Raw genomic sequence first — 57272 nt, forward strand, 5'->3', positions numbered from 1 at the left:
CCGACGCCGGTTACGCGGCCCCCCGCACCTTCACCGCCGTTCCCGCCCGGGGCGCCCACCGCGTCGGGTAGCGGCAGCCGCGAGCCCCCGGCGGCGGTCCCGTCCAGGGTCCCGCCGCCGGGGGCTCGTGGTCGCTGCGCGAAGGTCAAATCCCCAGGGGATGAAGAAACTTCACCAATCCCCCACCCTTCACTCGCCCCTCCCGTACGCTGAGTCCGGTACCGGTGGGGGTCGGCGCCGGAGCAGGGGGGACGAACGATGGGACGTGTTCGCGTCCTGGTGGTCGACGACCACCGCATCTTCGCCGAGGCGCTGGCCACGGCGCTCGCCGCCGAGCCCGAGATCGAGGTCGGTGCGGCAGGCAGCGCCGCCGCGGCCGAACGGGCGCTGGAGCGCGCCGCCGCCGAGGGCCGCCCGTACGACATCGCCCTGGTGGACGCCGACCTGACCCCCGCGGCCGGCCGTCCCGGCCCGTCCCGCTCCCGCGACCGGTTCCCCGTCGCGGTCGTTCCGCTGCCGCGCCGCGAGGCGTCCGCCGCGCTGCCGTCCGGCGACGGCATCGCCCTGGTGGCCCGGATCTGCCGCGCCCATCCGGCGCTCCGTGCCGTGGTCCTCGCGACCGACGACGACCCGCGCCGCGCGGTGCGCGCGCTGCAGGCGGGTGCCTCGGGCTGGGTCGCCAAGGAGAGCTCGCTGGGGCGGCTGCTCGCCGTCGTCCGCGGGGTGCTGCGCGACGAGACGCACCTGCCGCCGGCCCTGCTGACGGGCGTGGTACGGGAGTTGACCAGTGCCCGGCGCGACCGCACGGAGAGCGAGCGGCTGGTCGGCACGCTGACCCCGCGTGAGGAGGAGGTGCTGCGGTGCATGGTGGCCGGCCTCGGCCGGCAGGCCGTCGCCGAGCGGCTGTACCTCTCCCCGCACACCGTCCGCACCCACATGCAGAACGTCCTCGGCAAGTTGGGGGTGCACTCCACCCTCGCCGCCGTCGCGGTGGCCCGCCGGGCGGGGATCACGCCCTCCGAGCCGCTGCCCCCGCTCGCCGCGGCCCAGCCACCGCATCCGCCGACCGTCGCCTCGAACGCAGGCCCGGGCGCGGGCTGAATCGTTTCCTCGCGCCCTCACCGGGCGGGGAGCGGCCCGACGCCACCCCCAGGTACCGACTCCGTCAGGTCAGGGAGACCGGAGGACAGATGTCGCCGAACCGCACCGCCGCCCGTCCCGATGCACAGCCCGCCCCCGCCGCGGGGGCGGCCGCCGGCCCGCCGTGCCTGCGCACCCTGGTGATCGGCGGTGGTGCCGCGGGGTCGGCGCTGGTCCGCGACCTGATCCGCACGCCGGAGTTCGGCCTCGCCCCGGTGGGCGTCCTGGACGACGACCCGGCCAAGGCGGGCACGGCCGTGGACGGCGTGCCGGTGCTGGGCCCGCTGGCCGGGCTGACGCCGCTGGCGGTGGCGCACGGCGCGCAGGTGGTGGTGCTGGCGATCCCCGGACTGCCGCACCAGCAGGTGCGCGCACTGGCGACGGCGGCGGCCGCGGCCGGGGCGGCCGTCCGCTACCTGCCGTCCTTCCTGTCGGCGCTCCGCCGCGAGGTGGTCGGTTCGGACCTGCGCACCCTGGACGTCAACAAGCTGATCGGCCGGCACGAGGTGCACGTGGTCTCCCCGGACGTGCGGGCGGTGATCGAGGGCCGCCGGGTGCTGGTGACGGGCGCGGGCGGGTCGATCGGCAGCGAGCTCTGCCGACAGGTGCACGCCTTCGGCCCGTCCGAGCTCTACATGCTCGACCACGACGAGTCCAACCTGCACCGGCTCCAGCTGGAGATCTGGGGCGAGGCGCTGCTCACCGACGACTCGCTGGTGATCGCGGACATCCGGGACCGGCCGCGGATCCAGCAGATCTTCCGCGACCTGCGGCCGGAGGTGGTGTTCCACGCGGCGGCGCACAAGCACCTGCCGCTGCTGGAGCGGCACCCGAGCGAGGCGGTGAAGTCCAACGTCCTCGGCACCGACCACCTGGTGGAGGCGGCGCTCGCCACCGGCGTGGAGCGCTTCGTGCTGATCTCCACCGACAAGGCGGCCGATCCGACCTCGGTGCTGGGCGCGAGCAAGCGGCTGGCCGAGCTGATCGTCCGGGCGAACGCCCGGGACGCCCGGAACCTGGGCACCGGGGTGTTCTCGGCCGTCCGGTTCGGCAACGTGCTGGGCTCGCGCGGTTCGCTGCTGTCGGTGCTGGAGGAGCAGCTGCGCAGCGGCGGTCCGGTGACCGTCACCCACCCGGACGTGACCCGGTTCTTCATGACCATCGAGGAGGCGGTCGGCCTGGTGCTGGAGGCCGGCCGGATGGCGGAGGGCGGCGAGGTCTTCGTGCTGGACATGGGCGAGCCGGTGCGGATCGTCGACCTGGTGCGCAACTTCGCCCGGCAGGTGCAGCTGGGCGCGGAGGACGTGGAGATCCGCTACACGGGCCTGCGGGCGGGCGAGAAGCTCAACGAGGCGCTGTTCTCGGAGGGCGAGGAACGGCTGCCGACCGAGCACGGCCGGATCTTCGCGACGGTGGCGGGCGACGGCGGCCCGGAGGACCTGGCGGGCGGCCTGACCGGGCTGTACGCGGCGGCGAAGGTCAATGCGGACACCGAGGTGCGCGACCGGCTGGCGGAGCTGCTGCCGGGCTACCGGACGCCGGAGGCCGTTCCGGTGCCGGCCCTGGCCACGCCGTACCCGGACGGCTTCTGAGGCCCGGACGGCGCCCGGCCGGCCGGCGGGGGCGCGCGGTCAGCCGGCCTGGTCGAAGGGGGCGACCAGGCAGCGCAGCAGCGAGGCGAGCTCGCCCTGCTGGTCGGAGCTGAGCTGGGCGAGGAGTTCGCGCTCGTGGGCGAGCAGGCCGGCGAGCGCCTGGTCGGCCTTGTCGCGGCCGTCGTCGGTGAGCCGGACGAGGACGCCGCGCCGGTCGTCAGGGTCGGGCAGCCGGCGGACGAGGTTCTTGCCGGTGAGCCGGTCGATCCGGTTGGTCATGGTGCCGGAGGTGACCAGGGTCTGGGTGAGCAGCTGGCCGGGGGAGAGCTGGTAGGGCGAACCGGCCCGGCGCAGGGCCGTCAGCACGTCGAACTCCCACGGCTCCAGGCCGTGCTCGGCGAACGCGGTGCGGCGGGCACGGTCGAGGTGCCGGGCGAGTCGGCTGACCCGGCTGAGCACCTCGAGCGGTTCCACGTCGAGGTCGGGGCGCTCTCGGCGCCATGCTGCGACCAGGCGGTCGACCTCGTCCTCCATGACGATCAGTGTATCGGGGGTTGTGTCGATGTGAAGTCTCTTGACATCGAGAGTTTTCACGCGCAGTCTCTCGACTGGATATCTTGATGTCGAGATACTTTGGAGGCCGTCATGCCCGCCACCGGCTGGGACCCCGCGCAGTACCTCCGCTTCGCCGACGAACGCACCCGCCCGCTGCACGAACTCGTCGCCCGGATGCCCGCCCTGCCCGCCGCCCCCGTCGTCCTCGACATCGGCTGCGGCCCCGGCAACTCCACCGCCGTCCTGCGCGAACGCTGGCCCGACGCCCACCTCACCGGCGTCGACGACTCCGCCGAGATGCTCGCCACCGCCCGCGCCACCGGCGAACCGCACGCCGCCTACCTGCGCGCCGACGCCCGCGACTGGGACCCGGCCGCGGCGGCCCCCGACGCGATCGTCTCCAACGCCACCCTGCAGTGGCTCAACCCCGACGGCGCCGACCGCGCCGACCACCTGCCCCTGGTGGCCCGCTGGGCGGCCGCCCTGCGGCCCGGCGGGGTGCTCGCCTTCCAGGTGCCCGGCAACTTCGACGCGCCCAGCCACACCCTGCTCGCGGAGCTCCGCGGCAGCGCCCGCTGGCGGCACGCCCTCGGCGACGGCGCCGAGCGGGCCGGGGTCCACCGGAGCGCCGAGTACCTGCAGACCCTGCTCGGTGCCGACTGCACCGCCGACGTCTGGGAGACCACCTACCTGACCCTGCTCACCGGGCCCGACCCGGTGCTGGAGTGGGTCAAGGGCACCGCCCTGCGCCCCGTGCTCTCCCGGCTCGCCGACCCGGCCGACCGGGAGGCGTTCCTCGCCGCCTACGGCGCCCTCCTGCGCGAGGCCTACCCGGCCGGGGAGCACGGCACCGTCTTCCCGTTCCGCCGGATCTTCGCCGTCGCCCGCCGCCGGTAGGCGGGGCGCGCGTCCCCGGGGCGGTCCCTCCGTGCGGGGTGCGGCCCTACTTGTGGAAGTGGTGGTGGCCCGGCATGGCCGGGTGGCGGCCCAGGAGGACGACCCCGGCCACCACCGCGAGCAGTCCCAGCACCTGGAAGGTCACGGCGACGGGGGTCACCCGCAGCTCGTCGCCGAGGAAGCCAACCGCACAGACGATCCCGGTGAGCGGCTGGGCCGCGGTCAGGGCGGGCAGCGACATCCGCAGCGGCGCCGCCTCGAAGGCCGACTGCACCAGCAGCAGCCCGACCACGCCGATCACCACCACCGCGTACGGCTGCCAGCTGTGCACCACCGCGCCGATGCCCTGCTCGTCGAGCCGTTCGGTGGTCATCCGGGTCAGGGCGTCCTGCAGGCCGTAGAGCAGCCCGGCGGCGAGCGCCAGCAGGGTCGCCTCCTCGAACAGCGGCATGTGCTTGGCGACGAGCACCAGCAGCACGGCCAGTCCGGCGACGATCCCGACCACCAGCCAGAAGCGCAGGTGGCCGGCCTCGGTGCCGCCGCCCTGCGGGCGGCCCGCCACGATGAAGGAGGTCACCCCCAGGGCGATCAGCGCCACGCCCGTCCAGCCGGAGCGGCCCAGTCGCGTCCCGGTGAGCCTGCGGGCCATCAGCATGGCGAAGACCAGGTTGGTGGCGAGCAGCGGCTCGACGAGCGCCACCTCGCCCTGGCTCAGCGCGACCGCGCTGAGGATCAGGCCGGCGATCATGAAGCCGAGACCGATCAGCCAGTCCGGCATCCTCGCCAGGTCGAGCAGCAGCCGCCAGTGCAGCAGGTCGCTCTTGGGGGCCCGCTGGGCGGCGTGCTGCTGCAGCACGAATCCCAGGCCCAGGCAGCAGGCAGCCCCCACTGCCAGAATGAAGACCGCCACGCGACCACCTCGGTGCCGTCACACCCGTCGTTCGCCCACCAGCTTCGGATGCCGCTCCAGTCCCTCCAGGCCGTGCCACGCCAGATTCACCAGATGGGCGGCCACTTCGGACTTCTGCGGCTTGCGCACCTCCAGCCACCACTGGCCGGTGAGCGCGACCATGCCGACCAGCATCTGCGAGTACATGGGTGCCAGCCGGGGATCGAACCCCCGGGACTTGAACTCCAGTCCCAGGATGTCCTCGACCTGGGTGGCGATGTCACTGATCAGCGAGGCGAAGCTGCCGGTCGACTGCGCGACCGGCGAGTCCCGGACGAGGATCTTGAAACCGTCGGTCGAGGTGTCGATGTAGTCCATCAGCGCGAAGGCCGCCTGCTCCAGCAGCTCGCGCGAGTGCCCGCCGGTCAGCGCCCCGGTCACCATGTCCAGCAGCAGCTGCATCTCGCGGTCGACCACGACCGCGTACAGCCCCTCCTTGCCGCCGAAGTGCTCGTAGACCACCGGCTTGGAGACTCCGGCCCGTTCGGCGATCTCCTCGACGGAGGTGCCGTCGTAGCCGCGCTCCGCGAAGACCGACCGGCCGATCTCCAGCAGCTGCTCACGCCGCTGCTTGCCGGTCATCCGGACCCGGCCGCCCGGCCGGCCGCCGCGCGCCGCGGGGGCGGAGCGGGTACGGGCCACCGCGGCGCCGTCCCCGCCGGTTGCGTGCTGCTGGCCGTCCGCGGTCCCTGCGTTGCTCCCGTTCACCCCTACATCATGCTGCAGCGGGCGGGTCATACGGCGCGGCGGGCGTCGATCCGCTCGGCCCCCGGCCAGCGGACGTCGGTCGCCCAGCCCGCACCCTCGAACCAGCGGATCAGGCGGGCCGAGGAGTCGACCTGGCCGCGCAGCACACCGTGCCGGGCGCTGGTCGGGTCGGCGTGGTGCAGGTTGTGCCAGGACTCGCCGCAGGAGAGCACCGCCAGCCACCAGACGTTGCCGGAGCGGTCACGGGACTTGAACGGCCGCTCGCCGACGGCGTGGCAGATCGAATTGATCGACCAGGTCACGTGGTGCAGCAGGGCGATCCGCACCAGCGAACCCCAGAAGAAGGCGGACAGCGCGCCCTGCCACGACATCGTGACCAGGCCGCCGACCAGCGGCGGGATCAGCAGCGACAGGGCCGTCCAGAGCCAGAACAGCCGGGAGATCCGCCTTATCGCCGGGTCGGCGATCAGGTCCGGCGCGTACTTGTGCTGCGGGGTCTGCTCCTCGTCGAAGAGCCAGCCGAGGTGCGCCCAGTAGAGGCCCTTCATCAGGGCCGGCACGCTCTCGCCGTACCGCCAGGGGGAGTGCGGGTCCCCCTCCTTGTCGCTGAACCGGTGGTGCTTGCGGTGGTCGGCCACCCAACGCACCAGCGGCCCCTCCACGGCGAGGCTGCCGGCCACCGCCAGGGCGAGGCGCAGCGGGCGGGCCGCCTTGAAGGAGCCGTGCGTGAAGTAGCGGTGGTAACCGACGGTGATGCCGTGGCAGGTCACGAAGTACATGACGGCCGCGATCGCGAGGTCCGTCCAGCCGAGGCCCCACCCCCAGGCCACCGGCACCGCGGCCAGCAGGGCCAGGAAGGGGACGGCGATGAACAGGCCCAGGGTGATCCGTTCGGCCAGTCCCTGGCTCTCCCCGCCGAGGGTCGCGGAGACCTGGGCGGGTGGCTTCTGTGCCGCCATGGGGGGTGCTGCACCGGCCTGCATGGTCATGGGGGCGTCCTCGGGGGAGGGGGCGGAACCTACGTAGGCGTAACCTACGGCATCGTAGGTTCACGGGCATCCGATGGGAAGACGTGTCGCACCGGCGGGACTCCGGAGGGTGGTGGATGCAGAGCGGCGCACCCCGTACTCTTAGCCCTGCATTGCCCGCCGACGTCCGTCGGCGCGTCACCCGTGCACGGCATCCGTCCCGGATCGTCTAAGGGCAGGACAGCTGGTTTTGGTCCAGCTTATGGGGGTTCGAATCCTCCTCCGGGAGCTCCGCACACAGCCCCGACCGTCCGGCAGGCGCGCCCGACCCTCCCTCAGAACAACCGAGGAGCCCTCCGCGTGACTGCCAAGAAGACCGCTGCCGTGATCGTGCTCGCCGCCGGCGGTGGCACCCGGATGAAGTCCAACAGGCTGCCGAAGGTGCTCCACGAGATCTGCGGCCGGTCGCTCGTCGGCCACGCCGTCGCCGCCGCCCAGGAGCTGGAGCCGGAGCACCTCGTGGTCGTCGTCGGCCACCTGCGCGAGCTCGTCACCGCCCACCTGGAGCAGCACTACGCGGGCGTGCGCACCGCCGTCCAGGAGCAGCAGAACGGCACCGGCCACGCCGTCCGCACCGCCCTCGACGCGCTCACTGCGGACGGCACCGTGCTCGACGGCACCGTGCTCGTCACCACCGGCGACGCCCCGCTGCTCACCGGCGCCACCCTGCGGGCCCTCGCCGAGGCGCACGCCGAGCAGGGCAACGGCGTGACCGTGCTGACCGCCGTCGTGCCGGACGCCGACGGCTACGGCCGGATCCTGCGCGACGACCAGGGCGCGGTCGCCGCGATCGTCGAGCACAAGGACGCCAGCGAGGCCCAGCGGGCCGTCTCCGAGATCAACTCCGGTGTGTTCGCCTTCGACGCCAAGCTGCTCGCCGAGGCGCTCGGCCGGCTCACCACCGACAACGTCCAAGGCGAGGAGTACCTCACCGACACCCTGGAGATCCTGCGCACCGGCGGCCACCGGGTCGGCGCCGTGGTCGCCGACGACTTCCGCGACATCCTCGGCATCAACGACCGGGTGCAGCTCGCCGAGGCCCGCCGGATGCTCAACGACCGGCTGCTGGAGCAGGCCATGCGCGCCGGCGTCACCGTCGTCGACCCGGCCACCACCTGGTTCGACGTGCAGGTGAGCTACGAGCCGGACGCGGTCGTGCTGCCCGGCACCCAGCTGCAGGGCGCCACCCACCTCGGCGAGGGCTGCACCGTCGGCCCGAACTCCACCGTGACCGACAGCGCGATCGGCGCCGGCGCCACTGTGAGCAACGCCACGGTGATCCAGGCCGAGGTCGGCGAGTCCGCCTCGGTGGGCCCGTACGCCTACCTCCGCCCGGGCGCCAAGCTCGCCCGCAAGGCCAAGGCCGGCACCTACGTCGAGATCAAGAACTCCGAGCTCGGCGAGGGCGCCAAGGTGCCGCACCTCTCGTACATCGGCGACGCGACGATCGGCGAGGGCAGCAACGTCGGCGCGGCCTCCGTCACCGTCAACTACGACGGCGTCAACAAGCACCGCACCGTGATCGGGGCGCACTGCCGCACCGGCTCGGACAACATGTTCATCGCCCCGGTGACCGTCGGCGACGGCGCCTACACGGCGGCCGGCTCGGTGATCTACCAGGACGTCCCGGCCGGTTCGCTGGGCGTCGCCCGGGCGCAGCAGCGGAACATCGCCGGCTGGGTCGCCCGCAAGCGCCCCGGCACGGCCGCCGCCGAGGCCGCCGCCAAGGCCGAGGCGTCCGGGACACCCGAGGCCTGAGCGGCTGCGGGGGATCTTGGGAAGCGGTCCCGGGGCGGACGGTTCCCTGCGCACCGCGTAACCTGGAGTACATACGTGCGCCACTGGGCTGACCGTACTCGTCCCGGCGTACCCCAAATCCCCTGCCGACCGACGTCCCCGAGCGCTGCTGCCCGGGTGCGCCATGGCGGGTCCATGTGCGGCAGCAACGCGAGGAGACGGTGCAGTGAGCGGGATCACGACGTCGGGTGAGAAGAAGCTCAAGCTCTTCTCCGGCCGTGCCCACCCCGAGCTGGCGGAGGAGGTGGCCCGGGCGCTCGACACCGAACTGGTTCCCACCAAGGCCCTGGACTTCGCGAACGGTGAGATCTACGTCCGCTTCCTGGAGTCGGCCCGCGGCGCGGACTGCTTCGTGATCCAGAGCCACACGGCTCCGATCAACCAGTGGATCATGGAACAGCTGATCATGATCGACGCGCTGAAGCGGGCCTCGGCGCACAGCATCACGGCGATCCTGCCGTTCTACGGCTACGCCCGGCAGGACAAGAAGCACCTCGGCCGCGAGCCCATCTCGGCCCGCCTGGTCGCCGACCTGCTCCGCCAGGCCGGCGCCGACCGCCTGATGGCCGTGGACCTGCACACCGCGCAGATCCAGGGCTTCTTCGACGGCCCGGTGGACCACCTGTTCGCGCTGCCGATGCTGGCCGACTACGTGGGCGAGCGGGTCGACCGCTCCAAGCTCACCATCGTCTCGCCGGACGCCGGCCGGGTGAAGGTCGCCGACCAGTGGTGCGACCGCCTGGGCGCGCCGCTCGCGATCATCCACAAGCGCCGCGACATGACGCAGGCCAACACGATCCTGTCCGCCGAGGTCGTCGGGGACGTCGAGGGCCGGGTGTGCGTCCTGGTCGACGACATGATCGACACCGCCGGCACCATCTGCGCCGCCGCCGACGCGCTCTTCGACAACGGTGCCGCCGACGTGATCGTCGCGGCCACCCACGGCGTGCTCTCGGGCCCGGCCGCGGACCGCCTGAAGAACTCCCGCGTCAGCGAGTTCGTCTTCACCAACACCCTGCCCACCCCGCAGCAGCTGCAGCTGGACAAGGTGACCACCCTCTCGATCGCCCCCTCGATCGCCGCCGCGATCAAGGAGGTCTTCGAGGACGGCTCGGTGACCAGCCTCTTCGAGGGCGTGCACTGACCGTCCGCCCCGGACGTCCGGCCCCCGCACGCCACGCGTGCGGGGGCCGATTTCACGTTGACGCCACCACCGGTTAGACTCGTGGAACTGCTCGGCGAGGGATGCCGTGTGCCCGTACGGGTACCGCAACCGTGATCGACGCGCTGCTTCCAGTAGTCGTCCGCCGCCGAGCGACCCCCAAGGAACTTGAGGGTGTGGCCCGGCGGTTTTTGTCGTTCCTGCACCCGCGCCAGTCTTTCTCCCGAGGAGTGCAGTCGTGTCCGAGATCCGCCTTGCCGCCGAGTCCCGCACCGAGTTCGGCAAGGGTGCCGCCCGTCGCGCCCGCCGCGCCGGCTTCGTCCCCGGTGTCGTCTACGGCCACGGCCACGCGCCGGTCCACCTGAACCTGCCCGGCCACGACCTGATGATGGCCCTCAAGACCCCGAACGCCCTGCTGGTCGTGCCGATCGAGGGCAAGGACGAGTACGTCCTGCCGAAGGCCGTCCAGCGCGAGGCCATCAAGCGCAGCATCGAGCACGTCGACCTGCTCCTCGTGAAGCGCGGCGAGAAGGTCACCGTCGAGATCCCCGTGCACACCGAGGGTGAGCTGGCCCCCGGCGGCAACCTGATCGAGAACGTGCTGAACGCCCTCCCGATCGAGGCCGAGGCCACCCACCTGCCCGAGTCGGTCACCGTCTCCGTCGAGGGCCTGGAGGCCGGCGCCTCCATCACCGCCGGCGACATCGTCCTGCCGAAGGGCACGACCCTGGCCGTCGAGGCCGACGCCGTCGTGCTGCAGGTCATCGGCGCCCAGGCCCCCGAGGCCACCGAGGAGGAGGCCGCCGAGGGCGAGGCCGTCGAGGCCTGATCCCCGCCGGATCCCCGCTTCCGCCGCCCCGGCCGCTCCTGACCCCAGGAGCGGCCGGGGCGGCGGCGTTCCCGGGCTCCGACCGCCGCTCAGGAGTGCCCGGGCAGCCGCCGCAGCCGCACCTCCTGCGGCACCGGCTTCAGCGCCTCCCGGAGCGTCAGCCCGGAGACCCGCGGCAGCCGCCCCGCCAGCCAGTCGCAGACCTCCTCCGGGTGGTGCTTCGCGCCCTCGCGCAGCGACCAGCCCAGCGCCTTGCGCACGAAGAACCGCGGATCCGTCAGCAAGCCGTCCGCGAGCGCCCCGAAGCCGCCGAAGAAGGACGGGAACAGCTCCGGCGAGCGGAGCGCCGGAAGGTACCCCAGCACCCCGCCCCGGCGCACCCACAGCTCGTCCCGGCGGCTCCAGCGCAGCAGCACCTCCGCCGTCCCCGGGTGGCGCAGCAGCAGCGGACCGGCCGCCTTCGGTGCGATCACGTCCACGTGCGCCCAGGTGCCGCACTGCTCCAGCATCCGCTCCAGCAGCGCGAGATCGGCCGGCACCAGCAGCCGTTCGCGGGCCTCCAGCAGGAACCCGGCGCAGCTGCGCGACTCGTGGACCGGCTGCGCCCACAACTCCTCGACCAGCGCCAGCACCGCGTCCCGGTCCAGGCCCGGGTGGCGGCGGAGCAGCGCGCGCACCTCGCTGCGCATCGCCGGCACCGGCACCCCGAGGTGGTGCAGCGAACTCTTCAGGTACGCCTGCTCCTGCTCGGCGCGGCCGGGCACCACGGCGCCCCGCAGTCCGGCGGTCAGCTCGGCGGCCAGGGCGGCGGTCGGTGCGGTCACGGGCGGTCCTCCGGTCCGGCGGCGGTCGTCGTCACGACGGTACGCCGCCGCGGGCCGGCGCCGACGGCCGCGGCCGCCCCTGCCCCGGCCGGGCGCGGCGGCGCTGCGGATAATGGACCCGCAGGAACGAGGCGAGCGGAGATCGGTGATGAGCGCGGTGGCGGACGAGTACACGGGACCCTGGCTGGTCGTGGGCCTGGGGAACCCCGGCGAGGGCTACGCCCGCAACCGGCACAACATCGGCTTCATGGTGGTGGACCTGCTCGCGGAGCGGATCGGCGCGAAGTTCAAGACGCACAAGAGCCGCGCCCAGGTCGCCGAGGGCCGGCTCGCCGGCCGGCGCGTGGTGCTGGCCAAGCCGATGACCTTCATGAACCTCTCCGGCGGCCCCACCACGGCGCTGCGCGACTTCTACAAGGTCCCCAACACGGCGATCGTCGCCGTCCACGACGAACTGGACATCGACTACGCGGCGCTGCGGCTGAAGTGCGGCGGCGGCGACAACGGCCACAACGGGCTGAAGTCCATCACCAAGTCGCTCGGCGCCGACTACCACCGGGTGCGCTGCGGCATCGGCCGCCCGCCGGGCCGGATGGAGGTCGCGGACTTCGTGCTGAAGGACTTCTCCTCCACCGAGCGCAAGGAGCTCGACTGGTTCGTGGACCGGTCCGCGGACGCCGTGGAGGCGCTGCTCTCCGAGGGGCTGGAGCGGGCCCAGAGCACCTACAACTCCTGAGCCGGGCCCACCGGACGGCACCCCGCGGAGGGCTCCCGGGAGCGGGTCGTGAGGATTCGGTGCCGTACACAACGGTCCTGCAACGCTTGGCCGCTGGGACCTGAATCACGGTCAGTTCGATGCGTTCCATCGGATACGGTCTGTCCCGTACGAAGGGGTTGAGGGGTTCGATCTGGGGGTATGGAACGTGATTCGCTCCTACCGGGCGGCACGGATGGTAGGCGGCGCGGCAATCTGCCTGGCTGCCACCGGGATCGCCGCCCCGGCCGCGGCGGCCGCCGGCGCGACGGCGGGCCCGGAGCCGTCCCCCGAGCCCGCCGCGGCCCAGATGGTGCCGCCGGTCAGCGGCTCGGTCGGCGGCTCGGCCGGTCTCTACGCGGTGGCCGGCGGAATGGTCGTGGTCGCGGGCGGAGCCGCTACCTGGCTGCGCCGCCGCCGGGCCGACCGCGAGGCCTGACCGCCGCCGATCACAGGGCCGACCCCGCCGGGGTCGGCCCGCGGCGTTCCCGGGCCGGCGGCCACCGCCCCGCCGCCCGCACCGGAGGACACCGAGCCGCCCGACCTGACCTGCCCGGCCCGGCTGCGGAGCGGGGCGCCCGGCACCGCCCCGATCGGGGACAGCGGGCCGGACGAAACGGCCGAGCGGGCCTGGAGGTTCGCCCTGCGGGAGGACCGCTTCCACATCTCCGGGGTCTGCGTGGACCGCGGCGTCGGGCAGGTGCTGGTCTTCCGGGTGCCCGGCAGCGGCCTGGACGCCGGACTCTCGGCGGCGCTGCGGGCACCCTGCGCTTCCGCGACGCGTCCTACTCGCAGTTCGACCTGAACCGGGTGCTCACCGCGGTGGTGCGGGACACCGAGTACTGGCGGGACCGCGGGGTGGAGATCACCACCGGCGGCAAGCGGGTGGACGGCAGCGGGATCGTGCTCGTCACGCCGCAGGCGGACACCGCCCGGGCCGATCTCCTGGCGCGCTACCGGCCGTACGTCGTGCAGGTGGTGGACCAGCCGTCGGCGGCGACGGCGTGACGCGCCGAGGGGCGGCCCCGCGGTGTGCGGGACCGCCCCTCGGGCCGGACGGGTGCCGGATCAGCCGGTGTTGCGCAGGCCGGCGGCGATGCCGTTGACGGTCAGCAGCAGGGCGCGGGCCCGCAGCGGGTCCTCGCTCAGCCCCTTGGCGGCCTCGTCGCGCTGCCGGCGCAGCAGCGCCACCTGCAGGTACGAGATCGGGTCGAGGTAGGCGTCGCGGACGGCGAAGGTCTGCTTCAGCACCGGGTTGTGGTCGAGCAGTTCGGTCTCGCCGGTGAGCCGGAGCACCTCGCGCAGGGTGCGCTCGTGCTCGGCGGTGATCTGGTCGAAGACGTGGTGCAGGTCGGCGGGGACCAGCTGCTCGACGTAGTGGCGGGCGATCCGCAGGTCGGTCTTGGCCAGCGTCATGGCGACGTTGGACAGGAAGTTGCGGAAGAAGTGCCACTGGCCGTGCATCTCGTCCAGCACGTCGCCGAGGCCGGCCTCGCGGGCGGCGGCCAGGCCCGCGCCGACGCCGTACCAGCCGGGGACGATCTGCCGGGACTGCGTCCAGCCGAACACCCACGGGATGGCCCGCAGGCCGTCCAGGCCGGCGCCGGAGTCGGGGCGGCGGGACGGGCGGGAGCCCAGGTGCAGCGAGGCGAGCTGGTCGACCGGGGTGGCGGCGAAGAAGTACTTCGGCAGGTCCTCCTGCTCGACCAGGGCCCGGTAGGCGGTGTGCGCGGCCTCCGACACCTGGTCCATCGCGGCGTCCCAGCGGGCCAGCTCCTCCGGCGCCTGGCGCGGCGCGGTGTGCAGCGCGGAGGCGGCGAGCGTCGCGGAGACGGTGAGTTCGAGGTTCTCCCGGGCCAGCGACGGCAGCAGGTACTTGTCGGAGATGACCTCGCCCTGCTCGGTCACCTTGATCTCGCCCTCCAGGGTGCCCCACGGCTGGGCGAGGATCGCCTCGTGCGAGGGGCCGCCGCCGCGGCCGACGGTGCCGCCGCGGCCGTGGAAGAGCCGCAGCCGGATGCCGTAGCGGTGCGCGACGTCGCGCAGCCGGCGCTGGGCGCGGTGGATCTCCCACTGCGAGGTGGTGATGCCGCCGAACTTGGAGGAGTCCGAGTAGCCGAGCATGACCTCCTGGACGTCGCCGCGCAGCGACACCAGCAGGCGGTACGACGGGTCGGAGAGCATCTCGTCGAGGATCCGGTCGGCCTGCTGCAGCTCGTCGGTGGTCTCCAGCAGCGGCACGATGCCGATCTTGGCGATGCCGGAGTGCAGGTCGATCAGTCCGGCCTCGCGGGCCAGCACCGCGGCGGCGAACACGTCGTCCGCGCCCTGGCACATCGAGATGATGTACGACTCGACGATCTCGTCGCCGAACCGCTCGAAGCCCTCCCGGATCGTGTTGAACACACCGAGGGTCTTGGCGCCGGCCGCGTCCAGCGGGGCCGGGACGGGGGCGAGCGGGCGGCGCGAACGCAGCTCCTTGGCGAGCAGCCGCTGCCGGTACTCGCGCGGCATGTCCGCGTAGCGCCAGGCCTCCTCGCCGAGCCGGTCGAAGAGCTGGCCGAGCGCGTGGTGGTGCGCCTCGGCGTGCTCGCGGACGTCCATGGTGGCGAGCTGCAGGCCGAACGCCTCGACGGTGCGGATCGCGCGGGCTAGCCGGCCGTCGGCGATCAGCCCGCCGCGGTGGGCGCGCAGCGAGTCCTGGATCAGGCGCAGGTCGGCGACCAGCTCGCGGGTGCCGACGTAGTCGCGGCCCTCGACGTGCGGGGTGCCCGCGGCCAGCCGGTCGCGGGTGTTCTCCAGCTTGAGGCGGACGCAGGTGGCCTTGAGCCGGTAGGGCTCCTCGGCGTTCATCCGCTTGTACCGGGGGCTGAGCTCCGGCAGCGCCTTGAGGTCGGCGTCCAGCGAGGCGAGGAGCTCCTCGCTCGCCCCGGCCAGCCGGACCGAGGTGGAGAGCGAGTTGCGCAGGTCGTCGACGGTGGCGAGGGCGTCCTTGATGCCGTACTCGTGCTGCAGGTTGAGGACGTCCCAGGTGACCTGCGGGGTCACGTTGGGGTTGCCGTCGCGGTCGCCGCCGATCCAGGTGCCGAAGGTCAGCGGCCGGACCCCGTCGGGCAGCGTCAGGCCGACCCGGCCGAGCTCCTCGTGCAGCTCCTCCAGGACGGCGGGGACGGCCTCGCGGTACAGCTCGTCCAGGTAGTAGACCGCGTTGCGGGCCTCGTCCGTCGGCTCCGGGCGGGCGATCCGCAGCTCGTCGGTCTGCCAGAGCAGGTCGATGACCTCGGCGAGCCGGCGGTCGGCCTGGCGCTTGGCCGAGGAGTGCCGGACGGGGTCGGCCTCGGACAGCCCCGAGGCGACGTGCTCGCGGTGGATGCGCTCCAGCAGCTCGCCGATCCGGCGCAGCTTGTTGAGGACGCTGCGGCGGGCGGCCTCGGTCGGGTGCGCGGTGAAGACCGGCCGGACGGCCAGGTGGGCCAGGGTGTCCTGGAGGTGCTTCGGGTCGGCCTCGGCGAGCTGGTCCGCGGTCTGCGCGAGCAGCGAGCCCTCGCGGGCCCGGCGGGTGGCGAACTCGCGGCCGCGGTGCACCTGCTCGGTGACGTTGGCGAGGTGGAAATAGGTGGAGAAGGCGCGGACGAGCTTGCCTGCGGTCTCCAGGTCGATCCCGGCGAGCAGCTCGGCGGTGGCCTCGCCGTCGGTGCGGCTGAGCAGGCGGACCTGCTCCACCAGGCCGAGCAGCTCGGGGCCCTCCTGCCGGACCAGCGTCTCGCCGAGCAGGTCGCCGAGTCGTCGGATGTCCGCGCGCAGGGCGGCGTTGTCGGCGTCGGGGCCGGCGGTCGCGGACGGGGTGTCCGACGAGGCGGGGACCGGAGCGGTCACGGCTGTCTCCCTGTGGTGGTGGGGGGTTCGGCAACGGCTCTCATCACCTTTGTAACGGTGACGCGTGCGGACCGCGCTGTCCGACCCGAACAGCATAGGTGGCACCGGGTGCCGCGTCCGAGATTGGCCGGATGGCGGACAGGGTGCCGCTCGCGCCGGGTCCCGCAGAACTCGCTGGGGAGGGCCCGAGGGGCGGCCTTACGCTGTCCCCCATGAGCAAGTCGCCGGAGGGGGGCGGGCCGGTCCACACCCTGGGGTGGTGGCCCCGGCGCCGCAGCGCACTGCTGGACGTGGGGCTGGCCGGACTGGCCGGACTGGAGTGCGCCGCGGGGGCGTACGGCATGGTGGGGGACCGGCTGCACCTCGGTGCGCCGGCCGCGGTCGTGTCGGCGGTGCTGGGGGCACTGGCCGGGGCGACCCTGGTGGTGCGGCGGCGCTGGCCGGCCGTACCCGTCCTGGTCGGGCTGGTCTTCGTCCCCGGCCTGTTCGGCATGGTGCTGCTGGTCGTCTCGCTCTACACACTGGCCGCCACCTGGGAGTGGCCCTCGCGCCGCCGCCGGGTCGTCGCGCTCTCCGCGATCGCCCTCGCCGAGACCTTCGGCATGGCCCTCGTCTACATGCTCGCCCCCACCCAGGTGCCCGCCGAGGAGACCCCGCCGACCTGGGTGTTCGTCCTGCTGGCCGCCCTGGTGTCGGTCGGCCTGACGGTGCCGCCGGTCGTCACCGGCCTCTACGTCGGCGCCCGCCGCCGGCTCGTCGAGTCGCTCACCGACCGCGCGCTCGGCCTGGAGGCCGAACTCGACCTGCTCGCCGAACAGGCCAGCGAACGGGCCCGGCGCGCCCGGCTGGAGGAGCGCACCCGGATCGCCCGCGAGATGCACGACGTGGTCGCGCACCGGGTCAGCCTCATGGTGGTGCACGCCGGCGCCCTGGAGCGGATCATCACCAAGGACCCGGAGAAGGCGCAGGCCAGCGCGAAGCTCATGGGCGAGGTCGGCCGGCAGGCGCTGGACGAACTGCGGGAGATCCTCGGCGTGCTGCGGATGGCCGAGCCGGCCGCGGCCGCCGCCGAGAGCACGGGCGGCCTCACCGAGGTCCCCGGGCTCGTCGAGCAGTCCCGGGCGGCCGGGATGGCGGTCTCGCTCACCGTCAGCGGCGAACGCCGCCCGTACCGCGGGGACGCCGAGCAGACCGCCTACCGGGTCGTCCAGGAGGGCCTCACCAACGCCCACAAGCACGCCGGCGGGGCCCGGGTGTCCGTGCTGCTGGCCTTCGTGCCGAACGGGGTGCGGGTGGCCGTGGTCAACGACTGCCCCGGCGGCGCCGAGCCCGTCCGCCTCCCGAGCGGCGGGAACGGGCTGGTCGGCATGCGCGAGCGGGTCGTCTCCCTCGGCGGCAGCTTCGACGCCGGCCCGGAGCCGGACGGGGGATTCCGCGTCGAGGCGGTGCTGCCCTCCCGGCTGGCGGTGCCCTCGGAGCGGCTGGCCTAGACGTCGGCTCAGGGGGCACTCAGCAGACGATCGGCGGATTTCGGGCCGACCAGCGGGGCGAAGAGGCGGACGACCGGCGGGAGGGCGAGGGCCACCGCGAGGGTCAGGGCGAACGCCCCGAACAGGGGCAGGGCCGTCCAGGCGTGGCGCAGCAGCCGTGCGTGGTAGACGCCGGAGGCCTGGACGAGCTTCAGCGGCAGCCCGTGCAGCAGGTAGACGTGCAGCGAGGCCGCGCCCAGGACCGTCCAGCGGGTCCGGCCCTCCGGCAGCAGGGCGAGGAACGCCGCGCCGGCGACCAGCGACAGCAGGCCGAGCGCGGCCCTGACGGCGAGCCACACCGGGTACCCGACGTGCAGCTGGGCCGCGGTACCCGTGTACTCCACCCAGCCGGGGTCGAGCAGCTCCGGGGCGGCGGCCCACAGCACCGCCAGGACCGAGGCCAGGACCGCCGGGGCCCAGCGCCGGACGGCCGGCCGCCGCAGCAGCGCGAGGTGGTGCGGGCGCAGCACCAGGCCGAGCACGAACCACGGCAGGAAGGCGAGGGTGCGGCTGAGCGCGAGTTCCTCCGGCAGCGCCCGGGCGGCTCCCGAGGCGGCGGCGACCAGCACGGCCACCGCGAGCGGGTGCCGCAGCGCCGTCCACAGCGGCACGGTCAGCCGCCAGACGAACAGCGAGAGCAGGAACCAGGTCAGCCAGCGCGGCTCCAGCAGCGAGAAGGGCGCGAACCGGCCCTCCAGTGCCATCCCGACCAGGTTGTAGAGCACCTGGAAGACCAGGTAGGGCACGGCGACACCGGTCACCAGGCGGCGGCCGTCCACCGCCGGCCGGCCCGGCCGGGGCCGGGCGAACCAGCCGCACAGCGTCACGAACACCGGCATCGCGAAGGCCGCGACGGTGAGCACCGTGGCGGCGATCGTCCGGTCGGCGCCGACCAGCGGCATCCAGGTGTGCGCGCACACCACCAGCGCGACCGCCGCGAACTTGGCGTTGTCGAACAGCGGTTGCCGTTCCGGGCCATGAGCCGATTCGGTGGCGGTGGCGGTGGCGGTGGCGGTGGCGGTGGCGTCGGGGGCGGGGGGTTCGGTGCGGGCCGCGGCGGCGGGGGCGCTCATCGCGATTCCTCCCGGTCTTCTCCTCGGAATTGCCACACAGTGTGGACCCGGGACGGGCGGGACGGGAGGGGTTCGGGCGAAAGCGGTGCGCCCGCACACGAAGGGCGCGCGGATGGGGTGCACCGGCCGACGGTCCGTCAGCCGGTGCGGGGGGAGCGGTGGGTGCGGACCGTCAGGCGCGCAGCCGCTCCGGGGCGAGTCCCATGACCAGGGTGGCGAGCGCCTGGTCGACGGTGGCGCCGAGGTACCACTCGCCGGCGTGGTCCAGGCTGAAGACCCGGCCGAGTTCGTCGATCGCGAGCAGCGCCTGGCCGAACCGCTCCTCGCCGAGCGGGGCGAGGCGGGTGCCGAGCGCGCGGCCGAGGTCGGCCAGGGTGCGCGGCTGGTGCAGGCCGCAGCGCGGGTCGAGCAGGAAGGGGGTGCGGGCCAGCGCCCGTCCGGCCCCGTCCAGGTCGAAGGCCAGCCCGCCGAACTCGGCCCAGGCCTCGACGGCGGCGGGGAAGACGGCGTGCGGGGTGTCCAGGGGCCCGCCGTGCACGGCGAGCACGTCCGCCCAGGCCTCGGCCTGGCGGATCTCCCAGCGTCCGGGGTGCCAGCCGGCCTGCTTGAGGGCGGCAGCCACGTCGGCCGGGAAGCGCGGTTGGGTTCGTACGGCGGTCGCGTTCAGGGTCTGCTCCGTGGTTCGGGGACAGGGACGGCGCGCGTCAGCGGGTGGTGGGCCCGACGGCGACGCTCGCGACGTTCAGGTGGTCCAGCAGAGCCGCGCAGGAGCGGCACGGCGGCGCGTGCGTGCCGTGCGCCGGGTCCCCCTCCTCGCGGATGCGGACGGTGGTCAGCCGCGCGCCCCTGAGCGCCTTGCGGGCGTCGTGCAGGCCGAGCGGCTTCCGTGAGGCGCGCTTGGAACGAGCCCCGTCGACCGTGGTGAGGTACTGGGAGAGCAGCACCGCCTCCGGGCAGCGGCCGGTGAACCGCTCGCGGTGCTCGATCGGAAGGCCGGCGAGGAAGTCCCCGACCAGCGGGTGCAGCAACGGTGCGAGGTCGGACTTGTCGCCGGCCAGGGTCTGCACCTCGCCGCCCTTCAGCGAGAGCGCCGCCGCGACCGCGGGCAGGACGCTGTCCCGCAGGTGGAGCAGCCGCGGGACGGCCGGGGCCGCCGGCTGCGCGGCGCTGCCGGGCTCCCGGTCGGCCGTCGGGCTCGCTGACATGGTTCTCCTCGATCGCGTTCCGCGCGGGTCTCCGGCCCGGCGCCCGGGATGCTGACGGACGGTGGACGCCGACCCGCTCCCTCATTGTGGGCCTCAAGACTGTCAAACCCTTCGCAGCGCCGCGGACCCGGGGTGTACGGAGCGTTGCGAACGCCGTCACGGCGCGCCGCGGGTTTGCGGATTCGGCCTCCGGGGGCGTACGGCGGCCGGTACCGTTCCAGCGGCGGGGCCACCTGGGCAGCACCGTGGGGCGCCGTCGGCCGCAGGGCCGGCGGTGGTGATCCGATCAGGGCGGCCGCACGGACGCGGGGTGCTCCGGGGCAGTGACGCTCCGGCACCGGACAAGGGGGGTCTTGTCGATGTCGATGCAGCACGGTCCGGGGCACGCGCCGGCGCAGGAGGCGCACGAGGCGCCCGGCGAGCACGTCCCCACGCCGGGTGCGGCCGGGTCCGCGCCCGGACGCCGGATCGGGCTCGCGGTGGTCGGCGCCGGGTACTGGGGACCCAACCTCGTCCGCAACGCCCAACAGACGGCCGCCCTGCGGCTGCACTGGCTGTGCGACCTCGACGAGGAACGCTCCCGCCGGGTGCTCGGCGAGTACAGCACCGTCCGCACCACCACCTCCTTCGACGAAGTCCTCGCCGACGACCGGGTCGAGGCCGTCGCCGTCGCCACCCCTGCCGCCGCCCACTACAAGCTGGTGCGCGCCGCCCTGGAGTCCGGCCGCCACGTGCTCGTCGAGAAGCCCATCACCACCACCGCCGACGAGGCCGCCGAATTGTGCGAACTCGCTGAAGAACGCGGACTGGTACTGATGTGCGACCACACCTTCTGCTACACGCCGGTGGTCCGCCGGATCCGCGAGCTGGTGCACGGCGGCGAGATCGGCGACGTCCAGTTCTTCGACTCGGTGCGGATCAACCTCGGCCTCGTCCAGCCCGACGTCGACGTGCTGTGGGACCTCGCCCCGCACGACCTGTCGATCCTCGACTTCGTGCTGCCGCCCGGCGTCGAACCGGTCGGCGTCAGCGCCCAGGCCGCCGACCCGATCGGGGCCGGCCGCGCCTGCGTCGCCTACCTCACCGTCCGGCTCAGCAACGGCGCGCTCGCCCACTGCCACGTCAACTGGCTCTCACCGACGAAGGTCCGCACCACCCTGATCGGCGGGTCCCGGCGCACCCTTGTCTGGGACGACCTCAACCCGCAGGCCAGGCTGGCGATCCACGACCGCGGGGTCGACCTCACCCCGCCCGACGAACTCACCGACGCCATCCGGCACCGCGCCATGATCTCGTACCGGGTCGGCGACATGGTCGCGCCCGCCCTGGTCGAGCAGGAGGCGCTGCGCAACGTGATGGGCGAGTTCGCCGCCGCGGTCACCGAGGGCCGGGCCCCGCTCACCGACGGCCGCTCCGGCCTGCGGGTGCTGCGCCTGCTGCACGCCGCCTCGCGCAGCCTCGAACTCGGCGGCGCCACCGTGCCCGTCGACCCGGGCGCAGACCCGGACACCGCCGCCGCGCTGCCCCACCCCGTCCTGCCCCACCCCGTTCTGCCCCACCCCGTTCTGCCGAGCACCGCACAGGAGAGGGCCGCCGCCCGATGAACGCAGTCCCCGTCCCCGGCTCCCGTTGCCTGGTCACCGGCGGCGCCGGCACCATCGGTTCCACCGTCGTCGACCAGCTGATCGAGGCCGGTGCCCGCGAGGTCGTCGTGCTCGACAACTTCGTCCGCGGCCGCACGGAGAACCTCGCCCGCGCCCGGGAGCTCGCCGCCCCCGGCCAACTGCGGGTCGTCGACGGCGACATCCGCGACCGCGCACTGCTGCGCGAACTCCTCGGCGACGACACCGACCTGCTCTTCCATCTCGCCGCGATCCGGATCACCCAGTGCGCCGCCGAACCCCGGCTCGCCCTGGAGATCATGGTCGACGGCACCTTCGACGTCATCGAGGCCGCCGCCGAGAAGGGCGTCCGCAAGCTGATCGCCTCGTCCACGGCCTCCGTCTACGGCCTCGCCGACACCTTCCCGACGCCGGAGACCCAGCACCCCTACAACAACGACACCTTCTACGGCGCCGCCAAGGCGTTCAACGAGGGCATGCTGCGCAGCTTCCACGCGATGACCGGCCTGGACTACGTCGCGCTGCGCTACTTCAACGTGTACGGGCCCCGGATGGACGTCCACGGCAAGTACACCGAGGTGTTCATCCGCTGGATGGAGCGGATCGCCTCCGGCGAGCCCCCGCTGATCTTCGGCGACGGCACCCAGACCATGGACTTCGTCTACACCGAGGACATCGCCCGGGCGAACCTGCTCGCCGCCGCGGCCCCCGTCACCGACCGGGTCTACAACATCGCCTCCGCGAGCGAGGTCTCGCTGCGCGGCCTCGCCGACGCGCTGCTCGCCGCCATGGACCGCAGCGACCTCGACGTCGAGCACGGCCCGGCCCGCGGCACCGCGGGCGGCGTGGTCCGCCGGCTCGCCGACATCTCCGCCGCCGAACGCGACCTCGGCTGGAAGCCCGACCTCGGCCTCGACGACGGCCTGCGCCGGCTCGTCGCCTGGTGGCGCGCGCAGTGACCGCGACCGACCCGCGAGCAGTTCGGAGCACCCCCGTGTCCAGTACTCCGGTGGCGGGCATCCCCGTCATGGTGCCGTGGCTCGGCGAGGAGGAGGCCGAGGCCGCCGCCGAGGCCGTCCGCTCCGGCTGGGTCGCCCAGGGCCCGCGGGTCGCCGCCTTCGAACGGGCCTTCGCCGAGCACCTCGGGGTGCCGCACGCGGTCGCCGTCTCCTCCTGCACCACCGCGCTGCACCTCGCCATGATCGGTGCCGGGGTCGGCCCCGGCGACGAGGTGGTGGTGCCCTCGCTGTCCTTCGTCGCCACCGCCAACGCCGTCACCTACGTCGGTGCCGTCCCCGTCTTCGCGGACGTCGACCCGGCCACCGGCAACCTCACCCCCGACACGGTCGCCGCCGTGCTCACCGACCGCACCAGGGCCGTGATCGCCGTCGACCAGGGCGGCGTCCCGGTCGACCTCGACACGATCCGGGCCCTGGTCGAACCCCGCGGCGCCACCGTCGTCGAGGACGCCGCCTGCGGGGCCGGCTCCGTGTACCGCGGCCGCCCGGCCGGCGCCGCCGCCCAGATCGCCGCCTACTCCTTCCACCCGCGCAAGCTCCTCACCACCGGCGAGGGCGGCATGGTGACCTGCCACGACGCCGACCTCGCCGCCCGGCTGCGCCGGCTGCGCGAGCACGGGATGAGCGTCTCCGCCGCCGACCGGCACGGCGCGGCGGGCGGCGCCGCCGTCGTCGAGACCTACGACGAGATCGGCTTCAACCACCGGATGACCGACATCCAGGCCGCCGTCGGCCTGGTCCAGCTCGGCAAGCTGCCCGCCATGGTCGCCCGGCGGCGCGAACTCGCCGAGCGCTACCGCGGCCTGCTCGGCCCGCTCGCCGAACGGCTGGTCACCGACCCCGCCCACGGCACCGGCAACTACCAGGCCTGCTGGCTGCTGCTGCCGGACACCGCCCCCGACCGCACCGAGGTGCTGGCCCGGCTCGCCGCCGCCGGCGTCTCCGCCCGGCGCGGCATCATGGCCGCCCACCTGGAGGCCCCCTACAAGGGCACCGCGCGGGTGCCGCTGCCCGCCACCGAGCTGATCACCCACCGCTCGCTGATCCTGCCGCTGTTCCACACCCTCACCGAGGAGCAGCAGGACCGCGTCGTCGCGGCCCTCCGGGAGGCCGTCGGGTGACCTCGGTCAGGCACCTCGGGCACGCCGGCTTCGCGGTCGAGCACGCCGGCCTGCGGCTGCTGATCGACCCGTGGTTCCACCCCGCGTTCCTGGACGCCTGGTTCCCGTACCCCGACAACCGGCCGCTGCTGCCCGAGGTGGTGGCCGGCCGCTGGGACTACCTCTACGTCTCGCACACCCACGAGGACCACCTCGACGAGCGGCTGCTCGACCGGCTGCCCCGGGACACCACCGTCCTGGTGCCCCGCTACCGGACCCGGTCGCTGCAGCGCCGGCTCGCCGCGCTCGGCTTCACCCGGCAGGTGCCGCTCGGCCACCGGGAGACCCACCGGCTCGGCCCGGACGCCACCGCCACCATGCTGCTGGACACCAGCCACAAGGAGGACAGCGGCCTGCTGCTCGACCTCGGCGGCACGCGCTTCCTCGACCTCAACGACTGCAACCCGCCGCTGTCCGACCTGCCCGGCGGTGTCGACCTGCTGGCCGCCCAGTACTCCGGCGCCATGTGGTACCCCAACGCCTACGACTACCCGCCCGCGCGGATGGCCGCCAAGACCGCCGCCGTCCGCGCCGACCTGATGGACAGCCTGGTCCGCAAGGTCCGGCTCACCGGCGCCCGCCGCTACCTGCCCTCGGCCGGCCCGGCCTGCTTCCTCGACCCGGAGCTCGACCGGTTCAACGACCGCGAAAGGACGATCTTCGCGCACTGGGAGGACGTCGCCGCGGACTTCGCCGCCGCCTGCCCCGGGGTCGAGGTCGTCCGGACGGCCCCCGGCGACACCGTCGACGTGCGACCCGGGCCCGCCGGCCGCGCGGCGCCGCCGGCCCCGCCCGGCCGGTGGCTCACCGACCCGGCCGGCTACCTCGCCGACTACCGCGAGCGCCGCCGCGAGGAGTGGCAGGCGTACCACCGCGGCGAGCCCGCGCCGCCCACCGCGGAGGAGGTCGATGCGCACTTCGACCGGCTCCGCCGGCTCAACCGGCCGCTGCTCGCCGACTACCGCGGCCGGCTCGCCCTGGAGGCCGGCGGCGAGGCCTGGCGGATCGCCCTCGGCGACCTCGCCGCCCGGGTCGAGCTGGAGGACGACCCGGTCGACCCGGCCTACACCATCCGCGTCCCGCCGCGCGTCCTGCGGGCCGTCCTCGACGGCCGGGCCGGCTGGGAGGAGGCGCTGCTCTCGATGCGGCTCGCGCTGCACCGCGACCCGGACGTCTTCGACCTCACCCTGCTCTCGCTGCTGCGCTACGGCCACCAGCCGGCCCAGACCCGCCGGCTGGTGCGCGAGCGGGCCGCCTCCGACGAGACCGTCCAGCGCGACGGGCTGCGGATGCAGCGCTGGTGCCCGCACGCCGGCGAGGACCTCGGCCACGCCGTGATCGCCGACGGCGTCGTCGAGTGCCCCCGCCACCACTGGCGGTGGGACGCCCGGACGGGCGCCTGCCTCTCCGGCGGCAGCCTGCCGCTGCGCGTCGAACCCGCGCCCGCCGAGCCCGCGCCCGCCGAGCCCGCGCCCGCCGAGCCCGCGCCCGCCGAGCCCGCGCCCGCCGAGCCCGCACCCGGCCACGGAGCCGCACCCGGCCGCGGAGCCGCACCCGTTCCCGTGCCCGCACTGTCCACCGAACCCGCCGAGGGGCGTATCCCATGACCGACATCCCGCTCGTCGACCTGCACGCCGCCCACGCCGAGGTCGCCGAGGAGGTGCGCGCGGGCTTCGACGCCGTGCTGGCGAGCGGCGCCTACATCAAGGGCCCCGACGTGGCCGCCTTCGAGGCCGAGTACGCCGCCTTCTCCGGGGTGCGGCACGCCGTCGGCACGGCCAACGGCACCGACGCCCTCGAACTCGCCCTGCGCGCCCTCGACCTGCCGCCCGGCTCCGGCGCCGTCCTGCCGGCCAACACCTTCGTCGCCACCGCCGAGGCCGTCGTCCGGGCCGGGCTGCGGCCCGTCCTGGTCGACGTCGACCCCGAGCACCTGCTGATCGACCCGGCGGCCGCCGCCGACGCCCTGCCCGGTGCCGCGGTGCTGCTGCCCGTCCACCTCAACGGCCAGCTCGCGCCCATGGCGCCGCTGCTGGAGATCGCCGGGGACCGGCCGGTGGTCGAGGACGGTGCGCAGTCCCAGGGCGCCCGGCAGGACGGCCGGGTCTCCGGCTCCTGGGGCCGGATCGCCGCGACCAGCTTCTACCCCGGCAAGAACCTCGGCGCCTACGGCGACGCCGGTGCGGTAGTCACCGACGACGAGGGCCTCGCCGCCGCCGTGCGGCTGATCGGCGACCACGGCTCCGGCCGCAAGTACGTGCACGAGCGGTTCGGCTTCAACTCGCGGATGGACACCCTGCAGGCGGTCGTGCTCCGCGCCAAGCTGCGCCGGCTGCCCGCCTGGAACGAGGCCCGCCGGGCCGCCGCCGCGCGGTACGACGCGCTGCTCGCCGGCGTCGAGGGCATCACCCCGCCGCGCACCCTGCCGGGCAACGAGCACGTCTGGCACCTGTACGCCGTCCGGGTGGCGCGCGGCCGCGACACCGTCCTCGCCGACCTGCAGGCGGCCGGGATCGGCGCCGGGGTGCACTACCCGGTGCCCGTCCACCTGCAGCCCGCCTTCCGCGGCCTCGGCCACGCCGAGGGGGCCTTCCCGGTGGCCGAGCGGGCCGCCGCCGAACTGCTCACCCTGCCGCTGTTCCCGCAGATCACCGAGGACCAGCAGAGCCGGGTGGCGGAGGTGCTGGCGAAGGCGGTGCGCCGCTGACGCGGTGCCGCCCGGAACGGGAGTGATGCCCCTGGTCTCCAGGGGTGTCCCTTCCCCTACGCTGGTGCCCGCAACAGTGCAGAGCCAGTGGGGGAGCCCTGATGACGACAGGTCGGCCCGGCGCCGCCGCCGCGCCCAACTCGGCGTACGCGGGCCAGGTGGTGCAGTTCCCGGACCCGATCCGGGCCGAGAAGCACCCGGCCGGTGTCCGCGTGGACGAGTACGGCTTCCCGGACTTCGGGCCGTACGCGGCCGCGGCCGCCGAGGTGGCCGATCCGCCGGAGGGCTTCGGCGTGGACGAGCTCCGGCTCACCGACTACGTGTCCGCCAACGCCGCGCTGTTCACCCAGGGCCACGGGCTGTGGGCCGACCTGGAGACCGCCGTCGCCACCCCGCCCGGCTGGACCTGGCACCACGCGGTCGGCGGGGCCGCCCCCGGCTGGCGCCGGATGGAGCTCGTTCCGGTCGAGGTCAAGGCGCTGCTGCGGCACCACGGCGGCCTCGCCCGCTCCTCCGCCGACCACGCCCGCCGCGGCACCCGCCCGCTCCAGGAGCACCGGCCGGTGCACTTCCCGCTGGCCATGGACGGCGGCGACCCGGTGGCCGTCCCCGAGGACCTGGTGCAGCGCGCCGAGCAGCGGCTCGGGCACCCGCTGCCCGACGCCTACCGCAACTTCCTGAAGGTCGCCGGCGGCCGCGCCCCGGCCGGCGTCGCCCTGGACGCCGACTACGGAGTCCTCCTCGACCAGCCGTTCCTGACGCTGAGCGAGGAGTACGGCGTGCACGACCTGGTGTACGCCAACAAGTGCCTGCGTGACCACCTCACCAAGGACTACCTGGGCATCGCCTACGTCCAGGGCGGTCTGCTCGCGCTCAAGGTGCGCGGCGAGCGGACGGGGTCGGTCTGGTTCTGCCCGTACGACGACGCGCGCGACGGCGGCGGCGCGGAACCGCCGGAGGAACGGGTGGCGCGGCTGCTGCTGCCCTGCGGGGAGAGCTTCGACGCGTTCCTGCTCCGGCTGGCGGGCAGTCCGCCGGAGCTGGAGACGGTCGCGGAGCTGATGGTGGACGGCGGGTTCGCCCGGGCCGTCCCGGTGAACTGAGCAACGGAGGGGTGAGCCGGGCGTGGTGACGTACGCGCAGGCGCAGGAGATCGCCGAGGACTGGATCAACGCCGGCGTGCCGCGATCCCGGCAGCGCGAGGTACGGGTGCGGGAGTTCGACCTGGGCTTCGTCTGCTGGGCGGTGGAGGGATCCGAGGGCGCGCCCTCGGAGGGCGGCGAGGTGCGGCTGGTGATCGCCCGGGACAGCGGGGCGAGCACCCTCTGGCCGCCGCTGCCGGTCAACGAGGTGGTCCGCCGCTTCGAGGAGGCGTACGGCGGCCGGGCGGAGCCCAATCCGGCCGGCGCCGCCCGTCCGGTGCCCGGCGCGGTCGAGGCGACCTCCTTCCTGCTCAGCCCGCCGCAGTGGCTGCAGGAGGCCGGTGCGGCCGCGATCGCAGCCGAGAACGCCCGGCTGGGCGCCCCTGGCGACACGGCGCGCGCCGCGGCGGAGCGTGCCGCGGCGCAGCCCGCGCCGGCGGCCCCGGCCGTGCAGACCATGCCGCCCGTCTCGGACCGGCCGGCCGGCGACGCGCCGACCATGCTGGCCCCGCCCTCGGACCTGGACGCCCTGCGGGAGCGGTCCGCCGGGGCGGTGCCGTCCGGCTCGGAGGGCCTGACGGTGCCGATGCCCGTCCCGCCGCCCGGCTCGGAGGGGCTCACTGTGCCCATGCCGGCCACCGCTGCGCCGGCCGCCACCGTAGCGATGCCCGAGGGCTTCGGGTTCGACGCGCCGCCCGCCGCGAACCCGGCGCCGCCGACCGCGCCGCCGCCGTTCCCCGGCCCGGGCACGCCGTCGGCCGGCACCCCGGTGCCGCCGGTCGCGGTCGAGTACGCCCCGACCATGCTCGCCACCCCGGACCAGGTGCCCCCGCCGCCGCCCGGCCCGGGTGCGTCCGGCCCCGGCGTGGAGTACGCGCCGACCATGCTCGCCACCGACGGCCCGCCCGGACTGATGGGCCTGCCCGGGGCCCCCGGCACCCCGCCGGCCGGTGTCCAGCTCGGCCGCTCCGGCCCGTCCGTCCCGCCGCCGCCCCCGCCGGGCGAGCTGCGCGGGGCTGCCGGCCCGTCCGCCGCGGGCGCCGGGCGTTCCGCGCCCTCGGCCCCGCCGCCGCCCCCGCCGGGCGAGCTGCGCGGGGGAGCCGGCCCGTCCGCCGCGGGCGCCGGGCGCTCGGCGCCGTCCGCCCCGCCGCCGCCGGCCCCGGCCTCGCTTGCCCAGGGCGGCCCCGCCGCCCAGGCCGCGCCGGCCGCTCCGGACGCCGCCGGGGTGGCGCACGCCGCGACCCAGCTGGCGCACGCGATCGATCTGCCCGGCGGACCCGGCGCGTCCGGACCCGGTGCGCCCGGCCCGGCGATGCCTCCGCCGCCGGCCGGCGTGGCGGCCGTGCCGGGCCCGCCGCCGCCCGGCTACGGCTACCCCGGCGCCGGTCCGGTGGGCGCCCCGCCGGCCGTGCCCGCGCCGCCCGCCCCGGCGCCGCAGGCCGCTCCGGTGGCGCCGCCCGCCGCCGGGGTGCCGACCATCGGCCCCGGCACCCAGGCCGTGATCAGCTACCGCCGTCCGGACGGCTCCGAGCAGTCGCTGGTGATGGCCAGCGAGCCCGGCACCCCGCACCCGGAGTGGAAGGCGCTGCAGGAGATGCGCCGCCTCGGCGTGCCGCCGGACCAGGTGCTGGAGTTCCACACCGAGCTGGAGCTGTGCGACCTGCCGGGCGGCTACTGCGCCCGGATGGTGAAGTCCTCCTGGCCGAACGTGCGGATCACCCACACCGTCCCGTACGGCCGCGACCGGCAGGCCCGGCAGGCCGGCATGGCGATGCTGCTGGACCACCTGGACCAGTTGCACCAGCTGGCCGCGGCCCCGCAGCGGCCCCGGCCGGTGCAGGCGCCGCTGCCGCCGCCCGGCAGCGTCCCGCAGCTGCCGCCGATCCCCCCGCAGCAGCTCGCGGGGGAGCTCGGGCAGGCCTTCGGCGGGGCGGTGTTCCGCTTCGAGCAGCGGGCCGTCTCCCGGCAGGGCGTACCCGAGGCGGTCGCCCAGACGCTGATGTGGGCCGGCCTGCCCCGGGAGTTCGCGCCGTTCTTCTGGGCCCAGGCCCAGGAGGGCCGGCCGATCCCGACGCTGGCCGAGCTGGCCGCCGAGCGCGGCCGCCCGGCCGGCCCGGACTTCGGCGGCTACCTGGTGCTCGGCAACGACTACGGCCGGCAGCTGTGCGTCCAGTACGGTACCGCCGCGGTGGTGGCCGTCGATCTGGAGGGAACCGGCGAGCCGCCGCGCTTCGTCAACACCGGCGTGCCGGAGTTCGTCCGCAGCCTCGCCGTCCTCGGTCGGATGTGGCGGCTCCGGTACGGTCTGACACCCGAGCAGGCCGGTCGCTGGACGACCGACCTGCAGGCCCAGCTGCTGGCGGTCGACCCGGCGGCGCTGCACACCCCCGAGGGCTGGTGGGCGGTGCTCCTGGAGCAGCTCTGGGACGGCCTGATGTAGCGGCCGGGGGCGGGCCGTACGGTCCCGCCCCCCGGCCTCGTCTTGTTGGGCTTTCGGCCGTATCTGCGCAAAATAGGTCAAGTGGGCGCCCCGTGGGACGCCCGCGAACAGATGCACACCCACAGCACAAGGGGAAGAGCCGATGAGCGACGCCGTCTCCCAGCACGGCTTCACGGTGGCCCGCCGCGGCTATGCCATGGAGCAGGTCGACGCGACCCTCCGGGCGCTGACCGCCGACCGCGACGAGGCCTGGGAGCGGCTCAGCGTGCTCGGGGCCGGTCTGCGGGAGATGGAGAAGCGGCTCGGCGAGATCCTCCAGGCGAAGGAGGACGCGCCCGAACCCGACTACGGCCGGCTCAGCGCCCAGGCCGGCGCCCTCATGCTGATCGCCGAGAACGAGGCCGCGGCCGTCCGGGACAACGCGGCCCGCGACGCCGAGCAGGCGAAGGAGGACGCCGAGCAGGCCGGCCGGGCCGCCGCCCGTTCGGCCGAGGGGCACTCCGCGACCGTCCGCGGCGAGGCCGAGCAGGCTGCCCGGGCCACCGAGGACCGCAACCGCGCCGAGGCGGAGGCGATCGTCGACCAGGCCGAGCAGGACGCCCGGACGACCCACGACACGGCCACCGCCGACGCCGCCCGCACCCGGGTGGCCGCCGCGGAGGCCGAGGAGCGCGCCGAGGCCAAGCTGGCCGAGCTGCGGCGCCGCTCCGACGAGATGTTCGCCGAGGCGGAGGCCCGGGCCGACGCCGAGGAGGCCAAGATCACCTCCGGGGCGGAGCGCCGCCTGCGGGAGGCCGAGCAGCACCGCGAGGACATCCTCGCGGAGATCCGCGCCATCGAGGGCGCCGCCCAGAAGCGGGCCGAGGACGTGCTCTCCGCCGCCCGGCGCAAGGCCGACAACATCCGGTCCAACAGCGAGCAGGACCAGTCCGACTTCGCCGGCCGGCACGCCGAGATGCAGGAGCGCCTCGACACGGTCAAGAAGACGCTCGCCGAGCTGACCGGCGCCGCCCTGGGCAGCATCGAGCCCGGCAGCCGCCCCGCCGCCCTGGAGGCCGCGGCCAAGGAGGCGAACGAGCCGGAGATGACCCTCGACCTGCTGATGAAGAAGCCGTCGCCGGCCGAGACCGCCGAGGAGGCCCCCGCCCCGGCTGCCCCGGCTGCCCCGACCGCCGCCCCGACCGTCGAGGCCGCGGCCCCGGCGGAGGACGTGGCGGAGCAGTCCGGGGCCGAGGAGTCCGACGCCGAGCCGAAGATCGTCCCGAAGATCGTCATCGTGGACGACGGCATCGACCACGACACCCGTCCCAACCGGGTCACCCGCCGCGGCTGAGCGGCCGCCCGGGGCTCAGAGCACCTCGACCGCGGCACCCGTCAGCCGGCGACGGCAGTCCAGCACGTACCGGGCGTGCTCGGTGATGCCCGGGTAGTCGAACTCGTCGTGGTCGGCCAGCAGCACCACGGCGTCGGCGGCGGCCAGCTCCTCGGGGGTGGCCTCGACCCGGCGGACGGTGGCCAGCGGGTCGCCCTCGTGGTCGGGCGAGGCCGTCCGCTGCCCGGGGACGGCGGGCTCGGCGACGTGGACGCCGGCCACCACGTGCGGGTCGGCGGCCCGGACCTCGGCGCCCATCCTGGTCAGCAGTTCGACCACCCGGGCGGCCGGGGTCTCCCGGGCGTCGCCGGTGTTCTTCTTGTAGGCCAGGCCCAGGACGAGCACCCGCGAGCCGTTCACCGAGCGGCGGCGCTCGTTGAGCGCCTCGGTGAGCCGCTGCACCACGTAGTCCGGCATGTGGCTGTTGACGTCGTTGGCCAGCTCCACGAAGCGGAAGGACCGCCCGAGGGTCCGCTCCACCCGCCAGGACAGGTACGAGGGGTCGATCGGCAGGCAGTGCCCGCCGACGCCGGGCCCCGGGGTGAACCGCAGGTACCCGAAGGGCTTGGTGGAGGCCGCGTCGATCGCCTCCCACACGTCGATGCCGAGGTCGTGGGCGAACATCGCCAGCTCGTTGACCAGGGCGATGTTCACGTGCCGGAAGGTGTTCTCCAGCAGCTTCGTCAGCTCGGCCTCCTTGCAGGAGGAGACCGGGACGGTCCGCTCCACCAGCTGCCCGTAGAAGGCGTCGACCGTGGCCAGCCCCTCCGGCGTGGTGCCGGAGACGACCTTGGGGGTGTTCTCCAGCCGCCACTGCGGGTTGCCCGGGTCGATCCGCTCGGGGGAGTAGCCGAGGTGGAAGTCGGCGCCGGCGCGCAGCCCCGAGCCCTCCTCCAGCAGCGGGGCGAGCAGCTCCTCGGTGGTGCCCGGGTAGGTGGTGGACTCCAGCACGACCGTCGCGCCGGGCCGCAGGTGGCGGGAGAGCAGCTGCGCGGAGGCCTCGATGTACGAGAGGTCGGGGGCGCCGTCGCGCAGCGGGGTGGGCACCGTGATCACCGCGAGGTCGAAGCCCGCCACGTCCGAGGGGTCGGCCGAGGGCAGGTAGGCGCCGGAGTCCAGCAGCGGCTGCAGCCGCGCACCGGGGATGTCCTCGACGTAGGACTCGCCGACCGCCAGCCGCTTGATCCGCCGCTCGTCGACGTCGTACCCGACCACCGTGTGCCCCACCTCGGCGGCCCGGACGGCGAGCGGCAGCCCGACGTACCCCTGCCCAGCGATGACCACGCGCATGACGAAGTACCCCCTCATCGCGGCGGTGCGCACACCCCCTGCGGGGCGGGCCCACACCTTCTTCACACGAGGGTACGGAGAGCGCGGCCGTGCGCGGGCGGCTTCGGGCAAACGCGTGCGACGGGCCCGCGACGGGGCCCGCACCACCGGCAAGGGCGGCACCCGGGACGGGAAAGGGCACCGGAAAGGGCGAGGCCCGGGCGGCCCCCGCAGGGGCGGCCCGGGCCTCCACAACTGCCGGCCGCCCCCACCCAGGGCCGTCCGGCCTTCGCACTCCCGACCCCCATCGGGCTGCGACGGCGCCGCTGCAGCCATCCCCCACGGTTGGGTGCGGCGGGCACGTGAACCATCCTGCGCGGCGTCCATGGACGGGCAGTGACAGGAGTATGTCGAGTTCTTGACGTTCTGCCCTGCTGTGTGCCGCGCACCCCGCCCGGTGCGCGGGGTGTCCGGGGGCCGCGCGGCGTAGGCTGGACACCCCCGGGGCGTTCCGCGTTCCGGGCCGTTCGCGTTGCCCGGCCGACCGCTCGGCGCCGGGCCCTCCAGCCGTGGAGCCAAACAAGCATGAGCCTGTCCGGACTGCTCGATGTCGTCGTACGGGACGCCGCCCTCGCCGAGGCGATCGAAGCGGCGGCCACGGGCCACAGGCAGCACCTCGACCTCGTCGGCCCGCCGGCGGCGCGGCCCTTCGCCGTCGCCGCACTGGCCCGCTCGCTGGCCGCGAAGGCCGGCGAGAGCGGCCGCCCGGTGCTGGCCGTCACCGCCACCGGCCGGGAGGCCGAGGACCTCGCGGCGAGCCTGCGCTCGCTGCTGCCCGCGGACGCCGTCGCCGAGTTCCCGGCCTGGGAGACCCTGCCGCACGAGCGGCTCTCGCCGCGCTCGGACACCGTCGGCCGCCGGCTCGCCGTGCTGCGCCGGATCGTCCACCCGCGTGCCGACGACGCGGCCGCGGGGCCGGTGCAGGTGATCGTGGCGCCCGTCCGCTCGGTGCTGCAGCCGCAGGTGAAGGGGCTGGCCGAGCTGGAGCCGGTGGCGCTGCAGCGCGGCGAGCAGCACGACCTGGGTGCGGTCGCGCACCGGCTCGCCGCGGCCGCCTACGCCCGGGTGGAACTGGTCGAGAAGCGCGGCGAGTTCGCCGTCCGCGGCGGCATCCTGGACGTCTTCCCGCCGACCGAGGAGCACCCGCTGCGGGTGGAGTTCTGGGGCGACGACGTCGAGGAGATCCGCTACTTCAAGGTGGCCGACCAGCGCTCGCTGGAGATCGCCGAGCACGGACTGTGGGCGCCGCCCTGCCGCGAGCTGCTGCTGACCGACGAGGTGCGGGCGCGCGCCGCCGAGCTGGCCGTGCGGCAGCCGGGGCTGGCGGAGATCCTGGACAAGATCGCCGAGGGCATCGCCGTCGAGGGCATGGAGTCGCTCGCGCCCGTCCTGGTGGACGACATGGAGCTGCTGCTCGACGTGCTGCCGAAGGGCTCGATCGCGGTGGTCTGCGACCCGGAGCGGGTCCGAACCCGGGCGGCCGACCTGGTCGCCACCAGCCACGAGTTCCTGCAGGCGTCCTGGGTGGCCGCGGCCGCCGGCGGCGACCGGCCGATCGACGTCGAGGAGATCGACGTCTCGGCGGCCTCGCTGTGGTCGCTGGCGGACGTCCGCGAGCACGCCGCGGAGATCGGACTGCCCTGGTGGTCCGTCAGCCCGTTCGCCACCAGCGACTCGACGGTCAGCGGCATCCTCGAATTCGACGCCGACACCCTGACGCTCGGGATGCACGCGGTGGAGGCGTACCGCGGCGACACCGCCCGGGCCATCGCCGACGCCAAGGAGCGGCTGAACGCCGACTGGCGGGTCGTCATGGTGACGGAGGGCCACGGCCCGGCCTCCCGGCTCGCCGAGGTGCTCTCCGGCGAGGGCATCCCGGCCCGGCTGGTCGCGGACCTCGCCGAGGCGCCGACCCGGGACGTCGTGTACGTCTCCTGCGGCTCGATCGAGCACGGCTTCGTCGACGAGGCGCTGAAGCTGACCGTCGTCACCGAGACCGACCTCTCCGGTCAGCGCTCCTCCACCAAGGACATGCGCCGGATGCCGTCCCGGCGCCGCAACGCCATCGACCCGCTCGCGCTGACCGCCGGCGACTACGTGGTGCACGAGCAGCACGGCGTCGGCCGGTACGTGGAGATGGTGCAGCGCACCGTGCAGGGCGCCACCCGCGAGTACCTGGTGCTGGAGTACGCGCCGGCCAAGCGCGGCCACCCCGGCGACCGGCTGTTCGTGCCGTCCGACCAGCTCGACCAGGTCACCAAGTACGTCGGCGGCGAGGCACCGACCCTGCACCGGCTCGGCGGCGCCGACTGGGCGAAGACCAAGCAGCGCGCCAAGAAGGCGGTCAAGGAGATCGCCGCCGACCTGATCAAGCTGTACTCCGCCCGGATGGCGGCCCCCGGCCACGCCTTCGGCCCGGACACCCCGTGGCAGCGCGAGCTGGAGGACGCCTTCCCGTACGCGGAGACCCCGGACCAGCTGACCACCATCGGCGAGGTCAAGACGGACATGGAGAAGTCCGTCCCGATGGACCGGCTGATCTGCGGCGACGTCGGCTACGGCAAGACCGAGATCGCGGTGCGCGCGGCCTTCAAGGCGGTGCAGGACGGCAAGCAGGTGGCGGTGCTGGTGCCGACCACGCTGCTCGTCCAGCAGCACTTCTCGACCTTCGCCGAGCGTTACGCCAACTTCCCGGTGAACGTGCGGGCGCTCTCCCGCTTCCAGACCGACAGCGAGGCGAAGGCCGTCCTGGAGGGCCTCTTCGAGGGCTCGGTGGACGTGGTCATCGGCACCCACCGGCTCTTCTCGTCGGAGACCCGCTTCAAGGACCTCGGCCTGGTCATCGTCGACGAGGAGCAGCGCTTCGGCGTCGAGCACAAGGAGCAGCTGAAGAAGCTGCGGGCCAACGTCGACGTGCTGACCATGTCGGCGACGCCGATCCCGCGCACCCTGGAGATGGCCGTCACCGGCATCCGCGAGATGTCCACCATCACCACCCCGCCGGAGGAGCGGCACCCGGTGCTGACCTTCGTCGGCCCGTACGACGAGAAGCAGATCGCCGCCGCCGTCCGCCGCGAACTCCTGCGCGAGGGCCAGGTGTTCTACATCCACAACCGGGTCGAGTCGATCGACAGGGCGGCCGCCCGGCTGAAGGAGCTCGTCCCCGAGGCGCGGGTCGCCACCGCGCACGGACAGATGGGCGAGACCCAGCTGGAGAAGGTCGTCGTCGACTTCTGGGAGAAGGAGTTCGACGTCCTGGTGTCGACGACGATCGTCGAGTCCGGCATCGACATCTCCAACGCCAACACCCTGATCGTCGAGCGCGGCGACACCTTCGGCCTCTCCCAGCTGCACCAGCTGCGCGGCCGCGTCGGCCGCGGCCGCGAGCGCGGCTACGCCTACATGCTGTACCCGCCGGAGAAGCCGCTCACCGAGACCGCGCACGAGCGCCTCGCCACGATCGCCCAGCACACCGAGATGGGCGCCGGCATGTACGTCGCCATGAAGGACCTGGAGATCCGCGGCGCCGGCAACCTGCTCGGCGGCGAGCAGTCCGGCCACATCGCGGGCGTCGGCTTCGACCTCTACATGCGGATGGTCGGCGAGGCGGTGGCGGAGTTCCGGGAGTCGCTGGAGAGCGGCGGTGCCGTGCCGGAGGAGGAGCCGCTGGAGGTCAAGATCGAGCTGCCGGTCGACGCCCACGTGCCGCACGACTACGCGCCGGGCGAGCGGCTGCGGCTGCAGGCGTACCGCTCGATCGCGGCGGTCGACTCGGAGGAGGACATCGTCCACGTCCGGGAGGAGCTCACCGACCGCTACGGCAAGCTGCCGGAGCCGGTGGAGAACCTGCTGATGGTGGCCGGCCTGCGGCTGTACGCCCGGCGGTGCGGCGTCGCCGACATCACCCTGCAGGGCAACTTCGTCCGCTTCGGCCCGGTGGAGCTGCGGGAGTCGCAGCAGCTGCGGCTGAACCGGCTCTACCCGCGCACCCAGGTGAAGACCGCCACCTCGCACCTGCTGGTGCCCCGCCCGGTGAGCGGCGGCCGGATCGGCGGCAAGCCGCTGCTCGGCCGCGAACTCCTCGCCTGGAGCACGGAGTTCCTCACCACCATGTTCGACGACCTGGCGGGCGCCAAGCGCTGACGCCCCGCCGCGGACGGACCGGCCGGCCCCGGCGGGCCGGTCCGTCCACGGTCACGGCAGGTCGCACGGGCCGAGCGGCGGTCGCGAGAGGAAGTGCGGCGCGGCCAGGTGGAGCTGCACCACCTCGACCGCGACGCACACCGCGGCGAGGCCGAGCAGTACCCGCAGCCCGATCGCCGCGTGTCGGCTCCGCGCTGCCTCCGGCAGCCTCCCGGCCGCCACCAGGTGGTGGCACAGTGCGAGGGCGGCGGCGCCCGCCAGCAGGCCGGCCAGGCCGACGACCCGGGCCGTGACGGGGATTCCAGGGTCGGGGTCGCACGCCGCCACCGCGCGGTGGCCGACGCGCTGGGCGGCGAGGTACAGGGAGCAGACGAGCCCGGCCGCCACCAGGGCGAGGGCCGCCCGCAGTGTCCGGCGCTGCCGTTTCCGGCCGTCGGGCAGGCCGGTGGTGCGGTCGGTCGCGGTCACAGGCACCTCGCAAGGTGCGGGCCGGTGTGGGGGAGGAGGGCGTGCAGCGTCATCGCCTCCAGGGCGAGACACAGCAACCCGACGGTGATCATCGTCTTCAACAGCGGTACCAGCAGGGGCTGTTCGCCCGGCAGTCCCCGGGTGCCCGTCCACAGCAGCACCGGGATGACGGCGAGGGCGCCGCCGCCGAGCACCGGACCGGCCCAGGCGGCAGCGGCGCGGCAGCCGGCAGCCCGGGGCTGTCGAGGCACGCCGCCAGTGGCGCCGTCACGAACCGGCCGTCCGCGGCCTCGGCGCAGAGCGAGCAGGCGAGCCCCAGGAAGACGGCGGCGGTGAGCAGGACCGCCAGACGGTTCCACCTTCGGCAGCGCTCGGTGGTTGCGGTGTTCTCCATGATCAGTACCAATCCGGGGCGACGCGCACGTAGTGCACCTTGAGGTTGCCGTGGCTCTCCTCGAAGGACGGCAGACGGCCGGCCACGTCGGCGTTGAGCTTGTTGCTGTTGTGCGAGGTGCAGCGGACGTCCCCGTCGTACCTGGCCCACGGCCCACCGTCCTGGCAGGTACGAGGCGCTGACGTGGGCGGTCCGGGCTCCGTCCGTCCGTACGGTGACGGACGGAGCCCGGACCGGCTCAGCCGTTGTGCGGGGCGGGCCGCCCGAGGCCGGCGCAGGCGCTGTGCTGGTGGCCGGTCCGCCCGTCGGCCGTGCTGACGCCTTCCGCCTGGAACAGTGCACCGACGACGGCCAGCGGCAGCACCGCACAGAGCAGGGCGTGCCCGGCGCCCACGGAGCGCGAGCGGCCGCGGAACACCACTGCAAGCTGCCAACCGCCCCAGAGGCCGGCTGCGACGCCCGCCGCGAGTCCCGCCCAGGCCAGTGGCAGCACGTACCACGGAGCCCCCGGGCTGTCGTGGCACCGGGAAACCACGGCCTGCACGGCGCTGTCCGCCGTGAACGCGGGGACGGTGCAGGCCCAGCCCGCGATCATCAGCAGAAGGGGGCCGCGGGCTCCGGACCGACGCGACGGTGTGTGGCGGCTTGCCATCTCTAGTACCAATCCGGATTCACGCGCACGTAGTGCAGTTTCTGATGCCCCCGATGTTCCTGGAAGGCATCGATCCGGCCGTCCACGCTGGCGTTTTTCATGCCACCGCTGTGTTGGGTGTACCGGATGTCCCCGTCCGGGGTCACCGCCGTGACGACCGCGGTGTGGTGGATGGCCCCCTTCGTGTCCTGGGAATCCTGGTCGGAGTCCTCCTCGTAGTAGACGATGTCTCCGGGGCGGACCTGGTCGGCCGGGATCTCCTGGCCGCCGTGGCGCATCATGAAGTCGTGCATGTTCTGGGCACCGGCCCAGCTCTTCGAGTAGTCGACCCGTTCGGACAGCCAGTCGTCGCCCGGATCGGTGCTGCGGCCCCAGGTGTCGTCGCCCCGCCAGCCGAACAGTGAGTCGCCCTTGCCGCGCACGCCACCTTGGTGCAGCGCTTCGGACGCGAAGTTGGTGCAGTTGTCGTCGAAGGCGTCGATGCTCGTGTCGTCCCAGTGCTCCAGGGCCCACTGCACCGTCTTCACGCGGTCGTATTTGGTGCCCGGGCCGCCGCGGAGTTCGAGTTTCACGTTGTCGGGAATGCCCGGGAGGTCGGCCAGGGTCACCGGGTCGGAAAGCATCAACTGCTTCCGCTGGTTGTCGGACAGAGCGGCCCACCAGTCGGAGACAAGACGGGGGTCCTTCCCGTCGGGGATGCCTCCTGTGTACATGTTCAGCTCGACCCGGGAGGCCTCGCCCTGGAGGTCGTCCAACGCTTTCTCCGGGTCTGTCTCGCACGTGGCGGCGCCGAGTTTGCGGAGTTCCGCCGCGGCCTGCCGGTCGGCCTGGGACGCCTCGCGCAGGGCCTCCTGGAGCAGCGCGTCGACCTCCTGGACGATGTTGTCCGTGGACGAGTCCGCACCGCCGGAGGGGCCGCGGACCGTGCCGGTCGCCTCGTCGACGGTCAGGCCGTGGTCCCTGGCCATGTCGAGTGCGGCGTTCATGGTCAGTTTGGCCCGGGTGATAGTGGCACCGAGGCCGTCGAGGACCATGGCCACGCCGCGCATGATGTCTGCGCCGGCCTCCAGTATCCGAGCCTGCTCCTCGAGTTTTCGGCCCGCGGCCTCGCCGACCCGGTCCTTCCAGTCGGTCTTGAGCGGGTCGACACCGTTGGCATGGATGTCGTTGACCGCCTGCCAGGACTCCCTGGCGAGTTCCGTCCACCCTTCGGCGGCCGCGTCGACATCGACACTGCGTGCGGCCTTGAGTGCTGCGATGTCCATGGTCAACGCTCCGTGGAGTGAAGGTCGGCCAGGGCCGCGCCGAGCCGACGGACGGACTCCTGCTCGGCCGTATCGTAGGAGTGCGCCGAGTCGCGCAACTGATCCGCGTAGGTGTGCAACTGGCCGACCACGGCCGTCATGTGGGTCTGCCAGGCCTCGGCGCAGGCCCGCAGCGCCGGCCCGGACTCCCATCCGGTCAGGGTGGCGGCTGCGGTGAAGCTGTCGTCCAGCCAGTGGCCGGCAGCCGGGCCGATCTGCCCGGCCGTGCCCTCCAGCCCGTTCGCAGACTGCCGGAGTACGTCCGTGCGAACGTGGATGTCGTTCAATGTTTCCCCCGAGTCCCCCGGCCCGCCGACCTCTCCGTCGGCAGGCACGCGAACCATTCTGTTCGACTGGCAGGGGCGGCGCGCCGGTGCCGGAGTCCCGTCGACGAACCGCAACGGAGAGATGGGGACACCTTTACCTTCCGTGGCGGCGACCGGCCCGGCGGCAGGTGGTGCCGGAAGACGGGCAGTCCCGGTGGACGGAGCCCTGGCGCTGCTCTGGTACCAGGTGCCGGCGGGTTGCGCCGCGGTGGTCGAGCCCGCAGGGCTGCCGACTGCCCGCCACGGGGGCCTGCGCGAGCTGTCGCGCGCGGGGAGCCGCACGCGTTGGCCATCGGACCGGCAGGCGTGGGCCCGGCGAACTCGGCGCGGAGTGCAGCAGCCTTCCAACCGGCCGGACGCGCTGTTCCTCCGGAAGCAGCGACGCGGCGGCGGGATCCTGGTTCGGGAGACTCCTGGCCGCTGCCGGTCTGATCGGTAACTGCCGTGCCAGGGCCGGGAGCCCCGCCGTAGCGCTTCGCCGGGGCGGCGGCCCATAGGTTCGACCGGTCAGGCGAGCTTCCACTGGCCGGTCTGGTCGGCCATGCCGCTGTCCAGGGTGAACTGGACCTTGTCGAGGGCGGCGTCCTTGGGGACCTCGAAGGTCAGGAAGCCGAGGCCGCTCTCGCCGGGGGCGATGTTCACCGAGCCGGAGAAGCCCTGGCCGGCCTTGGTGTCGAAGAGGCTGGTGGTGAAGGACTGGCCCTGGGCGTCCAGCAGCTTGGCGCTGTTGGCCGGGGCGTCGCTGTAGGCCTTGCCGGTGGCCTTGATGCGGAACTGGACGGCGACGAAGCGCTTGCCGTCGCCCGGCTTGCTGAACTCGTCCTCGCCCTCGGCGTTGTCGACGACCTTGACCACGGTGACGTCGGCGGTGGTGGTCTTCTCGAAGCCCTTGAGCGCGATGGTGTCGCCGACCTTGGCCGGGGCCGCGGCGGCCGGCTTGGCGCCGCCGGCGGAGGCCGGGGCACCCGAGGCGGGCTTCTTCGCCTCGGTGGAGACCGAGGATCCGCCGGTGTTGCAGGCGGTGGCCCCCAGCGCGACCAGCGAGGCCGCGAGCAGGGCGGCGGCGGAGCGGCGGGCGGTGCTGCGGTTCATGGCGTGAACTCCCAACGGTGGCGGGTGGATTCGCCGCGGCTCCGGGCCGTTTCGGCGATGACCAGATCACACCATGGACTGTGAACACTGTCAACGGTGATTCATGAAACGTATCTGTTCACATGTGAACGGTGGTGGGGTGGCGCATGGCTATGCTGGGCGGTCACACGCGCCGCGCACCGCGCACCGCTGCACCGCACCCCGCACCCCGCACCCCGCGGCACGCGCGCCACCGCCGCTCGACCGAGGAGCCCCGATGCCGGACCGTCCCGAGGTGACCGCCGTCGAGATCGCCCGCCTGGCCGGGGTCGGGCGGGCCGCCGTCAGCAACTGGCGCCGCCGCCACCCCGACTTCCCGCAGCCCGCCGGCGGCACCGACACCAGCCCGACCTTCCGCCTCGACGAGGTGGAGCACTGGCTCCGCGCCCAGGGCAAGATCGCCGAACTGCCGCTGCTGGAACGCGTCCGGCAGCAGCTGGAGACCCTCCGCGACCCGGACGGGCACCCGGCCGCGCCGCTCCTCGCGGCCGGCGCCCTGCTGCTGCAGCTGCACCGCGACCCGGCCGGCTGGCAGGCGCTCCGGGAGGAGCCCGACACCCGGCTCGCCACCGCCCTGCCCCGCCTGCTGCTGCAGACCGCGGCGGCCGCCCTCGGCCCGGACGGCGCCGCCCTGCTCGCCCTGCCGCGGCTGGCCGGCGCGACCTACCTCGACCTCGTCCGGATGCTCGAACGGCTCGCCGCCGAGCACGGCCCCGCGGACGCGTACGAGCAACTCCTCACCCGTCACGCCGAGGCCGCCGCGCGCCCGAGCGCCGCCACCCCGCCCGAGGCCGCCGCGCTGCTCGCCGCCCTGGCCGACCCGGCGGATCCGGCCCACCCGGCAGACCTCGACACCCCGGCGGGCGCCGGCGGCACCGTCCTCGACCCGGCCTGCGGACTCGGGGCCCTGCTCCTCGCCGCCGGCCCCGGAGCCGACCGCCGCGGCCAGGACCTCGACCCGGTGCACACCGCCCTCGCCCTGCTGCGGCTCGCCCTGAACACCCCGCCGGACGCACCCGGCCCGCTCGCCCTCGACCTGCGCCCCGGCGACTCGCTCCGCGCCGACGCCCACGCCGGCCTCACCGCCGACACCGTGCTCTGCCAGCCGCCCTACAACGAGCGCGACTGGGGCCACGACGAGCTGCAGTACGACTCCCGCTGGCCCGGCGGACTCGTCCCGCCGCGCGGGGAGTCCGAACTCGCCTGGGTGCTGCACTGCCTGGCGCACACCCGCCCCGACGGCCTCGCCGCCCTGCTGCTGCCGCCGACCGTCGCCTCCCGCCGGGCCGGACGCCGGATCCGCGCCGAGCTCGTCCGCTCCGGGGCGCTGCGCGCCGTCGTCGCGCTGCCCGCCGGCACCGCCCCGCCCTACGGCGTCCCGCTGCACCTGTGGCTGCTCCGCGGCCCCCGCCCCGGCGACGACTTCCGCCGGGTCCTGCTGCTCGACGCCGCCGCGGCCCACCCCGCCGCCGAGGGCGGCCGCGACCGGGTCGACTGGCCCGCCCTGCACCGCACCGTCCTCGACACCTGGCGGGCCTTCGACACCGCCGCCCGCACCGGCGCCGCCCTGCCCGCCGACCGGCCCGGCGTCCACCGGGCGGTGCCGGCCCTCGACCTGCTCGACGACGAGACCGACCTGTCGCCGGCCCGCCACCTGCCCGCCGCCGCCCCGGACGGCGGTGCCGCCGCCCTGCACCACCTGCATTCCCGGCTCGCCGAACTGCTGGCCGGTCCGGCCGACCCGGCGACCGCCCTGCCCGCCGTCGCCGACACCCCGTCACCCGCCGAAGCGCCGCTGGTCACCGTCGGCGAACTCGCCCGCACCGGAGCCCTGGAGGTGCACTCCAGCGGGCAGGGCGTCCTGCCGGCCGCGCCGGGCGACGGCCCGCCCGGCACCCCCCTCCTCACCGACCAGGACCTGATCGCCGGCACCGCGCCCACCGCCACCACGGCCGCCGGCGCGCCGCTCACCACCCGCCCGGGCGACGTCCTCGTCCCCGCCCTCGGCGGCGGCACCGCCCGGGTGGTGCGGGCCGGCGGCCCGCTGGACGGGGTCGCCCTCGGCCCCCGCCTGCACCTGCTGCGCCCGGATCCCGCCCAGCTCGACCCGGACTTCCTGGCCGGCGTGCTGCGCGCCACCGGCAGCGCCCGCCGGGCCAGCAGCTACGCCTCCACCACCACCCGGCTGGACGTCCGCCGGGTGGAACTGCCGCGCGTCCCGCCCGGGCGCCAGCGCGCCCTCGGCGCGGCCTTCCGCCGGATCGCCGACTTCGAGGCGGCCCTCGACCGGGCCGCCGCCCTCGGCCGCGGCCTCGCCCGGGGGCTCACCGACGGCCTCGCCACCGGCGGCCTGACGGAACGGCAGGACGGAGCCGGACCGGCCTGACCGGGCGTCGGGCCGGCCGCCGGCGCCACGGGGCGGAAAGGCCCTGCTCGGTCGGGCGGTGTGACGGTACGGTGTGCGACACACCCTCGACCCCGCACAGGAGCGCCCATGTCCGGCCCCCTGTACGGGCAGCCAGGCCCCAGCGCCGGCGGCCCGTTCAGCCTGCTCCACAGGATCCTCGTCTGCCTGGTGCCGCTGCTGACCTTCGGTCTGCTCGGCATGGCGCCGTCGGTCCTGCTCGCCGCGCGCCGCCGCCGGGCCGTGGACGTGCTCGGCGCGGTGTTCTTCGGGCTCGTCCAACTGACCATGTACGTCGTCCTCGGCCTCTCGCCGAAGGAGACCACCGGCACCTGGTACGCCGACGTGACCGGGCTGACCGCGATCGTGCTCTGGATCGGCGCGCCCGCCCACTTCCTGATCATGGACAGTGCGGCCGTCTGGAACCGCAGGAGCCAGGGCGCCCCCGCCCCGTGGCCGCCGCACGGCCTGCTCCTGCCGAGCCCGTACCCGCCCGGCGCCCCCACCCTGACCGGGCTGGCGCCGCAGACCCCCGCCCACTACCAGCCGCAGCCGCAGCCCCAGCAGCCGCAGTACCACCAGCCGCAGCCGCAGCCGCCGTACGGGCCGCAGCAGGCCGCGCCCGCCCCGCACCCGCCCACCGTCCGGGCCGCGCCCGGCAGCGACGACCTGCAGCAGCTCGGTGAGCTGCTGCGCCGGCAGGCCGGGGACGGCAGGCCGTGACCGGTGCCCGGGTCGTCGACGGCCGCTACCGGCTCACCGAGAAGATCGGGCACGGCGGCATGGGCCAGGTCTGGGCCGGCCACGACCAGCGGCTCGACCGGCGGGTCGCCGTCAAACTGCTCCGCACCGACCTGCTCGGCCCCGAGGACGCCACCCGCAGCCGCGGCGACGAACTGCGCCGCCGCTTCCTGCGGGAGAGCCGGATCAGCGCCGCCCTCGACCACCCCGGGCTGGTCACCGTCTTCGACGCCGGCACCGACGGCGGCGAGCTCTACCTCGTCATGCAGCAGGTGCCCGGCGTCAGCCTCGCCGACCTGCTCGCCGAGGACGGCCCGCTGACCGTCGAACGCGCGGCCGCCACCGCCGCGCAGCTCTGCTCCGCGCTCGCCGCCGTGCACGCCGTCCCGGTCGTCCACCGCGACCTGAAGCCCAGCAACGTGATGATCCGTCCGGACGGGCGGACGGTGCTGCTGGACCTCGGCATCGCCACCGCCCTCGACCCGGACGCCACCCGGCTGACCCTCACCGGCACCCCGATCGGCAGCCCCGCCTACATGGCCCCCGAACAGGCCCTCGCCGCCGGCGTCGACCCGCGCAGCGACCTCTACGCACTCGGCTGCCTGCTGCACGAGATGCTCACCGGCGACGCCCCGTTCACCGCCCCGACCGCGCTCGGCGTCCTGCGCCGCCACGTCGACGAGCCGCCGCCCCCGCTGCGCGAGCTGCGGCCCGACGTCCCGGCGGCCCTGGAGCGGCTGGTCCTCGCCCTGCTCGCCAAGCAGCCCGCCGACCGCCCCGCCGACGCCCAGCAGGTCCACGCCGTCCTGCAGCCGCTGCTGCCCGGCCCCTCCGCCGGGCCGCAGCCGCCCCACGGCCCGCTGCCCGACCCGGCCCGCCCCTACCGCCACCCGCACCACCCGGCGCCCGCCCGCACCGCGGCGCCCCCGCCCACGAGGCTCTCCCTGCCGGACCCGGCGCCCCCGGCCGACCCCGCCCCCGTGCTGATGGCCGCCGTCGCGTCGCGCGGCGCCGAACCGGACGGGGACCTCACCGCCGCCTGCGCCCGGCTCTCCGACCTGGTCGCCGCCCACCGCCACACCGAGGTCGTCGACCTCGCCGCCGGACTGCTGCCCAGGATCGCCGCCGCCCACGGCGACGGCGCCCCGCTGCTGCACACCGTCCGGACGATCCGGGCCCGCACCCTGCTGCAGGAGGGGCGCGCCGAGGAGGCGCTCGCCGAGTACCGGCTGCTCGCCGCCGCGACCGCCGCCGAGCGCGGCCCCTACGACCCGGCCGCGCTCGACCACCGGCAGCGCGCCGCCGACTGCCTGGAACGCCTCGGCCGCACCGGCGAGGCGCTCGCCGAGTACCGGGAGCTGACCGCCGCGCTGCCGCCCGACTCCGACCGGTCGCTGGAGGTCCGCGAGCGGACCGGCCGGCTGCTCACCGCGGCCGGCGACCACGACGGCGCCTGGCACACCCTGCTCGAACTCCTGCTGGACACCGAGCGCCGCCGCGGACCGCACCACGCCGACGTCCGCCGGCTGCGCGCGCTGCTCGACCGGATCGGCGCCCTGCGCACCGCCACCCCGCTGCCCGGGACGACCCGCCCGGCGGTCCCTCCGACGCTCGCCCCTCCGCCGCCCGCCGGGCCGCCGGGCACCGCACGGGCCGACCCGCGGCTGTTCGTCCCGACCGCGCCGCCGCCGACCCCGGTGCCCGGCAACCCGTACGCCGCGGGCGGCTGATCCGGACAGGTCCGCACGGCCGCCCCGGCGGCGGGGGTCTGGGCAACGCGCGGACGGCTCCCTATTGTTCACTCCAGTCAGGAGAACCACCGGGCGCCCGCGGCGCCCCACGCACCGGACCCACACAGCCCCACCCACCGCACGGGAGGCACCACGTGATCCGCACCCGCTCCGTCCCCCGCCCGGCCCGGACGGCCGCCGGGATCCTGCTCGCGGCCGCCGTGCTGACCGCGTGCAGCGGCTCACCGGCCCACCAGGGCGCGGCGGCGGTGGTCGGCGACGAGCGGATCCCGATCGCGGAGGTGCAGGCCAAGGTCGGCGAACTGCGGGACGCGGCGGCCGCGGCCTCCCCGGGCGGCGCCGGCACCGAGCAGGCCGGGCTGGTCCGGCGGACGGTCGCCGAACTCGTCCTCGACCGGGTGATCGCCCGCGCCCTCGCCGACCGCGGCCTCACCGTCTCCGAGGGCGAGATCGCGCAGGCCCGGCAGACCGACGCCCAGATGCTCGGCGGCGACGCCGCCCTGCAGCGCCAGCTGCTGCTCCGCCAGGGCGTCGCCCCCGACGACGTCGCAGGCTTCTACCGGCAGCAGATCGGCATCAAGAAGATCGCCTCCGCGGCCGGCCAGGACGCCCGGACCGAACAGGGCGACGCGGTCGTCCGCAAGGCCCTCGCCGACGCCGGGCAGGAGCTCCGGGTCGAGGTCAACCCCCGCTACGGCCGCTGGGACCCGCAGAAGATCGCCCTGGTCGACAGCACCACCGACTGGCTGCCGCAGCGCGCGCCGTCCGCCTGACCGGTCCGCCCGCGGCGCCCGGCGGGACGCCCGCGGGGGCGCCGCCGAGGGACGGTAGGTTCGGGGGTGTGGAGACTCCGAAGCTGATCCTGCTGACCACCACCCACCGGGTCGCCCCCGGCCTGCTGTCCTGGCCCGCCTGGGAGGCCCTGCGGTCGGCCGGCCGGGTGCTGGCCGCCGACCCGGAGCACCCGCAGCTTCCCGCGCTGCGGCAGGCCGGCGTCGAGGTGGAGACCGTCGGGCGGACGTCCGCTCCGGCGCTCGCCCGGATGCTGGCCGAGGCCGCCCCGGTGGTCTGGCTGGGCAGCCCGGACGGCGACCCGGGCCTCACCGACGCCCTGGCCCGGCTCGCGGTGGAGGAGGCGGGCAGCGTCCCCGAGATCGAGCTGCTGCCCGGCTCGTACGACCTGCCGGGCGCGCGGCTGCTCGACCTCGCCTCGGTGATGGACCGGCTGCGCTCGCCCGGCGGCTGCCCCTGGGACGCCGAGCAGACCCACGAGTCGCTGGTGAAGTACCTGGTCGAGGAGGCGTACGAGCTCGTCGAGGCGATCGAGGAGGGCGACCGGGAGACGCTGCGCGAGGAGCTCGGCGACGTCCTGCTGCAGGTCTTCTTCCACGCGCGGATCGCCGAGGAGCACCCGGAGGACCCGTTCTCCGTCGACGACGTGGCCGGCGACATCGTCGAGAAGCTCATGTACCGCCACCCGCACGTCTTCGGCGACGTGGAGGCCACCGGCTCCGCCCAGGTCGAGGCCAACTGGGAGCAGCTGAAGGCCGCCGAGAAGCAGCGCGAGTCGGTGCTCGACGGCGTCCCCGCGGGCCTGCCCGCGCTGGCGTACGCGGCCAAGCTGGTGTCCCGGGTGCGCCGGGCCGGCTTCACCGCCGTGCCGGACGCCCCGTACGAGCTGCCGCGGGAGCTGACCGCGGAGAGCGCCGGCGAGCTGCTGCTGGCGGTGGCGCAGCGCGCCTACGACGCCGGGGTGGACGTCGACGCGGCGCTGCGCGGGGCGGCGCGCCGTTACCGGACGGCGGTGCGGACGGCCGAGGGGCTGTCGGACTGACGCTGCGGCGGGACGACCTCGCCGATCGCCTCGCCGACCAGCGCGAGCAGCTCGGCCAGCGGGGCGAGGTTGTCGTCCAGGTCGGCGAAGGAGACGATCCGCTCGCCGTACGGGCCGGCGACGGCGAAGAGGTCGATCCGGCCGAGGTGCTTGCTCGCGGTGTCGACCAGGGCGGCGACGTCGCTGGGCTGGTGGACGTCGCCGCTGACGCCGACCACCGGGCAGCCGGGGCGGTCCAGCTCGGCGGCGAGGTCCTCCGCCACACCCGGGCGCAGATCGGCGACGAGCATGCCCGCGGCGCCCGCGGCGGCGAAGCGGCGGGCCAGATCCGCCCCCTCACCCCCGCTGAGTACGGCGATGACGACCACTGCCCCGGCTACTCGCACGGCCTGCTCCTCTCTGAGCACGACACCCCGCGGGCGGCTCCGCACGTCCGCCCTCACGGTTATCGGAGGATCGTAGGCACCTCGCGACCCTCCGCAACAGGGATTACCCCCCAGGTGACCAGGCTCACGCCCGTCCGGGCCGATCGGTTCCGGCCGTCCCGCACGAGCCCCGCGCCGGGGCCCGCGGACGGCGCTCCCGCGGCCGGAGCGGGCCGGTCGGGCACCGTCGGGCACCGTCGGGCGCCATCGGGAGGGGCACCCGGCAGCGGATACGGTCGGGGCATGCCGGACACCTCCCGACCCGCCGACCGCCCGGAACTCTTCACCTGGGAGTTCGCCGCCGACCCCTACCCCGCGTACGCCTGGCTGCGCGAGCACGCGCCGGTGCACCGCACCACGCTGCCCAGCGGGGTGGACGCCTGGCTGGTGACCCGGTACGCGGACGCCCGGCAGGCCCTCGCGGACGCGCGGCTCTCCAAGAACCCGGTGCACCACAGCGAGCAGGCGCACCGCTCCGGCCGGGTCGGCATCCCGGGCGAGCGGCAGGCCGACCTGATGACCCACCTGCTGAACATCGACCCGCCGGACCACACCCGGCTGCGCCGGCTGGTCTCCAAGGCCTTCACACCGCGCCGGGTGGCGGAGTTCGAGCCGAGGGTGCAGCAGCTCACCGACCGGCTGATCGACTCCTTCGCCGACCGCGGCACGGCGGACCTGATCCACGAGTTCGCCTTCCCGCTGCCGATCTACGCGATCTGCGACCTGCTGGGCGTGCCGCCGGAGGACCAGGACGACTTCCGGGACTGGGCCGGCATGATGCTGCGGCACACGAAGCCGGGCCAGTCCGGCGGGCAGCGCGGCGGCGTCGGCCGGGCCGTCCGGCGGATCCGCACGTACCTGGCGGAGCTGATCCACCGCAAGCGGGCCGACCTCGGCGACGACCTGATCTCCGGGCTGATCCGGGCCAGCGACCACGGCGAGCACCTGACCGAGAACGAGGCCGCGGCGATGGCCTTCATCCTGCTGTTCGCCGGCTTCGAGACCACCGTCAACCTGATCGGCAACGGCCTGCACGCCCTGCTGCGCAACCCCGGGCAGCGGGCGCTGCTGCAGGAGTCGGTGGCACGCGGCGAGAGCGGCCTGCTGGAGACCGGCATCGAGGAGCTGCTGCGCTACGACGGGCCGGTGGAGCTGGCCACCTGGCGGTTCGCGACCCGGCCGCTGACGATCGGCGGGGTGGAGATCCCGGTCGGCGACCCGGTGCTGGTGGTGCTGGCGGCGGCCGACCGCGACCCGGCCCGGTTCGCGGACGAGAACACGCTGGACCTCGCCCGCGCCGACAACCCGCACCTGGGCTTCGGCCACGGCATCCACTACTGCATCGGCGCCCCGCTGGCCCGCCTGGAGGGTCGGGCGGCGCTGGCGACCCTGCTGACCCGGCTGCCGGACCTCGCCCTGGACGCCGACCCGGCGGACCTGCGCTGGCGCGGCGGCCTCATCATGCGGGGCCTGCGCGAGCTGCCGGTCGCCTTCACGCCGGCAGGGCCGTCCGGGCGGCGCGACACGGTCTGACGGTGTGTCGCACCGGTCGGATCCGGTCGGATCTGAACACTCGTCAATCAGGAGACACCTGCATCGTTCGTGGGCGATAATCGGTTCTCCGTAATTGCTCCGTGATATCCGCGATATGAGCTTGTGATCGGTCGTTCGATCTGCTTACTCTCCCGAACAGTCCGCAGCCGCGGACCCCGGCACGGCAACGCCGAATCCTGTCCGCCGTGCCCGGGCCTCACCACCGAGACCCAGGACAGGGGCGGGGGAACCACGTTCGTCGCCGTCCCCACGGCTAGGGGTGAAGCCGCGTCAGCAGGGCCCCTCCTGCGGCCGCGGCCGGGCCAGCCTCCCGGTCCGAACCCGACAGCTCACCTCGCAGGCGTTCGGAGAGGGACAACCCATGCTCTTCACCGGACCTGGCCGCCACCGCCGCAGGACGTCCGCCGAGAAGGCGGTCGCCGTCGCGGGTGTCACGGGTGTCGGCCTCGCCCTGCCGCTGCTCACCGCGGGCGGAGCCCATGCCGCCCCCGTCTCGATCTGGGACAAGGTCGCCCAGTGCGAGAGCGGCGGCAACTGGAGGATCAACACCGGCAACGGCTTCTACGGCGGGCTGCAGTTCACCGCCCGGACGTGGAAGGGGTTCGGCGGCTCCCGGTACGCCCCGCTCGCCCACCAGGCGAGCAAGAGCGAACAGATCGCCGTCGCCGAGAAGGTGCTGGCCTCCCAGGGGCCCGGCGCGTGGCCGGTGTGCTCCAAACGCGCCGGCCTGACCCGCGCGTCCGCCGGGAGCGGCGGGACGCGCAGCGGCACCGGGCAGGCGCAGGCCCCGGCGGCGCCGTCGTCGCCGGCGCCGCAGTTCCCCGGCCGCGGCGGCTTCGACGCCGACTCCGGCGTGTACTGGTACCAGAAGGACGACCAGTGGTACTGGACGGCGCACCGGGAGATCTACGAGCGCCACCTGCCGCCGGCGCCCACCGAGCCAGCCGTCCCCGGTGACGGCACCGAGGGTGCCGAGGGTGCCGACGAGGGCGCCCGCACCCTGCAGGCCGTCCCGGTGCCCGCCCTCGGCCGCGAGCAGTACACCGTGCAGGAGGGCGACACGCTGTCCGGCATCGCCGCCGCGCACGAGCTGCCCGGCGGCTGGGAGCAGCTGTACACGACCAACCGGCAGCTCGTCGGCGCCGATCCCGACCTGATCCTGCCCGGCCAGCAGCTGCGTCTGGCCTGACGGACCGGCACGGTACGAACGGTCCGTCCGCCCGCAGGGCGGCACCCGCGGGCGGACGGGCCGGTCGGTGGTCCTTCAGGTGAACTACCGGCGAGTAGCCCGGTCACACGGTGAGACAGGGCCATGCGCGGCATGGCCCGGAGGGCCCGTGCGGTTAGGCTCTGGTCGTAACGACCCTCATCCGCTTCCGCTAGGAGATGCCTCGTGCCGTCCATTGATGTCGTCGTAGCCCGCGAAATCCTCGACTCCCGCGGTAACCCCACGGTCGAGGTCGAGGTCGGCCTCGACGACGGCAGCACCGGTCGTGCCGCTGTCCCGTCCGGTGCCTCCACCGGTGCCTTCGAGGCCCTGGAGCTCCGCGACGGCGACAAGAACCGCTACTTCGGCAAGGGCGTGGAGAAGGCCGTCCTCGCCGTCATCGAGCAGATCGGCCCGGAGCTGGTCGGCTACGACGCCACCGAGCAGCGCCTGATCGACCAGGCCATGCTCGACCTGGACGCCACCCCCGACAAGTCCTCGCTCGGCGCCAACGCGATCCTCGGCGTCTCCCTCGCCGTGGCGCACGCCGCCTCCGAGGCCAGCGACCTGCCGCTGTTCCGCTACCTGGGCGGCCCGAACGCCCACGTGCTGCCCGTCCCGATGATGAACATCCTCAACGGCGGCTCGCACGCGGACTCCAACGTCGACATCCAGGAGTTCATGATCGCCCCGATCGGCGCGGAGTCCTTCTCCGAGGCCGTCCGCTGGGGCGTCGAGGTCTACCACACCCTCAAGGGCGTGCTGAAGGAGCGCGGCCTGTCCACCGGCCTCGGCGACGAGGGCGGCTTCGCGCCGAACCTGGACTCCAACCGCGAGGCGCTCGACCTCATCGTCGAGGCCATCAAGAAGGCCGGCTACACCCCGGGCAAGGACGTCGCGCTCGCCCTGGACGTCGCCTCCTCCGAGTTCCACAACGACGGCGCCTACACCTTCGAGGGCAAGGCGATCTCCTCCGCCGAGCTCATCGACTACTACGCCGAGCTGGTCGCCGCGTACCCGTTGGTCTCCATCGAGGACCCGCTGGACGAGTCGGACTGGGACGGCTGGAAGGCCATGACCGACAAGCTGGGCGACAAGGTCCAGCTGGTCGGCGACGACCTGTTCGTCACCAACCCGGAGCGCCTGCGCCGCGGCATCGAGACCGGCACCGCCAACGCGCTGCTGGTGAAGGTCAACCAGATCGGCTCGCTCACCGAGACCCTGGACGCCGTCGAGCTGGCCCAGCGCAACGGCTACCGCTGCATGATGTCGCACCGCTCCGGCGAGACCGAGGACGTCACCATCGCCGACCTCGCCGTCGCCACCAACTGCGGCCAGATCAAGACCGGCGCCCCGGCCCGCTCCGAGCGCGTCGCCAAGTACAACCAGCTGCTGCGCATCGAGGAGATCCTCGACGACGCCGCCGAGTACGCCGGCCGGGGCGCGTTCCCCCGCTACAAGTACGAGGGCTGAGCCTGACACCCGCGCGCTGACACGGCCGCTGGACCGGTGCCCCGGCAACCACCCCGTAGGGTGGGGGCCGGGGCACCGGCGTGAGCAGGAGGGGTACGAGCGATGTGGAAGATCCCGGGACTGGCGGGGCGTCCGCGCTTCACCAGCCGCGCGACCGTGCTCGTGCTCGTCCTGTGCTCGCTGGTGGCGATACTCGCCTACCCGACCCGGCAGTTCCTGACGCAGCGCTCGGAGATCGCCGACCAGCGCGCCCGGGCGGAGCACGCCCGGCAGCAGGTCGACGAGCTCCGGCGGGCGAAGGCCCGCTGGCAGGACCCGGAGTACGTGAAGGCGCAGGCCCGCGAGCGGCTGCACTTCGCGATGCCGGGCGAGACCCCGTTCGTCTCGGTCGACCCCTCCGCGCCCCCCGGCCCGGCCTCCGCCGACGCACTGCCCACCGGCCCGGTCAGGGCGGCCAAGCCCTGGTACACCACCGTCCTCGAGTCGGTCGACCTGGCCGACTCGACGCCCGCTCCTCACGAAGACAGCACGCCATGACCTCTGAACAGCACCCCGCCACCGACGGCACCGCGTCGGACGCCGACGTCGCCGCCATCGCCGCCCAGCTCGGCCGGGTCCCGCGCGGGCTGCGCGGCGTGGCCCACCGCTGCCCCTGCGGCAACCCCGACGTCGTCGAGACGGCGCCCCGGCTGCCCGACGGCACGCCCTTCCCGACGCTCTACTACCTGACCTGCCCCAGGGCGGCCTCGCTGATCGGCACCCTGGAGGCCGACGGCGTGATGAAGGATCAGAGCGCCCGCCTCGCCGAGGACCCGGAGCTCGCGGCCGCCTACCGCGCGGCCCACGAGGACTACATCGCCCGCCGCGACGCCATCGAGGTGCTGGAGGGCTTCCCGAGCGCCGGCGGCATGCCCGACCGGGTCAAGTGCCTGCACGTGCTGGTCGGCCACTCGCTGGCGGCCGGCGAGGGCGTCAACCCGCTCGGCGACGAGGCCATCGGCATGCTGGAGGACTGGTGGGCCAAGGGCCCCTGCGTCTCCCCGGCCGAGGTCGAGGCGGCCGGCGAGCGGGTCCTGCGCAACCGGTCCAAGGAGCAGGACCACGCCGCGGTCATCGCGGCGAAGGAGCAGAAGACCGCCGAGCGCGCCGCCAAGCGCGCCCGCGCCGAGGAGGAGGACCAGTGACCGCCACCCGGGTCGCCGCGATCGACTGCGGCACCAACTCGATCCGGCTGCTGATCGCCGACCTCGACCCGGCGACGGGGGAGATCGCCGACCTCGACCGCCGCATGATCATCAACCGGCTCGGCCAGGGCGTCGACTCCACCGGCCGGCTCCACCCGGACGCCCTGGAGCGCACCTTCGCCGCCTGCCGCGAGTACGCGGAGATCATCACGGCGCACGGGGTGGGCCCGGAGCGGATCCGCTTCGTCGCCACCAGCGCCTCCCGGGACGCCGAGAACGCCGCCGAGTTCACCGAGGGCGTCCGCGGCATCCTCGGGGTCGTCCCCGAGGTGGTCAGCGGCGACGAGGAGGCCCGGCTCTCCTTCACCGGCGCCACCAAGGAGCTCACCGGCGGCTCCCTCAAGGCGCCGTACCTGGTCTTCGACCTCGGCGGCGGCTCCACCGAGTTCGTGCTCGGCGGCGAGGAGGTGCAGGCCGCCCGCTCGGTCGACATCGGCTGCGTCCGGATGACCGAGCGGCACTTCGGCGGCGCCGAGCTGCCGACGGAGGATCAGATCGCCCGGGCCAAGGCCGACGTCCTCACCGCGCTGGACACCGCCGCCGAGACGGTGCCGCTCACCGAGGCGGCCACGCTGGTCGGCCTGGCCGGCACCGTGACCACCGTGGCCGGCATCGCGCTGGACCTCCCGGAGTACGACTCCACGAAGATCCACCACGCCCGACTGGGCGTCGAGCAGGTCCGGGAGACCGCGACCCGGCTGCTGCACTCCACCCACGCCGAGCGGATGGCGATCCCGGTGATGCACCCGGGCCGCGCCGACGTGATCGGTGCGGGCGCCCTCGTCCTGCTGGAGATCATGGAGCGCACCGGCGCCGCCGAGGTGGTCGTCAGCGAGCACGACATCCTCGACGGAATCGCCTGGAGTATTGCCCGCTGACGGACGCGGGGGCTTACCCGAGCGGCCCCGGAGCGCCTCCACGGCGCCCGGGGCCGCCCGCTGCGCAGCGTGTCGCCAGAACCTTCGTGAATTTCTTCACATGGCCGACCAGCCTTTCGACGCACTCCGGTGTCCGCTCCGTCCGTTATGTGGGACCGAAGGTTGCCCTCCGTGTTCGGCCAGCGGATCGCAGGCAGGGCTCGCCGATGGCCGATGGATTCGAAATTTCGCCCGGGAACTCGGGCCTCGCCGGGATTGTTGCTGCTCAGCAGGGCCGCACCCGGCCGGCGGTTCACCCCGCACCCCCCGCCGCCGTGAGCGGGCGGCCACACCCCCGAAATGCGGGCGCGCAGTGTAGCAGGGGGTGTCCAGAGGCTTGTGACGGGCCTCACGAAGTGCCCGTCAGATGGGGGTGGATACTTTCCGATATGAGCACCACGGAGCGTCCTCGCATCCTCATTGTCGGCGGTGGTTACGTCGGCCTGTATGCCGCGATGCGCATCCTCAAGAAGATGCGCTACGGGGAGGCGACCGTCACGGTCGTCGACCCGCGGTCCTACATGACGTACCTGCCCTTCCTCCCCGAGGCGGCCGGCGGCAACGTCGCGCCCCGCAACCTCGTCGCGCCGCTGCGCAGCGCCCTCAAGAAGGCGGAGGTGCTCACCGGTGCTGTCACCGGTGTGGACCACGCCCGCAAGGTCGCCACCATCCAGCCCGCGGCCGGCGACTCGTACGAGCTGCCCTTCGACTACCTGGTCGTGGCCACCGGCTCGGTCTCCCGCACCTTCCCGATCCCCGGCCTGGCCGAGCACGGCATCGGCATGAAGACGGTCGAGGAGGCGATCAGCCTCCGCAACCACGTCATGGCGCAGCTCGACAAGGCCGAGTCCACCGCCGACGCGGACATCCGTCGCAAGGCGCTGACCTTCGTGGTCGTCGGCGGCGGTTTCGCGGGTGTCGAGACGATCGCCGAGATCGAGGACATGGCCCGCGACGCGGCGAAGATCTACAAGACCGTCAGCCGCGACGACATGCGCTTCATCCTGGTGGAGGCGGCCAACCGCATCCTCCCGGAGATGGGCCCGGACCTCGGTCTGTGGACCAAGGAGAAGCTCGAAGAGCGCAACATCGAGATCTACATCGAGACCTCGATGGACTCCTGCGTCGACCAGCACGTCGTCCTGAAGAACGGTGTCGAGGCCGACGCCTCCACCATCGTCTGGACGGCCGGCGTCAAGCCGAACCCGGTGCTGTCGCACTTCGGCCTGCCGCTCGGCCCCCGCGGCCACGTGGACACCGCGCCGACCCTGCAGGTCCAGGGCTTCGACTACGTCTGGGCCGCGGGCGACAACGCCCAGGTGCCGGACCTCGCCGTCGGAGAGGGCGCCTGGTGCCCGCCGAACGCCCAGCACGCGGTCCGTCAGGCGCTCGTCCTGGCCGACAACGTGGTCTCCGGCATGCGGGGCTTCCCGCAGAAGGAGTACAAGCACAAGAACCTCGGTGCGGTCGCCGGTCTCGGCCTGCACAAGGGCGTGGCGATCCTCTTCGGCAAGTACAAGCTGAAGGGCCGTCCGGCCTGGTGGTTCCACCGTCTGTACCACGGCAGCCGGGTGCCGACCATGAACCGCAAGATCCGGGTCTTCACCGACTGGACCCTGGCGATGTTCCTCAAGCGCGAGACCGTCGGCCTCGCCGAGATGGAGAAGCCGTTCGAGGCGTTCCAGGAGGCCGCCGGCCCCGCCAAGCCGATCCCGGCCCAGGCGAAGCCGGCCGCCGAGAAGGAGCTGGCCACAAGCAAGTAGCGACTGTGGCCCCGGCCGAGCAAGGCCGGGGATGAGTCGGAGGCCCTCCGCCCGGCAACGTGGCCGGACCACGACCTCCGTGGTGCTCAGCCGGCCGTGCGAGCCGGGCGGAGTACAGAAGTGACCGAAGGCCCCCGCCGTAACCGGGCGGGGGCCTTCGGCGTGCCCGGGCCCGTCCGCGGGGCGAGCGGCGCCCGGACGCGGGTCCGCAGCAGCAGGCCCGGGTCCGCCGTAGGCCCGGGAACGCAGCAGGCCCGGAAACGCCGCAGGGCCCCGGCACCTGCGCGGTGCCGGGGCCCTGCGGGCGGTGCGTCAGTCCGTCTTGATGGCGCCCAGGATGTCGAGGCCGGCGGCCCGGCGGGCCGGCCAGATGGCGGCCACCATGCCCACCACCCCGGCCAGGCCCAGGAAGACCAGCAGCTTGCCGTACGGGAGGACGGTGGCGAGGCCCGGCAGGCTGGACTCCAGGGTGCCGTTGACCGCCCAGGCCAGGAAGCAGCCGAGCAGGACGCCGATCACCGCGCCGAACATCGAGATCACCACGGACTCCAGGCGGACCATCCGCTTGACGCCCCGGCGGTCCAGGCCGATCGCCCGCAGCATGCCGATCTCCCGCTTGCGCTCGAAGACCGACATCGCCAGCGTGTTCACCACGCCGAGCACCGCCACCAGCACCGACATCGCCAGCAGGCCGTACATCAGGTTCAGCATGAAGGTGATGATCTTGCTGAACTCGTCCCGGATGTCCTGCTTGGTCTTCACGTCGATCACCGGGTTGCTGCCGGTGGCGTCCTTGATGGCCTTCCGCAGGCCGTCGTTCGGGCCGTCGGTG

50 protein-coding genes, 1 tRNA gene and 1 riboswitch (2 of these 52 only partly in view) are annotated in these 57272 nt (G+C 74.4%); of the genes, 33 read left to right on the forward strand and 18 right to left on the reverse strand.

Translation table 11 applies throughout. The annotated features are described in order from the left end of the window. From galK to IE98_RS0120035, 3 genes are all read left to right on the forward strand, one after another. Positions 1-71, forward strand: the end of a protein-coding gene (gene galK, locus IE98_RS0120025; protein WP_030270757.1) for a galactokinase. It extends 1063 nt beyond the left edge of the window; the window shows 71 of its 1134 coding nt (coding positions 1064-1134); its start codon lies beyond the left edge, outside the window; the stop codon is at positions 69-71. A 187-nt stretch (positions 72-258) separates the two neighbouring features. Then, complete coding sequence (locus IE98_RS0120030) at positions 259-1101, forward strand: LuxR C-terminal-related transcriptional regulator (RefSeq protein WP_052390721.1); 843 nt, start codon at positions 259-261, stop codon at positions 1099-1101. Between the two features lie 89 nt (positions 1102-1190). Continuing rightward, positions 1191-2732, forward strand: a complete 1542-nt coding sequence (locus IE98_RS0120035) for a polysaccharide biosynthesis protein (protein WP_043174636.1) — start codon at positions 1191-1193, stop codon at positions 2730-2732. Positions 2733-2771: 39 nt separating this feature from the next. Here the strand turns inward: IE98_RS0120035 and IE98_RS0120040 are convergent, their stop codons facing one another. Next, a complete protein-coding gene (locus tag IE98_RS0120040; RefSeq protein WP_030270762.1) occupies positions 2772-3266 on the reverse strand; it encodes a MarR family winged helix-turn-helix transcriptional regulator in 495 nt (164 codons plus the stop codon). A gap of 111 nt (positions 3267-3377) precedes the next feature. On the opposite strand from IE98_RS0120040, the gene IE98_RS0120045 reads away from it, so the two are divergent. Continuing rightward, on the forward strand, positions 3378-4184 hold the full coding sequence (locus tag IE98_RS0120045) for a methyltransferase domain-containing protein (RefSeq protein WP_030270763.1): 807 nt from the start codon (positions 3378-3380) through the stop codon (positions 4182-4184). Positions 4185-4230: 46 nt separating this feature from the next. On the opposite strand, the gene IE98_RS0120050 is transcribed toward IE98_RS0120045, so the two are convergent. Genes IE98_RS0120050 through IE98_RS0120060 form a run of 3 tightly spaced genes read right to left on the reverse strand, consistent with a single transcriptional unit; the run spans position 4231 to position 6824 of the window. Beyond that, a complete protein-coding gene (locus IE98_RS0120050) occupies positions 4231-5094 on the reverse strand; it encodes a DMT family transporter (RefSeq protein WP_030270764.1) in 864 nt (287 codons plus the stop codon). An 18-nt stretch (positions 5095-5112) separates the two neighbouring features. Beyond that, a complete protein-coding gene (locus tag IE98_RS0120055) occupies positions 5113-5871 on the reverse strand; it encodes a TetR family transcriptional regulator (RefSeq protein ID WP_420706206.1) in 759 nt (252 codons plus the stop codon). After that, complete coding sequence (locus IE98_RS0120060) at positions 5868-6824, reverse strand: acyl-CoA desaturase (RefSeq protein ID WP_234443606.1); 957 nt, start codon at positions 6822-6824, stop codon at positions 5868-5870. The genes IE98_RS0120055 and IE98_RS0120060 overlap by 4 nt, the downstream gene beginning before the upstream one ends. 203 nt (positions 6825-7027) lie before the next feature. Here IE98_RS0120060 and IE98_RS0120065 point away from each other — a divergent pair. From IE98_RS0120065 to IE98_RS0120080, 4 genes are all read left to right on the forward strand, one after another. Continuing rightward, positions 7028-7098, forward strand: a tRNA-Gln gene (locus tag IE98_RS0120065). A gap of 71 nt (positions 7099-7169) precedes the next feature. Further along, a complete protein-coding gene (gene glmU, locus IE98_RS0120070) occupies positions 7170-8627 on the forward strand; it encodes a bifunctional UDP-N-acetylglucosamine diphosphorylase/glucosamine-1-phosphate N-acetyltransferase GlmU (RefSeq protein WP_030270768.1) in 1458 nt (485 codons plus the stop codon). A 205-nt stretch (positions 8628-8832) separates the two neighbouring features. Then, complete coding sequence (locus tag IE98_RS0120075) at positions 8833-9810, forward strand: ribose-phosphate diphosphokinase (RefSeq protein WP_030270769.1); 978 nt, start codon at positions 8833-8835, stop codon at positions 9808-9810. A 256-nt stretch (positions 9811-10066) separates the two neighbouring features. Then, positions 10067-10657, forward strand: a complete 591-nt coding sequence (locus IE98_RS0120080) for a 50S ribosomal protein L25/general stress protein Ctc (protein ID WP_030270770.1) — start codon at positions 10067-10069, stop codon at positions 10655-10657. Between the two features lie 89 nt (positions 10658-10746). Here the strand turns inward: IE98_RS0120080 and IE98_RS0120085 are convergent, their stop codons facing one another. Further along, a complete protein-coding gene (locus IE98_RS0120085) occupies positions 10747-11481 on the reverse strand; it encodes a DNA alkylation repair protein (RefSeq protein WP_043174639.1) in 735 nt (244 codons plus the stop codon). 148 nt (positions 11482-11629) lie between these two features. Between IE98_RS0120085 and pth the strand changes: the two genes are divergently transcribed. From pth to IE98_RS0120100, 3 genes are all read left to right on the forward strand, one after another. After that, a complete protein-coding gene (gene pth / locus IE98_RS0120090) occupies positions 11630-12217 on the forward strand; it encodes an aminoacyl-tRNA hydrolase (RefSeq protein ID WP_030270772.1) in 588 nt (195 codons plus the stop codon). A 187-nt stretch (positions 12218-12404) separates the two neighbouring features. Then, positions 12405-12674 carry a hypothetical protein gene (locus IE98_RS0120095; RefSeq protein WP_159400985.1) on the forward strand — a complete coding sequence of 90 codons (270 nt, stop codon included), beginning with the start codon at positions 12405-12407 and terminating at the stop codon, positions 12672-12674. A 371-nt stretch (positions 12675-13045) separates the two neighbouring features. Continuing rightward, positions 13046-13243 (forward strand): hypothetical protein, encoded by a 198-nt coding sequence (locus IE98_RS0120100; protein WP_030270775.1) that lies wholly within the window; start codon positions 13046-13048, stop codon positions 13241-13243. 60 nt (positions 13244-13303) lie between these two features. Here the strand turns inward: IE98_RS0120100 and ppc are convergent, their stop codons facing one another. Further along, positions 13304-16111, reverse strand: a complete 2808-nt coding sequence (ppc, locus tag IE98_RS0120105) for a phosphoenolpyruvate carboxylase (protein WP_030270776.1) — start codon at positions 16109-16111, stop codon at positions 13304-13306. Positions 16112-16323: 212 nt separating this feature from the next. Between ppc and IE98_RS0120110 the strand changes: the two genes are divergently transcribed. Continuing rightward, on the forward strand, positions 16324-17601 hold the full coding sequence (locus IE98_RS0120110; RefSeq protein ID WP_052390722.1) for a sensor histidine kinase: 1278 nt from the start codon (positions 16324-16326) through the stop codon (positions 17599-17601). Positions 17602-17609: 8 nt separating this feature from the next. Here the strand turns inward: IE98_RS0120110 and IE98_RS50140 are convergent, their stop codons facing one another. From IE98_RS50140 to IE98_RS0120125, 3 genes are all read right to left on the reverse strand, one after another. Next, the gene (locus IE98_RS50140; protein WP_063748971.1) at positions 17610-18713 is read right to left on the reverse strand and encodes an acyltransferase family protein; all 1104 of its coding nucleotides are present in this window, start codon (positions 18711-18713) and stop codon (positions 17610-17612) included. 172 nt (positions 18714-18885) lie between these two features. Then, positions 18886-19380 carry an SUKH-3 domain-containing protein gene (locus IE98_RS0120120; protein WP_030270781.1) on the reverse strand — a complete coding sequence of 165 codons (495 nt, stop codon included), beginning with the start codon at positions 19378-19380 and terminating at the stop codon, positions 18886-18888. Between the two features lie 37 nt (positions 19381-19417). Continuing rightward, complete coding sequence (locus tag IE98_RS0120125; protein WP_030270783.1) at positions 19418-19918, reverse strand: YwqJ-related putative deaminase; 501 nt, start codon at positions 19916-19918, stop codon at positions 19418-19420. A gap of 359 nt (positions 19919-20277) precedes the next feature. Between IE98_RS0120125 and IE98_RS0120130 the strand changes: the two genes are divergently transcribed. The 8 genes from IE98_RS0120130 to IE98_RS0120165 all read left to right on the forward strand — a co-directional run bounded on the left by IE98_RS0120130 (position 20278) and on the right by IE98_RS0120165 (position 31341). After that, positions 20278-21522 carry a Gfo/Idh/MocA family protein gene (locus IE98_RS0120130; protein WP_234443604.1) on the forward strand — a complete coding sequence of 415 codons (1245 nt, stop codon included), beginning with the start codon at positions 20278-20280 and terminating at the stop codon, positions 21520-21522. Further along, positions 21519-22499 (forward strand): NAD-dependent epimerase/dehydratase family protein, encoded by a 981-nt coding sequence (locus tag IE98_RS0120135; protein WP_030270788.1) that lies wholly within the window; start codon positions 21519-21521, stop codon positions 22497-22499. The genes IE98_RS0120130 and IE98_RS0120135 overlap by 4 nt, the downstream gene beginning before the upstream one ends. A gap of 35 nt (positions 22500-22534) precedes the next feature. Further along, positions 22535-23680, forward strand: a complete 1146-nt coding sequence (locus IE98_RS0120140; protein WP_030270791.1) for a DegT/DnrJ/EryC1/StrS family aminotransferase — start codon at positions 22535-22537, stop codon at positions 23678-23680. Further along, the gene (locus IE98_RS0120145; RefSeq protein WP_063748972.1) at positions 23677-25326 is read left to right on the forward strand and encodes an MBL fold metallo-hydrolase; all 1650 of its coding nucleotides are present in this window, start codon (positions 23677-23679) and stop codon (positions 25324-25326) included. Before IE98_RS0120140 ends, IE98_RS0120145 begins: the two co-directional genes overlap by 4 nt. Next, positions 25323-26426 carry a DegT/DnrJ/EryC1/StrS family aminotransferase gene (locus IE98_RS0120150; RefSeq protein ID WP_030270795.1) on the forward strand — a complete coding sequence of 368 codons (1104 nt, stop codon included), beginning with the start codon at positions 25323-25325 and terminating at the stop codon, positions 26424-26426. The genes IE98_RS0120145 and IE98_RS0120150 overlap by 4 nt, the downstream gene beginning before the upstream one ends. 101 nt (positions 26427-26527) lie before the next feature. Continuing rightward, positions 26528-27529 carry an SMI1/KNR4 family protein gene (locus IE98_RS0120155; protein WP_030270796.1) on the forward strand — a complete coding sequence of 334 codons (1002 nt, stop codon included), beginning with the start codon at positions 26528-26530 and terminating at the stop codon, positions 27527-27529. A 22-nt stretch (positions 27530-27551) separates the two neighbouring features. Further along, positions 27552-30008: an SUKH-4 family immunity protein gene (locus tag IE98_RS0120160; RefSeq protein ID WP_030270797.1), complete on the forward strand. Its 2457-nt coding sequence runs from the start codon at positions 27552-27554 to the stop codon at positions 30006-30008. 142 nt (positions 30009-30150) lie between these two features. Further along, complete coding sequence (locus IE98_RS0120165; RefSeq protein ID WP_030270798.1) at positions 30151-31341, forward strand: hypothetical protein; 1191 nt, start codon at positions 30151-30153, stop codon at positions 31339-31341. Positions 31342-31356: 15 nt separating this feature from the next. Here IE98_RS0120165 and IE98_RS0120170 read toward each other — a convergent pair whose 3' ends face one another. Beyond that, positions 31357-32670 (reverse strand): nucleotide sugar dehydrogenase, encoded by a 1314-nt coding sequence (locus IE98_RS0120170; protein WP_030270800.1) that lies wholly within the window; start codon positions 32668-32670, stop codon positions 31357-31359. A 564-nt stretch (positions 32671-33234) separates the two neighbouring features. Between IE98_RS0120170 and mfd the strand changes: the two genes are divergently transcribed. Continuing rightward, a complete protein-coding gene (gene mfd / locus IE98_RS0120175) occupies positions 33235-36852 on the forward strand; it encodes a transcription-repair coupling factor (RefSeq protein WP_030270802.1) in 3618 nt (1205 codons plus the stop codon). Between the two features lie 51 nt (positions 36853-36903). On the opposite strand, the gene IE98_RS0120180 is transcribed toward mfd, so the two are convergent. From IE98_RS0120180 to IE98_RS0120205, 6 genes are all read right to left on the reverse strand, one after another. Beyond that, positions 36904-37320 carry a hypothetical protein gene (locus IE98_RS0120180; protein WP_030270803.1) on the reverse strand — a complete coding sequence of 139 codons (417 nt, stop codon included), beginning with the start codon at positions 37318-37320 and terminating at the stop codon, positions 36904-36906. Next, positions 37317-37571, reverse strand: a complete 255-nt coding sequence (locus tag IE98_RS0120185; protein ID WP_159400986.1) for a hypothetical protein — start codon at positions 37569-37571, stop codon at positions 37317-37319. The genes IE98_RS0120180 and IE98_RS0120185 overlap by 4 nt, the downstream gene beginning before the upstream one ends. A gap of 381 nt (positions 37572-37952) precedes the next feature. After that, complete coding sequence (locus IE98_RS0120190) at positions 37953-38309, reverse strand: hypothetical protein (RefSeq protein WP_030270806.1); 357 nt, start codon at positions 38307-38309, stop codon at positions 37953-37955. Positions 38310-38368: 59 nt separating this feature from the next. Then, positions 38369-39631 carry an amidase domain-containing protein gene (locus tag IE98_RS0120195; protein WP_030270808.1) on the reverse strand — a complete coding sequence of 421 codons (1263 nt, stop codon included), beginning with the start codon at positions 39629-39631 and terminating at the stop codon, positions 38369-38371. Between the two features lie 2 nt (positions 39632-39633). After that, complete coding sequence (locus tag IE98_RS49255) at positions 39634-40005, reverse strand: type VII secretion target (RefSeq protein ID WP_159400987.1); 372 nt, start codon at positions 40003-40005, stop codon at positions 39634-39636. 498 nt (positions 40006-40503) lie between these two features. After that, positions 40504-41088: a DUF4352 domain-containing protein gene (locus IE98_RS0120205; protein ID WP_030270812.1), complete on the reverse strand. Its 585-nt coding sequence runs from the start codon at positions 41086-41088 to the stop codon at positions 40504-40506. A 256-nt stretch (positions 41089-41344) separates the two neighbouring features. Between IE98_RS0120205 and IE98_RS0120210 the strand changes: the two genes are divergently transcribed. The 5 genes from IE98_RS0120210 (at position 41345) to IE98_RS0120230 (ending at position 47857) form a co-directional block, all read left to right on the forward strand. Next, a complete protein-coding gene (locus IE98_RS0120210) occupies positions 41345-43513 on the forward strand; it encodes an N-6 DNA methylase (protein ID WP_030270815.1) in 2169 nt (722 codons plus the stop codon). Positions 43514-43621: 108 nt separating this feature from the next. Further along, positions 43622-44254, forward strand: a complete 633-nt coding sequence (locus tag IE98_RS44790) for a hypothetical protein (protein ID WP_052390723.1) — start codon at positions 43622-43624, stop codon at positions 44252-44254. Continuing rightward, the gene (locus tag IE98_RS0120220; RefSeq protein WP_063748973.1) at positions 44251-46002 is read left to right on the forward strand and encodes a serine/threonine-protein kinase; all 1752 of its coding nucleotides are present in this window, start codon (positions 44251-44253) and stop codon (positions 46000-46002) included. Before IE98_RS44790 ends, IE98_RS0120220 begins: the two co-directional genes overlap by 4 nt. 155 nt (positions 46003-46157) lie before the next feature. Next, entirely contained in the window at positions 46158-46796 is a 639-nt protein-coding gene (locus IE98_RS48100) for a SurA N-terminal domain-containing protein (protein WP_030270819.1), read from the forward strand. A 68-nt stretch (positions 46797-46864) separates the two neighbouring features. Next, the gene (locus IE98_RS0120230) at positions 46865-47857 is read left to right on the forward strand and encodes a MazG family protein (RefSeq protein WP_030270821.1); all 993 of its coding nucleotides are present in this window, start codon (positions 46865-46867) and stop codon (positions 47855-47857) included. Here IE98_RS0120230 and IE98_RS49260 read toward each other — a convergent pair. Beyond that, on the reverse strand, positions 47815-48243 hold the full coding sequence (locus IE98_RS49260) for an SDR family NAD(P)-dependent oxidoreductase (RefSeq protein ID WP_159400988.1): 429 nt from the start codon (positions 48241-48243) through the stop codon (positions 47815-47817). The genes IE98_RS0120230 and IE98_RS49260 overlap by 43 nt on opposite strands. Before the next feature lie 282 nt (positions 48244-48525). Between IE98_RS49260 and IE98_RS0120240 the strand changes: the two genes are divergently transcribed. From IE98_RS0120240 to IE98_RS0120270, 7 genes are all read left to right on the forward strand, one after another. Then, positions 48526-49815 carry a cytochrome P450 family protein gene (locus IE98_RS0120240; protein ID WP_030270825.1) on the forward strand — a complete coding sequence of 430 codons (1290 nt, stop codon included), beginning with the start codon at positions 48526-48528 and terminating at the stop codon, positions 49813-49815. Positions 49816-50026: 211 nt separating this feature from the next. After that, positions 50027-50193: riboswitch (cyclic di-AMP (ydaO/yuaA leader) on the forward strand. 4 nt (positions 50194-50197) lie between these two features. Further along, positions 50198-51025, forward strand: coding sequence for a transglycosylase family protein (locus tag IE98_RS0120245; protein WP_030270826.1), 828 nt, complete (start codon positions 50198-50200; stop codon positions 51023-51025). 204 nt (positions 51026-51229) lie between these two features. Continuing rightward, entirely contained in the window at positions 51230-52516 is a 1287-nt protein-coding gene (gene eno / locus IE98_RS0120250; protein ID WP_030270828.1) for a phosphopyruvate hydratase, read from the forward strand. A gap of 102 nt (positions 52517-52618) precedes the next feature. After that, on the forward strand, positions 52619-53053 hold the full coding sequence (locus IE98_RS42745) for an FtsB family cell division protein (protein ID WP_052390724.1): 435 nt from the start codon (positions 52619-52621) through the stop codon (positions 53051-53053). Continuing rightward, on the forward strand, positions 53050-53700 hold the full coding sequence (locus tag IE98_RS0120260) for a DUF501 domain-containing protein (protein WP_030270831.1): 651 nt from the start codon (positions 53050-53052) through the stop codon (positions 53698-53700). The genes IE98_RS42745 and IE98_RS0120260 overlap by 4 nt, the downstream gene beginning before the upstream one ends. Then, on the forward strand, positions 53697-54638 hold the full coding sequence (locus IE98_RS0120265) for a Ppx/GppA phosphatase family protein (RefSeq protein WP_030270833.1): 942 nt from the start codon (positions 53697-53699) through the stop codon (positions 54636-54638). Before IE98_RS0120260 ends, IE98_RS0120265 begins: the two co-directional genes overlap by 4 nt. A 428-nt stretch (positions 54639-55066) precedes the next feature. Continuing rightward, positions 55067-56440: an NAD(P)/FAD-dependent oxidoreductase gene (locus tag IE98_RS0120270; protein ID WP_030270834.1), complete on the forward strand. Its 1374-nt coding sequence runs from the start codon at positions 55067-55069 to the stop codon at positions 56438-56440. Positions 56441-56752: 312 nt separating this feature from the next. On the opposite strand, the gene IE98_RS0120275 is transcribed toward IE98_RS0120270, so the two are convergent. Then, positions 56753-57272: the 3' end of an ABC transporter permease gene (locus IE98_RS0120275; RefSeq protein WP_030270836.1), read on the reverse strand. 2039 nt of this gene lie beyond the right edge of the window; only the last 520 of its 2559 coding nucleotides appear in the window; the start codon falls outside the window, past its right edge; its stop codon occupies positions 56753-56755.

This window comes from Streptomyces sp. NRRL B-24484, assembly GCF_000717715.1.
Classification (GTDB): Bacteria; Actinomycetota; Actinomycetes; order Streptomycetales; family Streptomycetaceae; genus Kitasatospora.

Coding starts and splice junctions, on each gene's coding strand:
- pth (WP_030270772.1), top strand. CDS start 11,630: ATGAGCGCGGTGGCGGACGAGTACACGGGACCCTGGCTGGTCGTGGGC.
- IE98_RS0120030 (WP_052390721.1), top strand. CDS start 259: ATGGGACGTGTTCGCGTCCTGGTGGTCGACGACCACCGCATCTTCGCC.
- IE98_RS0120170 (WP_030270800.1), bottom strand. CDS start 32,670: ATGCGCGTGGTCATCGCTGGGCAGGGGTACGTCGGGCTGCCGCTCGCC.
- IE98_RS42745 (WP_052390724.1), top strand. CDS start 52,619: ATGTGGAAGATCCCGGGACTGGCGGGGCGTCCGCGCTTCACCAGCCGC.
- IE98_RS0120260 (WP_030270831.1), top strand. CDS start 53,050: ATGACCTCTGAACAGCACCCCGCCACCGACGGCACCGCGTCGGACGCC.
- IE98_RS0120035 (WP_043174636.1), top strand. CDS start 1,191: ATGTCGCCGAACCGCACCGCCGCCCGTCCCGATGCACAGCCCGCCCCC.
- IE98_RS0120040 (WP_030270762.1), bottom strand. CDS start 3,266: ATGGAGGACGAGGTCGACCGCCTGGTCGCAGCATGGCGCCGAGAGCGC.
- IE98_RS0120060 (WP_234443606.1), bottom strand. CDS start 6,824: ATGCAGGCCGGTGCAGCACCCCCCATGGCGGCACAGAAGCCACCCGCC.
- mfd (WP_030270802.1), top strand. CDS start 33,235: ATGAGCCTGTCCGGACTGCTCGATGTCGTCGTACGGGACGCCGCCCTC.
- IE98_RS0120165 (WP_030270798.1), top strand. CDS start 30,151: ATGAGCGACGCCGTCTCCCAGCACGGCTTCACGGTGGCCCGCCGCGGC.
- IE98_RS0120190 (WP_030270806.1), bottom strand. CDS start 38,309: ATGATCGCGGGCTGGGCCTGCACCGTCCCCGCGTTCACGGCGGACAGC.
- IE98_RS0120195 (WP_030270808.1), bottom strand. CDS start 39,631: ATGGACATCGCAGCACTCAAGGCCGCACGCAGTGTCGATGTCGACGCG.
- IE98_RS0120210 (WP_030270815.1), top strand. CDS start 41,345: ATGCCGGACCGTCCCGAGGTGACCGCCGTCGAGATCGCCCGCCTGGCC.
- IE98_RS0120135 (WP_030270788.1), top strand. CDS start 21,519: ATGAACGCAGTCCCCGTCCCCGGCTCCCGTTGCCTGGTCACCGGCGGC.
- IE98_RS0120245 (WP_030270826.1), top strand. CDS start 50,198: ATGCTCTTCACCGGACCTGGCCGCCACCGCCGCAGGACGTCCGCCGAG.
- IE98_RS0120270 (WP_030270834.1), top strand. CDS start 55,067: ATGAGCACCACGGAGCGTCCTCGCATCCTCATTGTCGGCGGTGGTTAC.
- IE98_RS0120130 (WP_234443604.1), top strand. CDS start 20,278: ATGTCGATGCAGCACGGTCCGGGGCACGCGCCGGCGCAGGAGGCGCAC.
- IE98_RS0120110 (WP_052390722.1), top strand. CDS start 16,324: ATGAGCAAGTCGCCGGAGGGGGGCGGGCCGGTCCACACCCTGGGGTGG.
- IE98_RS0120240 (WP_030270825.1), top strand. CDS start 48,526: ATGCCGGACACCTCCCGACCCGCCGACCGCCCGGAACTCTTCACCTGG.
- IE98_RS0120155 (WP_030270796.1), top strand. CDS start 26,528: ATGACGACAGGTCGGCCCGGCGCCGCCGCCGCGCCCAACTCGGCGTAC.
- IE98_RS44790 (WP_052390723.1), top strand. CDS start 43,622: ATGTCCGGCCCCCTGTACGGGCAGCCAGGCCCCAGCGCCGGCGGCCCG.
- IE98_RS0120055 (WP_420706206.1), bottom strand. CDS start 5,871: ATGACCCGCCCGCTGCAGCATGATGTAGGGGTGAACGGGAGCAACGCA.
- IE98_RS0120045 (WP_030270763.1), top strand. CDS start 3,378: ATGCCCGCCACCGGCTGGGACCCCGCGCAGTACCTCCGCTTCGCCGAC.
- IE98_RS0120150 (WP_030270795.1), top strand. CDS start 25,323: ATGACCGACATCCCGCTCGTCGACCTGCACGCCGCCCACGCCGAGGTC.
- IE98_RS0120205 (WP_030270812.1), bottom strand. CDS start 41,088: ATGAACCGCAGCACCGCCCGCCGCTCCGCCGCCGCCCTGCTCGCGGCC.
- IE98_RS0120125 (WP_030270783.1), bottom strand. CDS start 19,918: ATGTCAGCGAGCCCGACGGCCGACCGGGAGCCCGGCAGCGCCGCGCAG.
- IE98_RS50140 (WP_063748971.1), bottom strand. CDS start 18,713: ATGAGCGCCCCCGCCGCCGCGGCCCGCACCGAACCCCCCGCCCCCGAC.